The 41,602-nt window shown below is 62.4% G+C and carries 37 protein-coding genes; 22 read left to right on the forward strand and 15 right to left on the reverse strand.

Annotated elements, in window-relative coordinates:
- The first annotated feature begins 72 nt into the window (after positions 1 to 72).
- The gene (locus VJ604_RS02270; protein WP_324079765.1) at positions 73 to 1,068 is read left to right on the forward strand and encodes a tRNA dihydrouridine synthase; all 996 of its coding nucleotides are present in this window, start codon (positions 73 to 75) and stop codon (positions 1,066 to 1,068) included.
- Between the two features lie 100 nt (positions 1,069 to 1,168).
- Here VJ604_RS02270 and VJ604_RS02275 read toward each other — a convergent pair whose 3' ends face one another.
- Complete coding sequence (locus VJ604_RS02275) at positions 1,169 to 2,416, reverse strand: MFS transporter (RefSeq protein WP_324079766.1); 1,248 nt, start codon at positions 2,414 to 2,416, stop codon at positions 1,169 to 1,171.
- A 179-nt stretch (positions 2,417 to 2,595) separates the two neighbouring features.
- Between VJ604_RS02275 and VJ604_RS02280 the strand changes: the two genes are divergently transcribed.
- Positions 2,596 to 3,633, forward strand: a complete 1,038-nt coding sequence (locus tag VJ604_RS02280; protein WP_324079767.1) for a GMP reductase — start codon at positions 2,596 to 2,598, stop codon at positions 3,631 to 3,633.
- Positions 3,634 to 3,845: 212 nt separating this feature from the next.
- Here the strand turns inward: VJ604_RS02280 and VJ604_RS02285 are convergent, their stop codons facing one another.
- Positions 3,846 to 5,030, reverse strand: coding sequence for a MalY/PatB family protein (locus VJ604_RS02285; RefSeq protein WP_324079768.1), 1,185 nt, complete (start codon positions 5,028 to 5,030; stop codon positions 3,846 to 3,848).
- 35 nt (positions 5,031 to 5,065) lie between these two features.
- The gene (ovoA, locus tag VJ604_RS02290; protein WP_324079769.1) at positions 5,066 to 7,171 is read right to left on the reverse strand and encodes a 5-histidylcysteine sulfoxide synthase; all 2,106 of its coding nucleotides are present in this window, start codon (positions 7,169 to 7,171) and stop codon (positions 5,066 to 5,068) included.
- A 221-nt stretch (positions 7,172 to 7,392) separates the two neighbouring features.
- Here ovoA and VJ604_RS02295 point away from each other — a divergent pair, with 221 nt between their 5' ends.
- Positions 7,393 to 7,686 (forward strand): DUF3303 family protein, encoded by a 294-nt coding sequence (locus VJ604_RS02295; protein WP_324079770.1) that lies wholly within the window; start codon positions 7,393 to 7,395, stop codon positions 7,684 to 7,686.
- Between the two features lie 93 nt (positions 7,687 to 7,779).
- Here the strand turns inward: VJ604_RS02295 and VJ604_RS02300 are convergent, their stop codons facing one another.
- On the reverse strand, positions 7,780 to 7,959 hold the full coding sequence (locus tag VJ604_RS02300; RefSeq protein ID WP_324079771.1) for a hypothetical protein: 180 nt from the start codon (positions 7,957 to 7,959) through the stop codon (positions 7,780 to 7,782).
- 196 nt (positions 7,960 to 8,155) lie between these two features.
- Between VJ604_RS02300 and tdh the strand changes: the two genes are divergently transcribed.
- A complete protein-coding gene (gene tdh, locus VJ604_RS02305) occupies positions 8,156 to 9,199 on the forward strand; it encodes an L-threonine 3-dehydrogenase (protein ID WP_324079772.1) in 1,044 nt (347 codons plus the stop codon).
- A 246-nt stretch (positions 9,200 to 9,445) separates the two neighbouring features.
- A complete protein-coding gene (locus VJ604_RS02310; protein ID WP_324079773.1) occupies positions 9,446 to 10,633 on the forward strand; it encodes a glycine C-acetyltransferase in 1,188 nt (395 codons plus the stop codon).
- 295 nt (positions 10,634 to 10,928) lie between these two features.
- Here VJ604_RS02310 and VJ604_RS02315 read toward each other — a convergent pair whose 3' ends face one another.
- Genes VJ604_RS02315 through VJ604_RS02340 form a run of 6 tightly spaced genes read right to left on the reverse strand, consistent with a single transcriptional unit; the run spans position 10,929 to position 16,084 of the window.
- A complete protein-coding gene (locus VJ604_RS02315; protein WP_324079774.1) occupies positions 10,929 to 11,735 on the reverse strand; it encodes a protoheme IX farnesyltransferase in 807 nt (268 codons plus the stop codon).
- Positions 11,736 to 11,742: 7 nt separating this feature from the next.
- Positions 11,743 to 12,645 carry a cytochrome c oxidase subunit II gene (gene coxB, locus VJ604_RS02320; protein WP_324079775.1) on the reverse strand — a complete coding sequence of 301 codons (903 nt, stop codon included), beginning with the start codon at positions 12,643 to 12,645 and terminating at the stop codon, positions 11,743 to 11,745.
- 8 nt (positions 12,646 to 12,653) lie between these two features.
- Positions 12,654 to 12,983 carry a cytochrome C oxidase subunit IV family protein gene (locus VJ604_RS02325; protein ID WP_324079776.1) on the reverse strand — a complete coding sequence of 110 codons (330 nt, stop codon included), beginning with the start codon at positions 12,981 to 12,983 and terminating at the stop codon, positions 12,654 to 12,656.
- A 10-nt stretch (positions 12,984 to 12,993) separates the two neighbouring features.
- A complete protein-coding gene (locus VJ604_RS02330; protein ID WP_324079777.1) occupies positions 12,994 to 13,596 on the reverse strand; it encodes a cytochrome c oxidase subunit 3 family protein in 603 nt (200 codons plus the stop codon).
- The gene (gene ctaD, locus VJ604_RS02335) at positions 13,593 to 15,221 is read right to left on the reverse strand and encodes a cytochrome c oxidase subunit I (protein WP_324079778.1); all 1,629 of its coding nucleotides are present in this window, start codon (positions 15,219 to 15,221) and stop codon (positions 13,593 to 13,595) included. The genes VJ604_RS02330 and ctaD overlap by 4 nt, the downstream gene beginning before the upstream one ends.
- A complete protein-coding gene (locus VJ604_RS02340; protein ID WP_324079779.1) occupies positions 15,218 to 16,084 on the reverse strand; it encodes an SCO family protein in 867 nt (288 codons plus the stop codon). The genes ctaD and VJ604_RS02340 overlap by 4 nt, the downstream gene beginning before the upstream one ends.
- Positions 16,085 to 16,341: 257 nt before the next feature.
- On the opposite strand from VJ604_RS02340, the gene VJ604_RS02345 reads away from it, so the two are divergent.
- Positions 16,342 to 16,548 (forward strand): hypothetical protein, encoded by a 207-nt coding sequence (locus VJ604_RS02345; RefSeq protein ID WP_324079780.1) that lies wholly within the window; start codon positions 16,342 to 16,344, stop codon positions 16,546 to 16,548.
- A gap of 158 nt (positions 16,549 to 16,706) precedes the next feature.
- Positions 16,707 to 18,263 carry a bacteriohemerythrin gene (locus VJ604_RS02350; protein WP_324079781.1) on the forward strand — a complete coding sequence of 519 codons (1,557 nt, stop codon included), beginning with the start codon at positions 16,707 to 16,709 and terminating at the stop codon, positions 18,261 to 18,263.
- A gap of 102 nt (positions 18,264 to 18,365) precedes the next feature.
- On the opposite strand, the gene VJ604_RS02355 is transcribed toward VJ604_RS02350, so the two are convergent.
- Complete coding sequence (locus VJ604_RS02355; RefSeq protein WP_324079782.1) at positions 18,366 to 19,154, reverse strand: C1 family peptidase; 789 nt, start codon at positions 19,152 to 19,154, stop codon at positions 18,366 to 18,368.
- A 199-nt stretch (positions 19,155 to 19,353) separates the two neighbouring features.
- Between VJ604_RS02355 and hemH the strand changes: the two genes are divergently transcribed.
- From hemH to VJ604_RS02375, 4 genes are read left to right on the forward strand one after another with little or no spacing between them, the layout of a single operon-like run.
- Positions 19,354 to 20,307 (forward strand): ferrochelatase, encoded by a 954-nt coding sequence (gene hemH / locus VJ604_RS02360; RefSeq protein WP_324079783.1) that lies wholly within the window; start codon positions 19,354 to 19,356, stop codon positions 20,305 to 20,307.
- Positions 20,308 to 20,311: 4 nt separating this feature from the next.
- Positions 20,312 to 20,491, forward strand: a complete 180-nt coding sequence (locus VJ604_RS02365) for a hypothetical protein (RefSeq protein WP_324079784.1) — start codon at positions 20,312 to 20,314, stop codon at positions 20,489 to 20,491.
- Positions 20,492 to 21,310, forward strand: a complete 819-nt coding sequence (locus tag VJ604_RS02370) for an AAA family ATPase (protein WP_324079785.1) — start codon at positions 20,492 to 20,494, stop codon at positions 21,308 to 21,310.
- Positions 21,311 to 21,333: 23 nt separating this feature from the next.
- Positions 21,334 to 23,283 carry a TraB/GumN family protein gene (locus VJ604_RS02375; protein ID WP_324079786.1) on the forward strand — a complete coding sequence of 650 codons (1,950 nt, stop codon included), beginning with the start codon at positions 21,334 to 21,336 and terminating at the stop codon, positions 23,281 to 23,283.
- Positions 23,284 to 23,361: 78 nt separating this feature from the next.
- Here the strand turns inward: VJ604_RS02375 and selB are convergent, their stop codons facing one another.
- The 3 genes from selB to VJ604_RS02390 all read right to left on the reverse strand — a co-directional run bounded on the left by selB (position 23,362) and on the right by VJ604_RS02390 (position 29,167).
- Positions 23,362 to 25,275 carry a selenocysteine-specific translation elongation factor gene (selB, locus tag VJ604_RS02380; protein WP_324079787.1) on the reverse strand — a complete coding sequence of 638 codons (1,914 nt, stop codon included), beginning with the start codon at positions 25,273 to 25,275 and terminating at the stop codon, positions 23,362 to 23,364.
- Between the two features lie 143 nt (positions 25,276 to 25,418).
- On the reverse strand, positions 25,419 to 27,284 hold the full coding sequence (locus VJ604_RS02385; protein ID WP_324079788.1) for an ABC transporter ATP-binding protein: 1,866 nt from the start codon (positions 27,282 to 27,284) through the stop codon (positions 25,419 to 25,421).
- Between the two features lie 170 nt (positions 27,285 to 27,454).
- On the reverse strand, positions 27,455 to 29,167 hold the full coding sequence (locus VJ604_RS02390) for an ABC transporter ATP-binding protein (protein ID WP_324079789.1): 1,713 nt from the start codon (positions 29,165 to 29,167) through the stop codon (positions 27,455 to 27,457).
- A 599-nt stretch (positions 29,168 to 29,766) separates the two neighbouring features.
- Here VJ604_RS02390 and VJ604_RS02395 point away from each other — a divergent pair.
- From VJ604_RS02395 to VJ604_RS02440, 10 genes are all read left to right on the forward strand, one after another.
- Positions 29,767 to 30,351 (forward strand): 4Fe-4S dicluster domain-containing protein, encoded by a 585-nt coding sequence (locus tag VJ604_RS02395; RefSeq protein WP_324079790.1) that lies wholly within the window; start codon positions 29,767 to 29,769, stop codon positions 30,349 to 30,351.
- Entirely contained in the window at positions 30,348 to 31,238 is an 891-nt protein-coding gene (locus VJ604_RS02400) for a CoB--CoM heterodisulfide reductase iron-sulfur subunit B family protein (protein ID WP_324079791.1), read from the forward strand. The genes VJ604_RS02395 and VJ604_RS02400 overlap by 4 nt, the downstream gene beginning before the upstream one ends.
- A 21-nt stretch (positions 31,239 to 31,259) precedes the next feature.
- The gene (locus tag VJ604_RS02405; RefSeq protein ID WP_324079792.1) at positions 31,260 to 33,257 is read left to right on the forward strand and encodes a 4Fe-4S dicluster domain-containing protein; all 1,998 of its coding nucleotides are present in this window, start codon (positions 31,260 to 31,262) and stop codon (positions 33,255 to 33,257) included.
- A gap of 103 nt (positions 33,258 to 33,360) precedes the next feature.
- Positions 33,361 to 33,864: a hydrogenase iron-sulfur subunit gene (locus VJ604_RS02410; protein ID WP_324079793.1), complete on the forward strand. Its 504-nt coding sequence runs from the start codon at positions 33,361 to 33,363 to the stop codon at positions 33,862 to 33,864.
- A 12-nt stretch (positions 33,865 to 33,876) separates the two neighbouring features.
- Positions 33,877 to 34,842, forward strand: coding sequence for a Fe-S oxidoreductase (locus VJ604_RS02415; protein ID WP_324079794.1), 966 nt, complete (start codon positions 33,877 to 33,879; stop codon positions 34,840 to 34,842).
- Positions 34,843 to 34,850: 8 nt separating this feature from the next.
- Positions 34,851 to 35,855, forward strand: coding sequence for a 4Fe-4S dicluster domain-containing protein (locus tag VJ604_RS02420; RefSeq protein ID WP_324079795.1), 1,005 nt, complete (start codon positions 34,851 to 34,853; stop codon positions 35,853 to 35,855).
- A 280-nt stretch (positions 35,856 to 36,135) separates the two neighbouring features.
- Positions 36,136 to 36,993 (forward strand): FAD/NAD(P)-binding protein, encoded by an 858-nt coding sequence (locus VJ604_RS02425; RefSeq protein ID WP_324079796.1) that lies wholly within the window; start codon positions 36,136 to 36,138, stop codon positions 36,991 to 36,993.
- A gap of 199 nt (positions 36,994 to 37,192) precedes the next feature.
- The gene (locus VJ604_RS02430; protein WP_324079797.1) at positions 37,193 to 38,041 is read left to right on the forward strand and encodes a sulfide/dihydroorotate dehydrogenase-like FAD/NAD-binding protein; all 849 of its coding nucleotides are present in this window, start codon (positions 37,193 to 37,195) and stop codon (positions 38,039 to 38,041) included.
- Positions 38,038 to 39,450: an NADPH-dependent glutamate synthase gene (gene gltA / locus VJ604_RS02435; protein ID WP_324079798.1), complete on the forward strand. Its 1,413-nt coding sequence runs from the start codon at positions 38,038 to 38,040 to the stop codon at positions 39,448 to 39,450. Before VJ604_RS02430 ends, gltA begins: the two co-directional genes overlap by 4 nt.
- Positions 39,451 to 39,781: 331 nt before the next feature.
- Positions 39,782 to 40,825: a cytochrome-c peroxidase gene (locus tag VJ604_RS02440; protein ID WP_324079799.1), complete on the forward strand. Its 1,044-nt coding sequence runs from the start codon at positions 39,782 to 39,784 to the stop codon at positions 40,823 to 40,825.
- A gap of 169 nt (positions 40,826 to 40,994) precedes the next feature.
- On the opposite strand, the gene VJ604_RS02445 is transcribed toward VJ604_RS02440, so the two are convergent.
- Entirely contained in the window at positions 40,995 to 41,267 is a 273-nt protein-coding gene (locus tag VJ604_RS02445; RefSeq protein WP_324079800.1) for a GIY-YIG nuclease family protein, read from the reverse strand.
- Between the two features lie 186 nt (positions 41,268 to 41,453).
- On the opposite strand from VJ604_RS02445, the gene VJ604_RS02450 reads away from it, so the two are divergent.
- On the forward strand, positions 41,454 to 41,594 hold the full coding sequence (locus VJ604_RS02450) for a hypothetical protein (protein ID WP_324079801.1): 141 nt from the start codon (positions 41,454 to 41,456) through the stop codon (positions 41,592 to 41,594).
- Positions 41,595 to 41,602 lie beyond the last annotated feature (8 nt).

Here is a 41,602-nt window from a genome sequence, read left to right on the forward strand (position 1 = left end):
GGAGGGCGGGATAAAGGGGCGAGGGAAGTATTGATGTAAGACTTTCCTGTTAGCAAAGTGACTATGACGACCATGGATACAAATTTGCCCACCGCCGGTTTTTCCGCCGGCTCTAAGCTCCCCTGGCTTCCCGGGGTGACGCCGCTCATGCTGGCGCCCATGCAGGGGCTCACCAACCGCGCGCTGCGCTCGCTGTTCATCGACTGGGTCAGGCCCGACTCGGTCTGCACGGAGTTCATGCGGGTGAATGCCTCCTCCGAGAGGAAGCGCCTGATGCCCTCCGACCTGCGGGAGATTAGCCCGGAGGAGAACGGCGTGCCGCTCATCGTGCAGCTGATCGGTCACGGGCGCGACGCCCTGGTGGCCGCGGCCCAGACCGCCCAGAAGGCGGGGGCTGTGCACATCAACCTGAACATGGGCTGCCCCTACGGCCGCATGACCAGCGGGCTCACTGGCGGCGGGATGCTGAAGAAGCCGGAACTCCTCGAGGAGATCATCCCGGCGCTGCGTGAGACCATCTCCGGCAGCTTTTCGGTCAAGCTGCGTGCGGGGTACGACGACCACCAGCAGATTTTCTCGCTGCTGCCGCTCTTCGAATCCGCCAAGGTCGACTTCCTGGTGCTGCACCCGCGCACGGTGCGCCAGGCCTACAACGGGCTGGCGGACCACGCCATCACCGCTGAGGTGGTGCAACGTACCGCTATCCCGGTGATCGCCAACGGCGACATCAGGGGCAGCGCTTTCGGACTGCGTATCCTGAAGGAGACGGGGGCGGCGGGGCTGATGCTGGGAAGGGGAGGGATCGGGGAGCCGATGCTGTTCGAGAGGTTGCGGGGGAGGGCCGACGCGGAGCCAGAACTGGCCGAGAGGAAAGCCATGCTCTACCGCTATCTCTCCGATCTGTTGCCCCGCTACTGCAAGCTATTCTGCGGCGACGCCCAGGTGCTGGGGAAGGTTAAGGGAGTGGTATCGAACGTGGTGGACCATGAGCTCGAGCGCGAGCTGAAGAAGCTGACCAGGGCGAAGACGCTGGACGCCTTCCGGGAGGCGGTGAAAGAACTGCTTTAATCCCTCCCTCACCCGCCCTTCAGGCACCCTCTCCCCCCTTCGCCATATCGGCTACGGCGGACACGCCCCTGAAGGGGCGAGGGTAAAAATGGCCTACGGATCACTTTTCCCAGTAGTCGTTGGCGAAGGCGAAGAGACCGATGGCGACCGCAAGGGTGGCGATGGGAAACAGGAACGCGGCGTGGAACGCCTCTGCCGGTAAGGCCGGCGTCATCTTCTTGAAGGATCCTATCACCACCCCCATGATCTGCTGCATGGAAGCGGCTCCCATCAACACGAAGAAGTTCAGCGAGGTAAGCCCGGTCCCCACGATGCGCACCGGGAACATGGAGCGGATGATCGGGTAGATCATCACCCCGCTGGAAACCGCCAGCCCCAGCATGAAGAAGAGCGCCGCCAGCACCGGGAGGGGGAGCATCTCCGCCAGGCCAAGGAAGGCGGCCATCAGGACCAACAGACCCACCAGCCCGAAGAGCAGGGTTTTCTTGTAGGAGTGCAGGACCTTCCGGGCGATGCTGTCGGTGAAGAGGCTCCCCACAATGAAGCCGAGCGAGGTGCACATCAGCATCCTCCCGGTCTGCACCCGGCTCAACTTCAGCACCTCCATCAGGTAGGGACCGCCCCACAGCCCCTGCACCGCCAGGTAGTTGCCGTACCAGGCAAAGGCGGCGGCACTCAAAAGCCAGAAGTCGCGGTTGCCGAAGATCTGCTTCCACGCCTCCACCATCCCCATCGGCGCCGGGTGCCCACCGTGCACCGCCGGGTCATGAGGCGGCCGGTCCCTCACCAGCCAGAACACCAGCACGGTAACCACCGCCTGCCATATCCCGATCCCCAGGAAAGAATTCCGCCATCCCACCAGCGCTACCGCCAGGGCAAGGGGCGCCGTCCCCGCCAGGTTTCCCAGGTTCCCCACCGCCACCATGAAGCCGGACAGCCTGCCGAACTCCTGCTTGGTGAACCAGTGGCTGAAGATGGCAAGCGACGCCATCAACACGGAGGCGGTACCGATGCCGATCAGGACACGGCCGGCCATGGCGGTGCCCAAGCTTCCCGCCTGGGAGAAGACAATGCCTCCGATGGCGGTGAGCACGCCGCATCCGCTGATCACCACCCGGCTCCCCAGCCGGTCGATCATCGGCCCGAGCGGGATCTGCGCGGCGGCATAGACGTAGAAGAGGATGCTGGAAAGAGAGCCGAGTTGGGCCGGCGAAAGGCGCAGGTCCCTGGAGACGTCCGCCGCCACCACTGCCAACGAGACGCGGTAGAAATAAACCAGGATGTAGGCAAGGGCGAGGATGACGAAGATCATCCAGCGCTTGCGACGCAGCCGGTCCTGCTCGTGCATGTGTCACCCCCGGCCGGCACTCTAGCACAGCGGCCCCTCACGCGCAAAGGATACCATTCTACCGGGGGCCGGCTCCATAGGTACCAGTCCCCCTCGTCTGCCTGGGACCTCACATCTCACTTGTACAGGCCGAGCTTTGGGGATACCCTTTTAATTGGCCCCGCTGAGAGGAGGTCCTCATGTTCGTGGAAACAGATCTCAAGCTAGGGTTCTCCGATGTGCTGATCAGGCCGAAGAGGTCGAATTTGAAAAGCCGCTCGCAGGTGGACCTGCAGAGGACCTTCAAGTTCCTGCACAGCAAGCTGGAGTGGAGCGGCGTTCCCATCATCGCCGCCAACATGGACACCACCGGTACTTTTGAAGTTGCCGAGGTGCTCGCCAGCCACCAGATGCTGACAGCTCTCCACAAGCACTACTCTCCGGACGATTGGGACGCCTATCTGAATGGCAAGTCCGACGCCATCTATCCCCGCATCATGGTCAGCACCGGCACCTCCCCCGCCGACTTCGAAAAGCTGTGCAAGATCATTAGCAAGCATCCCCAGCTTCACTTCATATGCATCGATGTCGCCAACGGCTACTCCGAGAGCTTCGTGGATTACGTGAGGAAGGTTCGTGAAGCCTTCCCAACCAAGAGCATCGTGGCCGGCAACGTGGTAACGGGGGAAATGGTGGAGGAGTTGATCCTGTCCGGTGCCGACGTGGTCAAGGTCGGGATCGGGCCGGGCTCGGTCTGCACCACCCGGGTGAAGTCGGGGGTGGGCTACCCGCAGCTTTCGGCGGTGATCGAGTGCGCTGACGCGGCACACGGGCTGGGCGGGAGGATCATCTCCGATGGCGGCTGCACCTGTCCGGGCGACGTGGCCAAGGCATTCGGGGGAGGCGCCGATTTCGTGATGCTCGGTGGGATGTTCGCCGGGCATGACGAGTGCGGTGGGCAGCTTCTGGAGCGGGCGGGGAGGCAGTTCAAGCTCTTCTACGGGATGAGCTCGGTTACCGCGATGGAAAAGCATGCCGGGGGGGTGGCGCCCTACCGGGCTTCCGAGGGTAAAACGGTGGAGGTCCCCTACCGTGGGCCCATCGAGGATACGGTGAGGGAAATCCTGGGGGGCGTGCGCTCAGCCTGCACCTACGTGGGCGCCTCGGCGCTCAAGGAATTGACTAAGCGAACGACCTTCATCCGGGTTTGCGAACAGGAGAACAGGATCTTCGGGTAGAGGCAAAGGCTTTTTCAACAGGGATGAAGGGGATGGAGGGGAAACGGCTAAGGCTAAAACGAAGCAAAGGCTTTAGTAACAGGGATGAACAGGATGAAAGGGATAACAGCTAACTGAAAAACCTGATCCTGATCTGAACATAAGGGGACTGGCACCTTCGGAGCCAGTCCCCTCATTTTTTCGGTGAGTGTCCCCCTCTACGTCCCTCCCCTTCAAGGGGAGGGACAGGGTGAGGATGGGGTTAGAGCCTTTCGCATCCGCCGTAACGCTTCCTCAAGCAGCGGCCGGGGACAGCCGAAGTTCAGCCTGACGAAGCCGGGGAGGCCGAAATCGGCTCCGCCCGAAAGCCCTACTCCCGCCTCTTCAAAGAAGGCCACCGGATCCTCTATGCCGGTGGCACGCACGTCGATCCAGGACAGATAGGTGGCCTCGACATGCGCCACGCTCAGGCCCGGCATGGCGCGCACCTCCCGGGCGACAAGGTCACGGTTTCCCCGCAGATATTCGATCAACTCCCCTCTCCACCCCTCGCAGTGGCGGTACGCCGCCTCGGCCGCCGTGTACCCCAGCAGGTTCACGTGCGGCACGATCCTCCCCATCGCCTTCCGGAAAGCGCGCCTCAGGCTATCGTCGGAGATGATCGCGAAGGAGCAGCCAAGACCGGGGATGTTGAAGGTCTTGCTGGGTGCGAGCAGAGTTATGGTCCGGCGGGCGACCTCCTCGGAGAGGGTCGCGATCGGAATGTGACGGACGTTTTCATCCAGCACCAGACCTGCGTGGATGTCGTCGCTGCAGATCACCAGGTCGTGCCTTTCGGCAAAGTCGGCAAGGTCGGCGAGTTCCCCCCTTGTCCAGACCCGGCCGACAGGGTTGTGGGGACTGCACAGCAGCAGAAGCTTTGTTGCCGGAGTGGCAGATGCTTCCAGCGCATCCAAGTCCAACTCCCAGCGGTCTTCCTGCTGCCGGAGCGGGACCTTGACGGCTTTTCGGCCGGACAGCGGGGGCGCGGACATGAACGGGGGGTACACCGGGGTGAAGGTGATCACCTCGTCGTCCGGTCCTCCCACCGCCCGGCAACTCACGTTGAGGCCGGTGACCAGGCCGGGGAGCCACGTTATCCATTCTTTTTCCACCCGCCAGCCATACTCCGCCAGCAGGGAGTCCTGCACCGCCTCGCTCAGTCCCTCCGGGGGATGTGTATAGCCGAAAACACCGTGGCTCACCCGCTCCTGAAGGGCCTGGATGATGGCGGGCGGCGAGCGGAAGTCCATATCGGCAACCCAGAGCGGGATGATGTCCCTCCCCTGGTACTTGTCCCACTTCTCGCTCGCGGTGCCCCGCCGGTCTATGATTTCGTCGAAGTTAAAGTACTGTCCGGTGGCGTCGGTTTCCGTCATTTACTCTCCAATTGAGATAAGATCGGTGTTTCCCTTCATTTAAGCTCCCATACGGTAAGCTCCGCGATGGTGTGCTGGAACTTCCTGCGGGTCTCCCGGATCACGAAAGGTAGATCGCGCGGCTCGCCCAGCATCCGGAAGTGCGGCGACAGCTCGGCCTTCAGGCCGTCCAGTCCGAGGACGTTCTCACCCGCCTCGCGGTAGCCGCCCAGCCACTGCTCCTTCTTGGCGTACTCCTCGGACCAGCTGTAGGGGGTGGCGATGACCAGCAGGCCGCCGGGGTTCAGCCTGCGCCGGATGTCGGCCAGAAAGTCCCTCGGGCAGTAGATGCGGTCCAGCAGGTTGGCGGCCAGCACCAGGTCATAACCGGTGAACTTGTCCGGCAGGTTGCAGGCGTCCGCCTGGTAGAACTGGACCTTGTCCCGCAGGCCGTCGAGTCCCAGGTCGGCGAGGTCGAGCTCATGGTAGGAGAGCACCTCGCCCTCCTCGACGAGCGCGTAGCGCAGGTATCCCTCCTCCTGCATGCCGGCGGCCAGCCTGAAGAAGCGGCTGGAGAAATCGAGGCCGGTGACCCGGTCGAAACCACGAGCCAATTCGAAGCTCGCCCGACCCACCGCGCAGCCGACGTCGAGAGCACTTCCCCTGGCGCGCCCGCGGGTGACTTCAAGGCAGAGGTCGGCGCAGGCCTTGGCGAAGTTGGGGACGCCGAAGTGCTCGGGGCCATAGTGGGCATCTATATACTGCGCGGCCAGCGCGTCGGTCTCGTACGGGTTCTCATGCACGTCCACCGACGTGGCGCTCTCCACGTAGCGGAAGCCTGCGTGCTGGAAGAAGTGGCGCCGGAAGGCGTAGCGCGCTTCCCGGGTCGCCTCGTTGCCGGTCGAGATCCAGGAGCCACCCTTGATCAGGTTATGCCTGCCGTCGAAGGTGGGGGTCGAGAAGTCGTCGTACCACGGGTGGATCTTGAATCCCTGGAAGGGATAGATCGGGGTCTCCGTCCACTGCCAGGCGTTGCCGAGGATATCGAAAAAACTGCCAAATTGAAAGCGGTCAACCGGGCAGGAGGAGGCCCAGTATTCAAGGTTGATGTTGCCCGGGGCCTTGTCCCACCCCTGGGGGTCCGGGATGGCGGCCAGGTCGCGCAGGCGGTTCCATTCGTCCTCGCTCGGCAGGCGGATCGGCTTGCCGCTTTTGGCCGCTTTCCAGTTGCAAAACGCCTTCGCCTCCAGGTAATTGACCTCCACCGGCCAGTTCCACGGGAGATCGATCACCTCCAGCATGGTCCGAAGCCCCCACCCCTCCTCTCGGCGCACCCAGAAGAGCGGGAAGTCGGCCTGCTTGAAGTTGCGCCAGTTCCACCCCTCCTCGGTCCACCACTTTTGCTCACGGTAGCCGCCGTCTTGCACGAACTCCAGGAACTCGCGGTTGGAGACCAGGTACTTGGAGGCGGCGAAGGTCTCCACCGTCGCCTCGTGGTGCCCGTACTCGTTATCCCAGCCGTAGAGGGGGTGGCTGTCGTCTTTGCCCAGCACCACCTTCCCGCCCGGGACCTGGATCAGCTCGTTCACCGGCGCCTCGCCGGCTTCGCGGCAGATCTCCCACAGCTCGTGGCGGCGGACCTTGTCGAGCGGCAGCTGGCGGATCAGCACCGAGGAGGTCTCCAGGTGGATCCGCTCGTGCTCGATCCCCATCATGACCGCCCAGAAGGGGTTGTCCCAGGTGATGGGGAGGTTGAGCGGCAGGGTGCGGATCACCTCGTCAACCACCGTGCGGACCCGGCGGCGGAACTGCAGGACCTCGTCGGAGGTCGGCCAGTCGTAGTGGGCGGAATCGAGGTCGTCCCAGGACATCTCGTCGACGCCGACCGCGAAGAGGGATTCGAAGCGGGGATTGACGCGCTCGGTTATCACCCGGCCGATGATCAGCTTGTTTATGAAGAAGGACGCCGTGTGGCCGAGGTAGAAGATGAGCGGATGCCGCAGCCGGTCGGCCCTCAGGTAAAACGATGCTTCCTCACTGAGGGTCTCATAGAGCTTCTCATCTATGTCATAGGTGGCGTGAAAATACTCTAATATCTCAGCTCGTTTCTTTTCGGGATCTCCCTCGTTGAGGATGGTACTGTGTGTCTTGCGCAGATCCATGAATCTCCTCCCACTTTTCTCTCGCAGTACTCTGTATTCTATTACTGCTGGCTTGCCCTCGAACTTCATAACAGAAAGCTTAACACAATTAATGTCTTCCACTTTTATTGCAGCTTCAGTTTGCTGGCCCGGGTGGGGACTAAATCGTTGACTCAGGTATCCAAAAGCCTAGAATGAAAGGCAACGCAACACCAAAGGGAGGTATCGTTATGCGCATGCTTATGACAGTCAAAATATCGACGGCAGAGTTCAATAACAGCCTCAAGAGCGGGAACGCCAGCAAGATCGTCAACCGGATCATCGAAGATGCCAGGGCCGAAGCGGTCTACTTCACCGCGGAGGACGGCTGCCGGACCGCCATGATGGTGGTGAATTTCGACGACCCGTCCGCCATCCCGCGCTTCGCCGAACCCTGGTTCCTCAACTTCAACGCTTCCATCGATTTCAAGCCGGTGATGACACCGGACGACCTGAGGAAAGCCGCGCTCGATGACCTGGGAAGGAAGTGGGGCTAAGAGATCTCCCCAGGGATCACAACCGAATAGAAAACAGAACTGAAAAAGGCGGCCAGGGAGGCCGCCTTTTTTGGCGTCTCGATGGCCGTTAGCTCACAGCTGTCGGGGCTGGCAGAGGTAGCCTTCGTCGTCAGCCTTCGCGCCGCACCGGTTGCAGGCGAACTTGGGGTTGGCCGAATGCTTATCGATCTCTTCGATCCTCCCCTCCGCCTTCAACTGGCACATATGGGCCTTGTGGCCTTCAGGTTTTGGGCAGCTTCCAACTTCACTCATAGCGTCCTCCTTTCTGTCATGGAATACTACCCCATGATAGCAAAATCCTCCTCTCCGCGCACCACCTGGCAATCCTTGTTATAGTTCTTGTAGAAATTGGCTAGGAAAAGGGCGACTGGCACCTTCGGAGCCAGTCCCCGGGAACCCTATGCAGGTCGACCACCGATATCACTTTTTCTGAAAGGAGCCGATCTCAATGCCGAAAATGATGAAGGCTTTGGTCAAGAAATATGCGAAACCGGGTCTCTGGCTGGACGAGGTGCCGGTGCCTGAGGTTGGCATCAACGACGTGCTGATCAAGGTGCACAAGACCGCCATCTGCGGCACGGACATCCACATCTGGGACTGGAACGAGTGGGCACAGAGGACCATCCCGGTGCCGATGGTAATCGGACACGAGTTCGTCGGCCGCGTGGTCGCCATGGGAAGCAACGTCTTCGACCTGAACATCGGTGACGTGGTCTCCGGCGAGGGGCACATCGTCTGCGGCAGGTGCCGGAACTGCCTGGCGGGGCGGCGCCATCTCTGCAAGGACACCAACGGTGTCGGGGTCAACCGCGCGGGCGCCTTCGCCGAGTACATCTGCATACCGGTCACCAACGTCTGGCACGCAGATCCCAACATCCCCATGGACATCCTCTGCCTGTTCGACCCCTTCGGCAACGCGACCCACACCGCGTTGGCCTTCCCGACCCTGGGCGAGGACGTCTTGATCACCGGGGCCGGCCCGATCGGCATCATGGCCACCGCTATCGCACGGCACGCCGGGGCCCGCTACGTGGTGACCACGGACAGGAACCCGTACCGGCTGGAACTGGCGAAAACGATGGGTGCCACCCTCGCGGTCGACGTGCGGGAAAAGAGCCTGGCACAGGTGCGGCAGGAGCTCGGCATGAAGGAGGGGTTCGACGTCGGGCTGGAGATGTCGGGAAACGGGGACGCTTTCAGGGACATGCTCGACAACATGTGCCACGGCGGGAAGATCGCCATGCTGGGAATCCCTTCGGAGGAACTCGCCATCGACTGGAACAAGGTGATCTTCAACATGCTGACCATCAGGGGGATCTACGGCAGGGAGATGTACGAGACCTGGTACCACATGCAGTCGCTGATCAAGATCGGGCTGGACCTTACCCCAATCATCACCCACCGCATGCACTACACCCAGTTCGAGGACGGCTTCAGCGTGATGGGGTCGGGCAACGCCGGGAAAGTGATCCTCAATTGGGTGGAGGAATAGCCGCCGCTATCTCCCCTCGCCCTCCGGGCTCGTCCGCCGAAGGGGGGCGGGGGTGAGGGAAGCTTCAACAGCCGTATCAGTGGCACGCCCCCTTCGACAGGCTCAGGGTGAACGGCTTTTCGGTTTGGCAGTGCCATTAGGAAGGATGTTTTCGCTACGCCGGCTTCCCTCACCCCAACCCTCTCCCGGAGGGAGAGGGAGAGTGGAAAGGAGGCGATAATAACCAAAGGGTTTGGGAGTGAGGCCATGGCCGACAAGTTCGACTGGATCAGGGATGAAATGAACTCCCTGCAGGAGCAGGGGCTGAGAACGACTATCCGCACCATCGGGTCGGCCTGTGGGGCCTGGATGACGGTGGATGGCAAAAAGGTGCTCAACTTCTGCACCAACAATTACCTGGGGCTTGCCAACCACCCCCGGCTCAAGCTGGCGGCCCAAAACGCCATCGAGAAGTGGGGTGTGGGTCCGGCTGCGGTCCGCAGCATTGCCGGGACGCTGGAACTCCACCGGCAGCTGGAAGCGCGCCTGGCGGCGTTCAAGGGAGTGGAAGACGCCCTCTACGTCCAATCCGGTTTCTGCGCCAACCAGGCGGCCATCCCTTCCATGGTCGGCAAGGGGGATGTGGTGTTCACCGACCGGCTCAACCATGCCAGCATCATCGACGGCTGCAGGCTCTCATCGGCAAAGGTGGCGGTCTACGAGCACTGCGACACGACCGACTGCGAGCGGGTGATCAGGGAGAACCTGGGCCAGTTTCGCCGCGCCCTGCTGGTCTCCGACGGGGTCTTCTCTATGGACGGCGACATGGCTCCCCTCGATAGGCTCTATGAGCTATGCGAGCGCCACGGCATCATGACCATGGTGGACGACGCTCATGGCGAAGGGGTGGTCGGGCGTGGAGGACGCGGCATCGTCGATCACTTCGGCCTGAACGGGAAATTCGACCTGGAGATCGGCACCCTCTCCAAGGCGTTCGGGGTGATGGGGGGTGTCATCGCCGGCAAAAAACTGGTGATCGACTGGATCAGGCAGAAGGCGCGTCCCTTCCTGTTCTCGAGCGCGGTGACCGCGGCCGACACGGCGGCCTGCCTGGCGGCAGTGGACCTGCTGGAAGAGAGCACGGAACTGGTGGACAAACTCTGGGAGAATACCCGCTACTTCAAGGAGGGGATGAATAAGGCCGGCTTCGACACTGGCTCCAGCGTCACTCCCATTACGCCCATCATGCTGGGCGAAGCTTCGCTGGCGCAGCGGTTCTCGCGGATGCTGTTCGAGTCGGAACCGGGCATCTTCGCGATGCCGATCGGCTTCCCGACCGTGCCGCAAGGAAAGGCGCGCATAAGGGTGATGATCAGCGCCGCGCACACGCGGGAGGACCTCGACACGGGGTTAGCGGTATTTACCAGGATAGGGAAGGAATTAGGAGTCATCTGAGAGGATGTCTTTTCTCCCCTCGCCCCCCGGGAGAGGGGCGGGGGTGAGGGAAGCCACGCCCAGGATAAACTCTTACATTTCAGCAACAAACCGCGGGGTGGGCAACGTCCACCCCTATTTTTTTGCCTTATTGGGTGAAGGTTTCGCATCTGCCGGCTTCCCTCACCCCGGCCCTCTCCCGAAGGGCGAGGGAGAGCTTGCGGGAGGTGGCAAGAGTTGAGAGTAGCAAATGCTAGGGGGACAGGCACCTTGCGGAGCCTGTCCCCTCTACTGTCGCTCTTGATGTACTAGGGAATTACCTGCCGGCGCAGACGGCGACGGTGACGAAGAGGGGGAAGAGGTTGACGCAGGTGAAAAGGGCCGGCTCGGTCGCTTTTATGGCGGTGACAACAAGAGGGATGCAGAAGATCGCACACCAGATCGCCGGATTGCCTCCCACGATGCCGAAGGCGGGGAGCATCATGGCGCTCGCCAGCATGGCGGTGATCCAGACCATGCAGATCAGCATCTGGCCTGTTTCGTTGCCGGACGGTCTGAAAAGCGGGATGCCGGCGCGCCGGTAGTCATCGGCATGGCGGCGCTGCAGCAGCCAGAAATGAGGGACCTGCCACAGGTACAGGACAGCCGCCAGTAACAGGATCCTGAAGTCGAGTGGGTTTCCGGACGCCATGCTCCAGCCGATCACCGGTGGTGCCGCACCGGATACCGCGCCCAACAGGAGCGCGAACGGGCTGCGGCGCTTCATCGGGGTATAAACCGCCAGATACCACGCCAGTGCCAGCAGACCGATCAGCATCGGGAGAAACTTCCCGCCGGCCAGGAGGAGCAGCCCTCCGTCGAGGGCACATAGCAAGCCGATCACCACCGCCGCCAGCACGGAGAGCTCTCCCGCCGGAAGCGGCCTGTCCTGCGTCCGCCGCATCAGGGCATCAATGTCCCGCTCCATCACCTGGTTGAAGACCGACCCCGCCGCCGCCAGCAGGCTGACACCCGCGAACAAGGCACAGGCCGCCGCCACCGACTTCTCCCCGGGAAAGAGCATGTATCCCCCGAGGGCGGCGATGCCGTTCAAGATCGACAGACGTGGTCGGTACAGTTTCAAGGCTGCCTCACTTCAGGTTCTTGAGGTAATCAACGATCACCTTCACTTCCGCTTCCGGGATGGTCTGCGCCGGCATTACCGGAGGATACCCCACCACGATCTTGGCCGCCGGCGCCACGATGGATTCGTGCAGGTAGGCGTCGTCCGCCACCACCTCGGCCTCCTTGCCGCCCACGGTCACCTTCACCTTGCTGCCATACAGCCCCTTGAAGGTCGGCCCGACCTTCTTGGTGCCGTCCTCGGTGTGACAGCCGAGGCAGCCGTACTTCTCCAGCAGCTCATGGGCCGGGTTCTCGGCGCCGTTGGTGGTTTCGCTCAGCCACTTCGCGAACTGCTCAGGCGGCAGAGCCTGCGCCTTGGCGATCATGGCCGAATGGCCGGTGCCGCAGTACTGCGAGCAGAAGATGTCATAGGAGCCGGCCTTGTCCGCCACGAACCAGACGTGGTTCTTCATCCCCGGCACCACGTCCCGCTTGATCCGGAAGGCGGGCATGAAGAAGCCGTGGATGACGTCCTTCGACTGGAGGTCAACCTCCACCGGTTTCCCAACCGGGATGTACAGGACGTCACTGGTCTTGCCGTTTTCGTACTGGAACTCCCACGACCACATGCGCGCCACCGCGGTGGCCTTGAGAGCTCCCGTCGGTACCTCGCGCAGCACGAGGTAGCGCGACCAGCCGTAGTAGAACATGCCGATCACCAGCAGGGTCGGCAGGGCGGTCCAGACGACCTCCAGCCAGAGGCTGCCGTCCCGCTGCGAGGTCGGCTGGGGCGCTCGCGACCGGTGGTAACGGATCACGAAGTAGATCATGGCCGCGGTGATGCCGAGCAGCAGCAAGAAGCAGCAGCCGAGGATGAAAATGAAGACGGGATCGACCGCCTGGGTTGTTGTCAGCAACTGGTTTTCCACTCTCACCTCTAACGGTACAGCACGTCGAAGAAGGTTAACCCGATGAAGATCGCCAGGGTCACCAGGGCGACGAACAGGATGATGCGAAACAGGCGCGGCTCATACTTCATGTGCATGAAGATGGCGATCACCAGCCCCGACTTGAGGCAGGCGATGGCCAGGGCGGCCCAGACCTTCCAGACACCCAGCTCAACCCGGGTAACCAGCACGGTGGTGACGGTCAGGAACAGCAGGGCGATCCAGACGGCGACGAGCTTCTTGTAGCTTACGACGTGCTCGTGCGGGGGCTCGCTTTGCAGGTGCCCGGACTCCTTTATCTCAGCGGTCTCGGTAGTCATAGGTCGTCCATCACAGAATCAGGTAGTACAGCGGGAAGATGAATATCCAGATGAGGTCCACCAGGTGCCAGTAGAGGGTGCCGTTTTCCACGGTGACGTTGTCATGCGCGTTGATGGCGCCGCTCTTTATCTTGGTGGTGATCCACCCCAAAAGCACCCCCCCCACGATCACGTGGAGTCCGTGCAGCCCGGTGGTGAGGTAGTACATGCTGAAAAAGACCGATTCACCCGGCGGCCCCGCACCCAGCTTGGGGGAGCCGGGATAGATGCCGTGGCCGATCTTCGCGCTCCATTCCAGGTACTTGATGCCCAGGAAGATGAGGGCGCAGCCGATGGTGCCCAGCAACAGGAGTATGGCGTTTCGCTTTTCTCCCTGCTTGATGGCGGTAACCGACATGGCCGCCAGCAGTGAGCTGGTCAAAAGCACCACCGTGTTGGTGGCACCGAACACCACGTTCAGCTCGTGACCGCCGGCCGCGAACTCGTGGGGATAGCGGTTGAGGTAGACGGCGTAGAGGATGAACAGTCCGCCGAAGAGGAGCAGTTCGGTGAACAGGAACAGCCACATGCCGAGCTTGGCCCCGACGTTGTCTTTGGCTTCCGCATGACTCATGACCTCTCCACCCCCTTGAAGTCGTAGGGCCCGTGGGTCACCACCGGATCCTCTTCAAAGTTCTCGGTGGGGGGCGGGGTGGGGATGCTCCACTCGAGGGTGGCGCCCCCCCAGGGGTTCTCCCCGGTAATCGGCTCCCCCTTGAAAAGCCCCCGCCACAGGTTGACCACCACGATGATGATGCCGGCGACCATGATCCAGGAGCCCACGGTGGAGAGCAGGTTAAGTGGCGCGAACTCCGGGAGATAGTCGTAGTAGCGCCGCGGCATTCCCTTCATCCCCAGCACCTGCATGGTGAAGTAGGTGATGTTGAAGCCGATGAACATCAGCGTCCAGCCGATGATGGCCGGCTTCTCCTTGTACTTTCGCCCGTAGAACTTGGGGAGCCAGTAGTGTGCGGCGGCGAAGAAGGCAAAACCTGCCCCCCCGAACATCACATAGTGGAAATGGCCGACCACGAAGTGGGTGTCGTGCACGTGAATGTCGGTGGCGGCCGCCCCCAGGATCAGCCCCCCCAGCCCGCCGATGGAGAAGAGCAGGATGAAGGAGAGCGCGAACAGCATGGGCGCCTCCAGCGAGATCGAGCCCTTGTAGAGGGTGGAGACCCAGTTGAAGACCTTGATGGCCGAGGGAATGGCGACGATGAAGGTGAGGAAGGAGAAGACCAGGATGGCGGTGTCGCTCATGCCGGAGGTGTACATGTGGTGTCCCCAGACCAGCGAACCGGCCAGGGCAATGGCGATACTGGAGAAGGCGATCATCTTGTAGCCGAAGATGGGCTTCCTGGAGAAGACCGGTATCACCTCGGAGATCACCCCCATGGCCGGCAGCACCATGATGTAGACCGCCGGGTGGGAATAGATCCAGAACAGGTGCTGGTACATGACCGGGTCGCCACCTTTGCCCGGGTCGAAGAGCCCCAGGTGGAGCGTCCGCTCGCAGATCACCAGCACCAGGGTGATGGCGATGATGGGTGTGGCCAGGATCTGCACCCAGGCGGTGGCGTACAGGGACCAGGTGAAAAGCGGCAGCCTCCCCCAGTTCATCCCTTCGGCCCGCAAGCGGTGGATGGTGGTCACGAAGTTGATGCCGGTCAGGATGGAGGAGAAGCCGAGAACGAAGACGCCGAAGACGGCGAGCGAGACGTTGGTGCCGGTCCTGGCGCTGAAAGGGACGTAGAAGGTCCAGCCGGTGTCGGGTGCGCCGCCCCCCGTGAAGAGGGCGGTCAGGACGATCAGGGCCCCGATGGCGTACAGCCAGTAGGAGAAGAGGTTCAGGCGCGGGAAGGCGACGTCGCGGGCCCCGATCTGGATCGGCATCACCAGGTTGCCGAAGGAGGCCGGGATGCCCGGGATGATGAACAGGAAGATCATCACCACGCCGTGCACGGTGAAGGTCGCGTTGTAGGTGCTGGGCCCCATGATGGTCCTGCCGGGGGCGATCAGCTCGAGGCGCAGCAGGAGTCCCAGGAGCACGCCGACCAGGAAGAAGCCCAGCACCGAGTAGAGGTACATCAGCCCGATCCGCTTGTGATCCGTGGAAAAAATCCAGGAGGTGATCCCGGTTTTACCGGTGTCCCGCCAGAAGCCTCCCGCCACCGCTGCATTTGATTCCGCCAGACTCATTTACCCCCCGAAAAACGTCTTTTACCTTTTCTGCCGGTGAACAGCAGGTAACTCAGAAATGTGCCGCAGCAGAGGATCACCACGGTGGCGCTGACCCTCAGCAGGTTGAACTGGTAGCTCCTACGCTGCGGGTCAAAGCTGAAGCAGTAGTTGACCAGCTTCTTGACGCTGGTACCGACCTTCCCCTGCCCCGCCTCGATGAAGGCGAGGGTGAGGTCCTTGGCCAGGAAGTTGGTGCCGTACAGGTAGCGGACGATGGTGCCGTCGGCCGAGACCACGAAGCAGGCGACCGGGTGCATGAACTCGGCCCCCCGGCGCTGGAAACTGTAGCCGGCGGATCCCATCAGCCGCTGGATGGCGGCCTTGTCCCCGGTCAGGAAGCGCCAACCGGCTGGCGGGAAGGATTTCCCCAGCCTGTCCAGATACATCTTGCTGCTGGAGGCCGCCATCTGTTGGGTCTCGGCCTCGTCGATGCTCACCGAGAGGACCCGGTAGTCGGTCCCCGGCGTCCGCCCCACCGAGGGGAGCACCCGGGCCAGCTCCCACTGCAGGTCGTTGCAGACGTTGCTGCAGCGGTAGTAAACCGGGAGGATGATGGTGGGGCCGGTGATCAGCTCGGAGAGCCTCCTCGCCTGACCTGCCTCGTCCCGGAAGGTGAGCTCCAGCGGGATCTTCCCTCCCAGCCGCTCGTCGACACCCACCTGCCCCGCGGCCTGCTGCTGGGCGGGCGCCTCCTTCTGTGCGGGCGCCCCCTCCTGGTGGTGGGAGTGCCCCTCGTGGGCGGCCGCCGGCGCCGCTGATACCAGCGCCACCAGGACCCATCCCGCCAGTTGCCTCCCCGCTACCTTGAGGATTCTACGCATGCTTCTCCCATGAATTCCAAAAATTTGGAAACTCATTATAAGTGATATAACTCCAATGTCCACCTTTCTGCCAAAAATTTTGCTCATTTACGTCATTCTCCCCGCATTGCCGAAGCGCTCGGGCCAGCGATCACGGAATTTTCCGTTGCCACACGAAGAGTTCTTGACTTTCACCGCCACAAGATTAAAATACACCAATCAAATATCTCATCTCCATCAGTTCCTTGTCCCCCCAATTACCGTCGAGGAGGTAGCCCGTGAAACGATACGTTACGCAACGTTTACCCGAACGGATGTTGTTGGCGCTTACCATTCTCTCCTGCGGTCTGGCCCTGTCCGCCGAGCCTCCTGCCCACTCCGGCAGCAAGATGCTCTCCGCTCCGACCCTTCAGCGAGCGCAAGTGACACGCTACCACCTTCCCGAGAGGGTCGCTGCCAGCCGGAGCCACCGCCCCGGGCGGTAGTCCTCGCCCAGGCTCCCTGGCCCCTACAGCCCGAAGTCCCGTGCCTCGCCACCCTGCTGCGCTCTTCTTCAGCGAAAACATCACTCAAGTTTCTTCTCCCAGCGACGATTATCCCTGATATGACTCGACAATATTCGTGTGCTATCCGGGAGAACGCAATGACTCTTACCACCCGCATCATCACCGTCAATACCACAGTTGTAGCGGTCAGCGTCTTTGCTACCGCCATCTGCTGCGGCGGCGGACACTACCTGACCACCGGCATAACGGGGCTGGCGGTGCTGCTTCTATCCTCGCTCATCTGCCGGGTGATGTTCCGGCCGACCACGCTGGCCATCGACGAAGTGACCGTGGCCATGGAGAAGGCAGTGCATGGCGATCTCTCCTGCCGTGTAGGCCAGGATGGCTCTCATGAAGGTGCCCGCCTCGGCCGTGCCTTCAACGCCATGATGACTGACTGGAACAAGACCATGCACCAGTTCTTCACGGTCACCGAACTGGTGAGGGACTCGGTTGCCCTGGTGAGCGCGACCAACGACGCCATGACCTCCGCGGCCGAAGATGTCGCCCTGCAGGCCGCCACCATCGCCACCGCCAGCGAGGAGATGTCCGCCACCTCCGGCGACATCGCCCGCAACTGCCTGTACGCCGCCGAGAACGCCCAGAAGGTCTCCAACCAGACCACCTCCGGCGCGGAGATTGTCAGCAACAGCGCGAGGCTGATGGAGAACATCGCCGAGCGGGTGATGTCCACCTCCACCACGGTGGCCGGCCTCGGGGAGCGCTCCGACCAGATCGGCGCCATCGCCGGCACCATCGAAGACATCGCCGACCAGACCAACCTGCTCGCCCTGAACGCCGCCATTGAAGCCGCCCGCGCCGGTCAGACCGGCCGCGGCTTCGCCGTGGTGGCCGACGAGGTGCGTGCCCTGGCCGAGAGGACGACACGGGCCACCAAGGAGATCGACTCCATGATCAAGTCGATCCAGGCCGAGACCAGGAGCGCGGTCGGCTCCATGGGCGAAGGGGTCCAGCAGGTCAACGAGGGGACCGCCGAGACCTGCCGCTCCGGCCAGGCATTGGCAGCCATCCTGTCCATGATCAACGACCTCTCCATGCAGATCAGCCAGATCGCCACCGCCGCCGAGGAGCAGACGGCGACCACCAGCGAGATCACCCAGAACATCCAGCTGATCACCTCCGTGGTGAACGGCAACGTCGACAATGCCCGCAACACCAGGACCGCGACCAGCAAGCTGGCCCAGCAGGTGGACGAGCTGCACGAGCTGGTCGGCCATTTCCGACTCAGCGACGCCATCGCCTGGGATCCCAGCTACAGCACCTCCATCGCCACCTTCGACGATCAGCACAAGAACCTGTTCGCCATGATCAACGAGCTGAGCGAGGCCATGCAGCAGAAGCGGAGCAAGGAGGCCATCGGCTCCGTATTGGAGCGGCTGATCTCCTACACCGGGACCCATTTCGCCGCCGAAGAGGAAGTCTTCGTCAGGACCGGCTATCCGGAGGTGGAGGCCCACCGGCAGCTGCACCGCGACCTGGTGAACAAGGCGCTCGGCCTGCAGGAGAAGTTCAACGCCGGCGAGATGCTCCTGACCCAGGAGGTTGTCGAGTTCCTGCAGGACTGGCTGGTCAAGCACATCAAAGGCACCGACAAACGCTACGGCGCCCACCTCAAGGGCCACGGCGTGCATTGATAGTTGTGGTGTCCTCGCGAACGCCCCTATACGTGAACAAAAAAGGGACGGCTGTTGGCAGCCGTCCCTTCTCTCTTTCCAACTTTGCTCACCTTTAGCCGACTACATCTTCTCGCCCCGCCGGATGGTCCAGAAGTCGTCGGAGAGGTTTCTGTCCTGCATGTAGGCATAGGGCATGGTGAAGTAGCCTTTCATCCCCCAGCCGGTGCCCCAGGAATTTCTGATCAGGAAACGCTTGCTCGCGTCGTCGTAGCCCACCGCCAGCACCGCATGCCCACCCAGCTGCTTCTCGCCTGCCTCGGGCATGTTCACCACCCCGCTCTTGGCTACCTGGGCGGACTCGAAGCTCTCGTACACGGAGAAGCCGAACACGAAGGGGAACCCTTCCGCCAGCGTGGAGCGCATCTCGTCAAGGGTGTTCAGACGGGCGTAGCTCACGATCTGGTGCTTGTCCCCCTCCTGGTAGCACCCTTTGGGGGGCTTCTTGGTGAAGTTCGCTATGTTGTACGGCCAGTTGGTCTCCGAGCAGACCCCGTTCTTGGCGAGGGTCTTGATCCCGTCCCGGAGCATGGCGCCGGAGTCGGTGTTGACGGTCCCCTCGATCACCCTCTCGTTGTAGTACACGAACAGCCTGCTCAGGTTCATGAACTTCACCTTGTCTTTGACCTCCAGGTACTCGAGTGCGCCCACCAGCGCGTTGGCCGTGCAGCTCCCCAGCTGCCCCTGGTCCTCGACCGGCGGGCAGTTGGGGCGCAGGTCGACCTGGCTGGGAAGGGTGGTCGGTATGGGACGCACCGCACCGTACATCTTGTCGCGGAAGTCGGGAAGGTCAGGGACCCAGCCATAACGGGCCATGCTTCTGGGTTGAGTTGCCTGTTGCTGTGTGATCATGACGTTCTCCTTGTGGTTGATTGAGTCTGCGCAGACGTGAAATAAATTAATAGTTGTTAATACTACCTGCCACCCAGGCCTTTGCAAGAGCGCCCGCCATTAAATACCGTCTCGGTTTCCACGCCGCCTGAATTAAGCTGTTCTCCTCACAGGCGTTTTCTGCTACAGTCTTGCCTGGACCTTATCTCCGGAGGTAGTCATGCCAGAAAAAACGGCCCTTCTTCTGCTCCAGATGGGTGGGCCCGATTCCATCGCCGCAGTCGAGCCGTTCCTGATGAACCTGTTCACCGACCGGGACATCATCAAGATCGGCCCGTCCTTCCTGCAGCCGTTCATCGCCAGAAGGATCGTCAAGAAACGCGCCCCCAAGGTGGAAGGGTACTACCGGCAGATCGGCGGCAAGTCCCCGATACGGGAACTGACCGACGCGCAGGGACAGGGGCTGCAAGAGCTTCTCGGCGACGACTACCGTTCCTTCGTGGCCATGCGCTACTCCCGCCCCTCCACGCTGGAGGCGCTGGCCGCCATCAAGCGGGAAGGGATCAAGCGCATCGTCGCCGTTTCCCTCTACCCGCACTACTCCAAAGCCACTACCGGCTCCAGCTTCAATGAACTGAACCGCGTGCTGAATCAGGCGGGAGCGAAGTTCGAGCTCCTCTCCATCGACCGCTTCTACGACCATCCCCTCTACATCCAGGCGCTGACCGAGAAGGTGGCCAAGGGGCTTTCCTCTTTCCCCAACCCTGCCGAGGTGGACATCCTCTTCTCGGCCCACTCGCTGCCGCAGTCGTTCATCGACGAGGGCGACCCGTACCTCTCCCACATCCAGGAGACCGTGCGCCTGGTGATGGAGCGGCTCGGCGACTACACCCACCACCTCTGCTTCCAGTCCAAGGCGAGCCGCGTGCAGTGGCTGGAGCCCTCCACGGTGGACACCATCAAGAAGCTGGCCGGCGCCGGGAGGAAGAACCTCTTGATGGTGCCGCTCTCCTTCGTCTCCGACCACATCGAGACCTTGTACGAGATCGACATCGAATACGCCGAGGAGGCCAAGGCCCTGGGGATCGAGCGTTTCGTGCGCTCCGAGTCGCTGAACTCCTCCCCCCTGTTCCTGGAGTGCCTTGCCGACCTGGTGCGCAACGTGGGAAAATAAAGATATGAAGACCTGCAGCATCTGCAAGAACGAGTTTGACGAGAACGAGCCGCGCACGCTGTACGGGGAGGCGGGGGAATGGCTGGCCCAGGAGATGTGGGATGACGCCGGCGAGCTTTGCATGACCTGCCTTGAGAACCGGGCCAGGCTCTCCATGATGTACTGCCACGAGGTGAACACATAAATGGAACGGATCACGCTGGACAACATCAACCTGACGCTGGCGAGCCCCATCGAGCTCCCGCTTAGCTGGGTCGGCAACGACGAACTGCTTAGGCAGCTTCTGGCGGCCTGGATGGTCATCGACGACCGCGACCTCCCCTTCAACCCGCGCCTGATCGGCAAGCCGGGGGTGGGTAAGACCACGCTGGGCTACGCCGCGGCCAAGAAGCTGGGGAGAGAGGTCTATCTCTTCCAGGCCACCATGGATACCCGGCCGGAAGACCTGATCATCACTCCGGTGATCGGTCCGGAAGGGACCATCCAGTACGCGGCATCCTCGCTGGTGTCCGCCATGATCAAGGGTGGCGTGCTGATCCTGGACGAGGGGAACCGGATGAGCGAGAAGGCGTGGGCGTCGCTGGCGCCGCTTCTGGACGACCGCCGCTACGTCGAGTCCATCATCACTGGCCTCAGGGTCAAGGCCCATCCCGATTTCCGCATCGTGGTCACCATGAACGAGGACTCCTCCACCTTCGAGGTGCCCGAGTACATCCATTCCCGGCTGCAGCCGCAGCTTTACATCGACTTCCCCGACGCCGACGAGGAGCTGACCATCCTCAAGGAGAACCTCCCCTTCGCCGGCGGCACCATATTGAACTACGTAGTGAACTTCCTCCAGCGCGGCCACGCGGCAGACGAGCCCTACTCGGTGCGCGACGGCATCAACATCGCCCGCTACGCGCTGAAGATGATGACCGCCACCCAGCGTGACCCCCGGGAGCTGCTTCCCCTGGCGGTGGAGAGGATCCTCGGCGAAGAGGCGCTCCGGTATCTGAAGTAACTCAGGGTATCCCTATCCCCACCATGCCCGACAGACTGCATCTCGAAAAATTCGGCAACATCCACGCCCTGCCGATCCTCCACTACCGCATGGAGTTCGCCCACCTGGTCCGCGAGGCATTCGCGGCCGTGAAGCCGGACTGCGTCGCGCTGGAACTCCCCCAGACCCTGGAGAGGCCTTTCCTGCGCGCGATCCGGCGCCTGCCCGAGATCTCCGTCCTCTCCTACCAGATCGGCGAGGAGTCCGCCTTCCTGATCATCGAGCCTGCCGATCCCCTCATCGAAGGGGCGCGCCTCGCCCTGGAACAGGAGATCCCGCTCCACCTGGTCGACATCGACCTGGACAGCTACCCGAGCTACAACGAGCAGTTGCCGGACTCCTACGCCATCCAGAGGATCGGGCTGGAACCGTTCTACCGCGAGGTGGCCGACCTGTACCGGCAGATCCCCCCGGCCAAGGAGGATCTCCGTCGCGAGAGCGGCATGACCTTCCGCCTGCAGCAGCTCGCCGCCGCCCACGAGAGGGTCCTCTTCATCTGCGGTATGAGCCATCTGGCCCGCATCCGCGAACTCTTCCCCCAAAAACAGGCACAGCAGCTCACCCGTACCAAGCGTGAGGGGGTCACCGTCTGGAACCTGCACCCTGAGTGCTGCCACGAGGTGCTGGCCGAGTACCCGTTCCTCTCCGCGCTCTACGAGAAGCGGCGTTCGGCGCTGCCCCCCGAGCCGGTCGCCGATGCCTCGCTCAGGAAGAGCTTCAACGCCTTCGAGCTGATCCTGGGGGGGAAGAAGTCGATACCCGAGGAGGAGGTGCTGGCCGCTTCGGTGCAAAGAAGCGCCCGGCGCATCGGCGAGGAAGGGGTGATGCCCGACCGCCAGAAGATCATGCTGCGGCTTTTCCTGGAATCGGCGCGGCACTACAGCCAGGAGACCGGGGAGACGGTGCACTTCTGGCAGAAGCGGGCCTTCTTCCGCTTCGCGCGCAACTACGCCCTGCTGGGAAGGCAGCTCCTCCCCGACCTGTTCCAGATGCTGGCCGCCGCGCGCGGCTGCCTGGACGACAACTTCGCCTACGCCTTCTTCCGGCTGGCCTCCTTCTACCCGTGGCAGCGGGAGGCGAGCGACCTGCCGACCCTACGGCTGACCGCGGCCGACCTCTGGTCAGCCACCCGCAGGATCCGTTTCCGCCCAAGGGAGAAGGAACGGGTAAAGGGCGGGCTCGGCATGAAGATGGTGAGGAGGAAGAAGGAAAAGGCGCCCGGCGAGTGGCTGGACGGTTTCGACGATCCCTCCATCTGCTCGTATCCTCCGGAAGACCTGGTGATCGAGGAGTACGGCAGGAACCTGAAGCGGATCGGGGCGCGGCAGCTAAGCGAGGAGCAGAGCCGGGTCGAGCCCTTCTCCTCCTCGCTCTTGGACGGCATCGACATGCGGGAAACCATCAGGAACCTGCATGAGGGGAAGATCTACGTCAGGGAGAACCGGCGGCTGAAGAGCGGGGTGGGGTCGGTGGTGGTGGTCTTCGAAGAGGACCGGGGAGGCAAGAGCTTCCCGTACTGCATGACCTGGCTCGGCGAGCACGAGCAGGAATCCGACATGGCCTTCTACGCGACCCAGCCGGCCGACAACATCGTCGGTCCCGGTATCTCGCGCTGCGAGTACGGCGGGTTCCTGTTGAGCTATCCCCCGCGCAGGATGGCGGATGTCTGGCACGACCCCGATTACCAGGGGGCCTTCAGCAAGGGAGAGGTGCTGTTGATGGCGGCGCTCGACTACTCCATCGAGAAGGACGTGGTGTACGTGGCGCCGCGCCCCCCCCGCAGCTTCCTGAAGCAGCTCGCTTCCCGGCTGGCGAAGAGGATCATCTACCTGCCGCTGGGGAGCCTCTCGCCGGTATCGCTCAAGAAGCTCAGGGTGTTTCACATACTGTATGGGCGGGACAAGAGGGAGATTGCCAAGGACTACATTTGGTGATAGCTGAGCTTCTTCGTGGAGGCAGCATTGGCGAAACGGGCTGAGCTCCCCCTCCCCGCCCCTGACAGACCGATCGAGCTACGCGCCCTTCCGTAATACCCGCTTGTCCCCCAGCCTGATAGTAACCTTTTCCTGGTCGAAGTACTCCAGCAGCGGAATCATGAACTTCCTGGAAAGGCCGGTGATCTCCCTGAACTGCGGCGGCGCGATCTCGCCGTGCTCCTTCAGGAATGCCACCAGCTTCTCCCGTAGCTCGGCCAGCGCTCCCGGCGCATAGAAGACGTCGGATTTCACCTTGGCCGCCTTCCCCTCCCGGCAGAGCAGGTTCGCATGCTCCAGCACCTGTTTCTCGCTCATGCCCAGGCCGTCGCACAACTCCTTGATGGTGGGCGGCTCGATCCACCCTTTCTTCAGAGCTTCCTCCAGCATCGACTGCAAGCCGGCCTGATCTGCGCTCACCCCTGCCTTGCGCCCCGGCAGCTTGACGATGTCGCGTTCGGAAAGCGCCAGCCCGTCTTTTTCCAGGCTGGCCAGCACCGGACCGAAGAAGCGGGCATCGCTTCGCTTCGGGATGCGGGACTTGAGCTCCTCCTTGCCGATACCCTCCTGCATGGGGTTCTCGGCCAGGTACTCGCGCAACTCCTCCGCCAGCATCTGCTTCAGCGCCGCGAAGGCTGCTTTGCCCAGGAAGATGCGGGGCTCCTTCACCACCTGTAGGAGCGTGCCGCTGGCAAGGAGCGGCCCCAGCGCCGCCTCGATACTCTTGCCGGACATGCCGCTACGGTTCACCATCTCCTGCATGGAAAGGCCGGAGAGAAGCGCCGACTCCACCAAGAGGCGTATCCGCTCCTGGTCCACCCCTTCCTCGACCGCCGCCAAAAGCTCCAGGGCCTCCGCCGACCGACGGCGTCTTCTGGGCGGTGCCGGATCGAGCACGGTGCCGCCCCCCAGGGTCGCCTGAGGGGAATAGGTGCGCAAGACGAAGGGGTCCCCCGGCAAAAGGAGCACCGGCCGGGCCAGACGGAGCTGCACGAAAGCGCTGTCGCCGGGCGCTAGAGCGTCGCGGTCGAAGAGGATCACCTTGGCGGGCACCTCGTAGGTCGCCGAATGCAGCCGCACCCCGGCACGATGCCTCAGCTCCTTCTGGGCGGACGGGAGGTAGTTCAGCCTGACATCCACCGTACTGGTCGGGCGGTAAAGGCCCCTGGGCACCACCACGTCCCCGCGCTGCACCTCGCTGTGATCCACCCCCTGCAGGTTGACCGCCAGCCGCTCCCCCGCCCCTCCACGTTCCACCTTGCTCCCGAAGGACTGGACGCCGCGCACCCGGCCCGCGAGGCCGGAGGGGAGGATCTCAACCTCGTCCCCCACCGAGATGCCGCCGGACAGGAGGGTGCCGGTGACCACGGTGCCGAAGCCGGTCACGGTAAAGACGCGGTCGACCGGAAGCCTGAAGGGGGTATCGAGCCGCTTCTGCTCGATTTCGCCGGCCATCGCGGAGAGCTCCTCCTTGAGCCGGTCCAGCCCCTCGCCGGTCCGAGAGGAAACCGGCACGATGGGGGCGCCCTCCAGGAAGGTGCCTACCAGGTATTCGCGGATCTCTTCGGCGACCAGGTCGAGCCAGTCCGCATCGACCAGGTCCTTCTTGGTGAGCACCACCATCCCCCGCTTCACGCCCAGCAGCTGGCAGATCTCCAGGTGCTCACGGGTCTGGGGCATGATCCCCTCGTCGGCGGCGATTACCAGCAGCACCAGGTCCATGCCGCCCACTCCGGCGACCATGGTCCGCACGAAGCGCTCGTGGCCTGGGACGTCCACGATGCCGAAACAAAGCTCGCCCGGCAGCTCGAGATGGGCGAAGCCGAGCTCAATGGTGATGCCGCGGGCCTTTTCCTCTTTGAGGCGGTCGGTGTCGATGCCGGTCAGCGCTTTGACAAGGGAGGTTTTGCCGTGGTCGATATGCCCGGCGGTGCCGAGGATGAGGTGCTTCATGTGTATGAACTCCCGGAAGAATCCGCGGCGCCACCGGGGGGCCACGGACAGGGGAAAAGCCTGTTTACGTAAGGATACATTAGGTGCAACGCACTATATAGGAAGAGCTTGATAAAAGAAAGCCGGGAACCTCAGCGAAAGGGTCAGTCCTTGAACTGCAGCTGGTACAGGCGGTAGTAGACTCCCTTGGCCGCCATCAGCTCGGCATGCCGGCCTTCCTCCACCTTTTCGCCCCGGTGGATGACGATGATGCGGTCGGCATCGCGGATGGTGGAAAGGCGGTGGGCGACCACCAGGGTGGTCCTCCCCGACATAAGCCCTTCCAGGCCCTGCTGGATCAGGCGCTCGCTGGCGGGATCGACGCTGGCGGTGGCCTCGTCCAGCACCAGGATCTCCGGATCGAAGGCGACGGCCCTGGCGAAAGAGATCAGCTGCCGCTCGCCCGCCGAAAAGTTGGAGCCGCGCTCGTGGACTTCTTCATCGAAGCCCTTGGGGAGGTTCCTGATGAAACGATCGGCTCCGACCACCGCCGCCGCCTGCTCCACCCTTGCCAGCGCCTGCGGGTCTCCCAACGAGATGTTGTAGGCCACCGTCCCGGAGAAAAGATAGGGATCCTGCAGGACTACGCCGATCCGGCTTCGCAGCGACTGCAGCGCCATCTGCCGGATGTCCTGGCCGTCGATCTCGATGGCGCCGCGCGTCACCTCGTAGAAGCGGGAGAGAAGCCGCGTTACCGTCGTTTTGCCGCCTCCCGTCTCACCCACCAAAGCCACCTTCTCGCCTCGCTTCATCTCCAGCGAGAATCCCTTCAGGACGTAATCCTCGCCGCTGTAGGCGAACCAGACGTCCCGGTAGGAAATTCCCTTCAGTGCCGGTCGTGGCGCCGCAGGATCCTGGGGCTGGTTGGCAGGGGAAGTCTTTTGCATGGCGGCAGTTGCAGTCGACTGCCGCAGTTCCCCGGCAGCCGGGGCTGGGGACGGAGAAGGGAGAAGCAGGGACTCCGCCTCCTCCTTTCTGTCCAGAAGATGAAAAATCCGCTCCAGAGATGCCATCGCCCCCTGCATCACCGAATATTTGGCGGATAGGTCGCGGATCGGCGAGAAGAATTTCTCGATGTATTGGATGAAGGCGACCAGCGCGCCGAAGGAGAGCGTGCCGCTCACGATCTCCCCGCCGCCATACCAGATGATGAGGGCGACCGCGATGGAGGAGAGCGCCTCCACCACCGCGTAGAGGGCGGCGTCCCAGGTGATCACCGGCAGGTTCGCTTCCATGTAGGAGGAGTTCAAGCGCTGGAACTCCCTCGCCTCGTCCCGCTCCCGGTTGAAAAGCTGCACCACCGAGATGCCGCCGATGCTCTCGGCAAGGAAGGAGCTGAGGTTGGCTTGCCGGGACCGCACCTGCCGGAAGGCGACCCGCATCCACGTCCTGAAGGCGAAGGCGACCCAGATCAGCACCGGCAGCACGGAGAAGGTAACCAGCGAGAGCCGGACGTTCATCCAGAGCATGATGACCACGATGCCCAAAAGGACCAGGATGTCTCCGACCACGGTGACCACGCCGGCGGCGAACATCTCGCCCAAGACCTCCACATCGCTGGTGAGCCTGGAGACCAGGCTTCCCACCGGGGTCTGGTCGAAGAAGCGGGAGGATAGCCGTTGGATATGGGTGAAGAGCTCGACCCTGATGTCGTACATCACCCGTTGACCGACGTAGGTGAGCAGGTAGACCTCGGCGAAGGTGAAGAGCGAGTCAGCGAGGATGACGCCTAGGAACATGGCCGCCAGCGCCGGAAGGCCCTCCAGCTGGTGTTTCACGATGTGGTTGTCGATGGCGATCTTGAGGATATACGGCTGCGAGAGCTTGGCCGCCGCGATGAGCGGCAGAAGCAGCAGCGTGGCGATGATCATGCCGCGGTACGGCGCAACGAAGCGCACGAAGCGCCCCATCAGCCGCCGGTCGTAGATCTTGCCAACCGTTTCATCCTCGTAAATCCCGCCAAAGTGCATAGATAACCTTTTTTACAAGCTTGGCATTCTCATTCCAACTCCCCCTCGCCCTCCGGGAGAGGGAGTGTTGGTGGATGTTGGCGAAGCCTTCGTCCTTTTCCCCTCGCCCCCCGGGAGAGGGGCAGGGGTGAGGGAAGCCACCTGTTGCCAGCGATGTCGACCGGAGCGAATTACATCCTCTCGATCTCGGCCTTCAGCTGTTCTTCTTTATGGATGGCGGCGTAGCGGCCGCCGAGGGCCAGCAGCTCTTCGTGGCTTCCCTGCTCGGCGATCTGGCCCTCTTCCATCACGATGATCCGGTCGCAGCCGCGCAGCGGGGAGAGCCGATGGGAGACGATCAACACGGTCCGTTCCCCGTAGTAGGCGGAAAGCTCGCTCAGGATGGCCTCTTCGGTGTCAGCATCGACTGCGGAAAGCGGATCGTCCAGGATCAGGATCTGCGGCTCCTTGATCAGCGCGCGCGCGATGGCCACCCGCTGCTTCTGCCCCCCGGAGAGCGTCACCCCCCGCTCGCCCACGATGGTGTCGAACCCGTCCGGGAACCGGGCGATGTCCTTGGCCAGTCCTGCGATCCTCGCCGCCCGCTCGATCTCGGCGGCGCTCGCTCCCGGTTTCCCGTAGCCGATGTTCTCGCCTATGCTGCGGGAAAAGAGGAAGCTTTCCTGGGGGATGAAGCCGACGGAGTTCCGAAGGGTCTTGAGCGGCAGCCTGTTCACGTCAATGCCGTCAATCAGCAGCATGCCGTCCCCCACCTCCCACATGCGCGGTATCAGGCGCACCAGGGTCGATTTGCCGCTCCCGATCACCCCGACGATGCCGATCCTCGCCCCCTGCTCGATCTTCAGGTTGATGCCGCGCAGCATGCCGCTCTCCCGGTACGAGAAGGAGAGGTTGCGAAATTCTATCTCTCCCCTGATCCCGTCAGCGGGGTCAACGGGATGCTCCGGCTCCATCACCTCCGCGCTGGCATGCAGGATCTCTCCCAGCCTGCTCATGGAAGCGGCGCCCCTTTGCATCAGGTTCAGTATCCAGCCGAACATGATGGTGGGCCAGACCAGCATGGCGAGGTACCCGTTGAAGGCAACGAAGCCACCCAGCGTCATCTCCCCCCGGATCACCATTCCGCCGCCCATGAACAGGACGATGAGGGTGCCGGCCGCGCCGGTGGCGCCCATGATGGGAAGCATGGCCCCCCTCACCTTGGCGACCCCCATGCTGGCATCCGAATAGCTCTCGCAGACCTGGCGAAAGGTCTCTACCTCCCCCTCCTCCCGACAGTACGCCTTGACGACCGAGGCGGCGGAGACGTTTTCCTCCACGCGGGTGGAGAGCATCGACAGCGCTTCCTGCATCCGCTTGGAACGGTGGAACATCGATGCGCTCAGCCGCTTCACGACCAGTATCATGAGCGGGAAAGGGATGATGGCGAAGAAGGTGAGATAGGGGGAGATGCGGGTCATCAGGAAGACGGCCGCACTGTAGATGACCACGGTGTTGAAGAGGCTCAAGATGCCGAAGCCGAGCAGCATCCGGACGTTGGTCAGGTCGTTGGCCAGCCGCGAGAGGATATCCCCGGTCCGCCAACTGGAGAAGTAGGCCATGTCCAGGGTCAATAGCTTCCCGTACAGGTCCTCCCTCAGTAGATACTCGATGCGTCGCCCTGCATTGAGCAAGGTGGTCCGGGAAAAGACCCGGATGATACCCTGGGCCACGGCGGCGGCCGCGATCATGCCGCCGTACTGCGCCGGGGAGAAGCGCACCGAGGCGGGATGCTGCAGCCCCTCGATGGCGAGCTTCATCAGCCACGGGATAGCCAAGCCGCAGATGTTGGTGCCGATCAGCAGCAGCGCGCCGAGGAGATAGCTCCATCTGCAGTTGAGCATGTAGCCGTATAGTCTTTTCCAGTCGCTGATCGCGCACCTCGCCCGAATTCTGATGGATCATTAAATTAATCTATTTGTTTGCGACTGTCAAAGAGTTTGCCAAAACCACTGTGGCAATAGCGGACTGTTTTAAAATGACGAAAACAACTGTTGAATTTCTCCACAATAAAACAAGCAGAATTTCTCCACATGTGTATAAATTACACAGTAATTCAACTAGTTCTATTAGAACCAGCACGGTAAACGCCTTTTTGACTGCTACAAGGAGCTCTCTATGACAGTGCGGCTCCACCTACAACGTAACTACTCCATTTATAGTGCATTTTTCTCTTTTTTTGCTCCTTCGCCAGGCTCCGAAAATAAAGTTGTGCTTGATTTTGTTTTAAAAAAGCGTATATTCCGGAAAAAATTTTGCAGAGGTATTCACGTATACCTTGGAAACACGCGAATAAAGGCGTGTTAGAACAGTGTTGTATACGAACGAAGACCGCGAAATTACCGCTGTTTGTCACCTCCCGGGGCCGTTCGGCCTGCCACTAACGAAACGACATCGGCGTCCCGTTCCATACTCTCAACATCACACCATCGTGAGGTTAGCAGTGAAAAACAAGTTGATGCACCTCTCCAACGAAACCATGAACGTCGGCTTCGTGAAAAAGGTGGAGTCTCTCTCCGGCAGCTCGGTCAGGCGCTGTTTCCAGTGCGGCAAGTGCTCGGCCGGCTGCCCGATGTCCACCTTCATGGAGCACCCTCCCAACAGGATCGTCCGCCTGCTGCAGCTAGGCCAGTGGGAGCGGGTGCTGGCCGGCCGTTCCATCTGGTACTGCGCCTCCTGCGAGACCTGCAGCACGCGCTGCCCCAACAAGGTGGACCTGGCCTCCATCATGGACGCCCTGAGGAAACTCTCCTGGGATGCGGACGGCCCCTCCAAGGAAAGCTACGTGCAGCTCGCCAACCGCCTCTTCATAGAAAACATCCGCAACTACGGCAGGCAGTATGAACTGCGGCTGGGCGCGGCCTTCAACGTGAAGAGCGGGCAGTTCCTGAAGGACCTGCTGCTCGGGCCGAAACTGATCTCGCGCGGCAAGCTGAAGGTGTTCCATTCCAGGAACAAGAACCTCAAGGAGATCGAGGCGATCTTCAACCGCATCGAGGAAATGCGCAAGAAGGGGGAAGCGCTGTGACACCTGGCAAGAAAGAGCTCACCTATTCATATTATCCCGGCTGTTCGCTGCATGCCTCCGGGCGGGAATACGACATCTCCACCCAGGCGCTGTTCAGCTCGCTCAACATCGGCCTGAAGGAAGTGCCCGACTGGTTTTGCTGCGGGGCCACCCCCGCGCACAACGTCGACGAACTCCTCTCGCTCTCCCTGTGCGCGAAGAACCTGGCACTGGCCGAAGAGGTGAAGGGCGACCTGGCGGTGGCCTGCGCGGCGTGCTTCTCGCGGCTTAAGACGACCCAGCACCACCTCAAAGAGGACGACACCAAGCGTCGGCAGGTGGAGAAGGCGATCGACGGCCCGGCGCCGATGGACAAACCGGTGAAGCACATCCTGGAGATCCTGGCCAGGGACTTCGGCCTCGGCAAGCTGGAGCAGAGTGTGAAAAAACCGCTGGTGGGGCTGAAGGTCGCCTGCTACTACGGCTGCCTGCTGACCCGCCCGCCCGAGGTGCCGGATCTCGATGACTGCGAGGACCCGAGCATCATGGAGGACATCCTGAGGGCGCTGGGGGCCGAGCCGGTCCAGTGGTCGCACCGGATGGAATGCTGCGGCGCCAACTTCACGCTGTCGCGCCCGGGCGTGGTCGTGAAGCTTTCCAACGCCATCCTCGATTCGGCCAAGTTCGCCGAAGCGGACTGCATCATGGTCGCCTGCCCGCTCTGCCACGGCAACCTGGACATCCGCCAGCAGGACATCGAAGACAACCACAGCGCAAGCTATGGCCTCCCCATCTTCTACGTCACCCAGTTGGCGGCTCTCGCCATGGGCGTGGCCACGGACAAGCTCGGCTTCGAGAGCGTCATCGTCGATCCGCGGCCGCTCTTGAAGGAAAAGAACCTTATTTAAGCGTCATAGCTGAGGAATCATATGTCGAGAATCGGTGTTTTTGTTTGCCACTGCGGTGAGAACATCTCCCGCACGGTGGATGTCGAGCAGGTCGCCCAGGCCGCGGGGAAGATCCCGGGGGTAGCGTACTCCTGCGATTACAAGTACATGTGCTCGGATCCGGGCCAGACCCTGCTCAAGAAGGCGGTCGCCGAGCATAACCTGGACGGCGTCCTGGTGGCCGCGTGCAGCCCGCGCATGCACGAGAAGACCTTCCGCAAGGCGGCCCAGTCGGCGGGACTCAACCCCTACCTCTGCGAGATGGCCAACATCCGCGAGCACTGCTCCTGGGTGCACGAGAACCGCGAGATGGCGACCGCCAAGGCCTCGGACATCGTCAGGCTGATGGTGGAGCGGGTCAAGAGGGGGAAATCGCTCGCCCCCATCACGGTGCCGGTCAAGAAGCGGGCGCTGGTGATCGGCGGCGGCATCGCCGGCATCCAGGCGGCGCTGGACATCGCGGACGCCGGCCACGAGGTGCTGGTGGTGGAGCGCGAGCCCTCCATCGGCGGCCACATGGCGCAGCTCTCAGAGACCTTCCCGACCCTGGACTGCTCCCAGTGCATCATGACCCCGAAGATGGTCGACCTCGCCAACCATCCCAACATCACCCTCTACACCTACGCCGAGGTCGAGAAGGTAGACGGCTACATCGGCAACTTCTCGGTCACCGTGCGCAGGAAGGCGCGCTCTGTCGACGAGAGCAAGTGCACGGGCTGCGGCGTCTGCATCGCCAAGTGCCCCAAGAAGAAGATCCCCAACGACTTCGACCAGGGCCACGGGATGCGCAGCGCCATCTACGTGCCGTTCCCGCAGGCGGTCCCCAACACGCCGGTGATCGACCGCGAGAACTGCACCATGTTCCAAACCGGCAAGTGCGGCGTCTGCGCCAAGGTCTGCGGACCGGGAGCCGTCGATTACCAGCAGGAGGACCGGGTCACCGTGGAGGAGATCGGCGCCATCGTGGTGGCAACCGGCTTCAAGCTGTACTCCATCGACAGGAAGCCCGAGGGAAGCCCAATCCAGGGGTACGGCGAATTCGGCTACGGCACCATCCCCGACGTGATCGACGGCATGACCTTCGAGCGGCTGGCCTCCGCCTCCGGCCCCACCGGCGGCAAGATCCTGCGCCCCTCGGACGGCAAGGAGCCCAAGCAGGTGGTCTTCATCCAGTGCGTCGGCTCGCGCGCCCGTGAGAAAGGGATCTCCTACTGCTCCAAGATCTGCTGCATGTACACCGCGAAGCACACCATGCTCTACCACCACAAGGTGCACGACGGCCAGGCCTACGTTTTCTTCATGGACGCCAGGACGCCGGGCAAGGGCTATGACGAGTTCTGGCGCCGCGCGGTGGAGGAAGAGGAAGCGGTCTACGTCAGGGGGATGGTGTCGCGTCTCTACCAGAAAGGCGACAAGATCGTGGTCAAGGGGAGCGACATCCAGGTGGGTGTGCAGGTGGAGATCGAGGCAGACCTGGTGGTGCTGGCGACCGCCGTCCAGCCGCAGGATGGTGCGGATCTGCTGGCGCAGAAGCTCGGCATCTCCTACGACAAGTACAACTTCTACTCCGAGGCGCACGCCAAGCTGAAGCCGGTGGAATGCGCCACCGCCGGTATCTACCTGGCCGGCGCCTGCCAGGGCCCCAAGGATATCCCGGATACCGTCTCCCAGGCCTCCGCGGCCGCGGCCAAGGTGATGACCTTGTTCGCCAAGGATCAGTTGGAGCGCGATCCGGTGGTCGCCAAGGTGAACGAGAAATACTGCGCCGGCTGCTTCGCCTGCAAGAAGGTCTGCCCGTACGGAGCCATCGAGGAGAAGGAGATCCGCGACCGCCAGGGGAACCTGGTGAGGGTGGCGGCCTACGTGAACCCCGGCGTCTGCGGCGGCTGCGGCACCTGCCAGGCCACCTGCCCGTCCAAGACCGTGGAACTCGACGGCTACACCGACGAGCAGGTCATGGCGATGATCGAGTCGCTGTAGAGAGGCTGAGAAGCGAGATTAAGATTGAGATTAAGATTAAGAGAAAAGCCACCGGCCTTCCTTAATCTTAATCTTGATCTCAACCTGATTTTAAGGATCTTCCATGCACGCTGAACAGAAACAACACGACTTTGAACCGAAAATAGTCGCCTTCGTCTGCACCTGGTGCACCTACGCTGGCGCGGACCTGGCCGGCACCAGCAGGATGCAGTACCCGCCCAACGTCCGGGTGCTGAAATTCCCCTGCACCGGCCGCATCGATCCGGTCTTCATCCTGCGCGCCTTCCAGAAAGGTGCCGACGGGGTGCTGGTTTCCGGCTGCCATCCGGGTGACTGCCACTACATGGCCGGCAACTTCCACGCCCGGCGCCGCTTCGCCGCCTTCCGCGCGCTGCTCGACTTCGTGGGGGTGGACCTGAACCGGCTCCAGTTCTCCTGGGTTTCCGCCGCCGAGGGTGGCAAGTGGGTGGAGGTGGTCACCGAACTGACTGAGCGGGTACGCGCCATGGGCCCCATGCGGGAGTTCAAGGAACTCGAGCAGCAAGAGCAGTGGTCGGCCGTGCTCACCTCACCGGAACTCAAAGAAGCCTTCGAAAGCATCACGTAACAGGATACCTACATGAACGCAAAAGCAAAAAACAGCGCTTCCGGCATCGGTCCCGCTTACTACGATGCGGTCACCCAGGCCATCCGCCAGGAGGCGGCGAAACTTCTGAAAGAGGAGACCGTGGTGGCCGTGGTGGGCTACCTGCCGGGGCGCCGCAAGGGAACCGCCTCCCCCGCCCTGGTCACCACCTGTGAAGAGGCCGCCCAACTCATCTTCTCGCCCGCCTGCGTCAACAACCTTTCTCTCTACCTCACCAAGGCGAAGAAAGGGGTCCTCCAGAAGGGGCGCGTGGCGATCGTCGCCAAAGGCTGCGACATGCGCGCGCTGGCCGGACTGATGGGCGAGTCGCAGATCAATCGTGATGACATCGTGGTCATCGGCGTTGCCTGCGCGGGTGTCCAGGCAACGCCCAGGGCACTCACCACTGCCCCTCTGCCCGAGAATGAGGGGACGCTGTCGGAGGAGAACATCGCCCGGAAGTGCCGCGAGTGCACGGTGCACGTTCCAGAGGGAGCCGATGTGGTGGCTGGCACCCTTCCTGAACTGCCGGGGCTGACCGCGGTGGAAGCGGAGGAACTGGCGAGGATCGAGGCTATGAGCCAGGCGGAGCGCTGGGCCTACTGGAAGGAGCACTTCTCGCGCTGCATCCGCTGCATGGCCTGCCGCCAGGTCTGCCCCTTCTGCTACTGCGAGCAGTGCCTGTGCGACAAGAACCGGCCGCAGGCGGTGGAGACTTCGCCCAGGCCGGCCGGGAACACCGCGTGGCACATCGTGCGCGCCATGCATCTGGCCGGGCGCTGCGGTGGCTGCGCCGAGTGCGAGCGGGTCTGCCCGATGGACATCCCCCTCAATCTCCTGAACCGGCGCATGGCCAAGGAGCTCAAAGAGCTCTACGACTACGAGGCGGGCCTCGCCCCGCAGGAGAAGGGTCCGCTCAACCAGTACAAGGAAGACGACGACCAGTCGTTCATCAAGTAGGGAGCTATATGCCGCAGATACTTACTGAAGCAAATCTTCGCAGCCTGATCGATCTCCTGGTCAAGGAGTCGAAGCTGGTCGTCGGGCCGAAACAGGCCGGATCGCTGGTGCTCTACGAGCCGCTTGCCACCGGCTCCGACCTCAAACTGGGCGCCCTCCCCCGCCGCTCTTCGAAGGAGCTGTTCTTCCCGATCTGCGAGAACATCCTCACCTTCAAGAAGGAAGAAGGGGTCACCAAGGTCCAGGACGTGGACAGGTCGGCCTTCCCGGAAACGGTGCTGATCGGCGCGCTCCCCTGCGACGCCAGCTCGCCGGCCATCCTGGATGCAGTTTTCTCCTGGGATTACCACGACGACTTCTACCTTGAGCGCCGCCGCAAGAGCACCATCGTCGGCATCGCCTGCACCAAGGGAGACGACGCCTGCTTCTGCACCGCCGTGGGCTATTCGCCGTACGGGCAGGAAGGGAGCGACCTCTTCCTGACCCCGCTCACCGACGGCAACTTCGCGGTGGACGTGGTTACCGAAAAAGGGCAGAAGCTGGTCGACGCCCATCCCTCGCTCTTCACCGAAGGGAAGGGAGCGGCACCGGTTTCTTTCCAGGGGCCGCAAGGGGAGAAGCTCGACCTCGCCAAGATCAAGGAGTGGCTGGACACCCACTTCGAGGACCCGCTCTGGCAGAAGATCGCCGACATCTGCGTCGGCTGCGGCGCCTGCGCTTTCATCTGCCCGGCCTGCCACTGCTTCGACATCAACGACGAGGGAAGCGCGGACAACGGCGCCCGTCGCAAGCACTGGGACGCCTGCGGCTTCGCCAAATTCACCAACCATGCGTCCGGCCACAACCCGCGCGACATCCAGAACAAGCGCTACCGCAACCGGATCATGCACAAGTTCAAGTACTACAGCGACAAGTTCGACAAGACGCTCTGCACCGGCTGCGGAAGATGCGTCAGGACCTGCCCGGTGGGGATCGATATCGCGGAGATCCTCGATACCATCAACAAGGGTTAAACCTTTAACCCCATCCTCACCCCGGCCCTCCCCTTGAAGGGGAGGGAGTGTCTGCAAAGGTGGATGACGTCCTTCGACAAGCTCAGGACGAGCGGGTTGTTGGTTCAAAAGTCATGAATAAAATCGAGAAGCTTGGTCAAGCCGTTCGTGCTGAGCCTGTCGAAGCACCAGGATTTGACAATCCCGTCTTCCTTAGGCTCCTGAGCAGAAGCAATCCCCCCTGTCCCCCCTTTATCAAGGGGGGGACGCGATGCGAAAATAACTGAGAAGGTTCGAAAATATGTGCAACGGTAATTGCGAATCCAAGAAGAATATCTATCTGCCGTATCTCGCCACCATCGAAAACATCGTCGACGAGACTCCGGACGTCAGGACGCTCAGGCTGGTTTTCCAGGACGAGCAGGTCAGGGAAACGTTCGCCTTCCGTGCGGGCCAGTTCGCGGAGTACTCGGCCTTCGGTGCGGGTGAATCCACCTTCTGCATCGCCTCGGCGCCGACCCGCAAAGGTTACATCGAGTGCTGCTTCAGGAGTGTCGGCCGCGTTACGGAGGCGCTCAGGAGGCTGGAGGTCGGTGAGACCATCGGCGTGCGCGGCCCCTACGGGAACTCCTTCCCGATCGAGCAGTTCTACGGCAAGAACCTGGTCTTCATCGCGGGGGGCATCGCGCTGCCGCCGCTGCGCACCGTGATCTGGAACTGCCTGGACCTCAGGGACAAGTTCGGGGACATCACCATCGTCTACGGCGCCCGCTCGGAGGCGGACCTCGTCTACAAGCGGGAGCTGGCCGAGTGGCAGGCGCGCGACGACGTGCGGCTGGTGAAGTGCGTCGATCCCGGCGGCAACGGCCCGGACTTTGACGGCAAGGTCGGCTTCGTCCCCAACGTGCTGGAAGAGGCCGCTCCCAGCGCCGAGAACACCATCGCGCTGGTCTGCGGCCCCCCCATCATGATCAAGTTCACCCTCCCCGTGCTGGAGCGTCTGGGCTTCGCCGACGACGCCATCTACACCACGCTGGAGAACAGGATGAAATGCGGCGTCGGCAAGTGCGGCCGCTGCAACGTCGGCAACGTCTACGTCTGCAAGGACGGCCCCGTCTTCACCGCAGGCGAGGTGAAGCGCATGTCGCAGGAGTTCTAGGCTCCTTCATTCCAGATTCCATACAGCAGTCACCGAGAGCCGGGTCCTATCATGTGGGACCCGGCTCTCGCTATTCAACGCCTCCTCCCGTCCCACCCCTGCCAACTTTCCTTCGATATACCGTATACTTGCTTGCTACGCGCCTTGGCCTGCTGGTAGAATCGTGATGCTGTATTCACTATAAACAGAAGGTGACCACATGTTCGAAGTGTTGAGTAACGAGATTCTCGCCGAGAACCTTCACAAGATGGTTATTTCGGCACCACGCATCGCTCGCGCCCGCAAGGCCGGCCAGTTCGTGATCGTCCGGCTCGCCCAGGGCGAAGAGCGCATCCCTCTCACCATCGGTGATGCAGACCCCGCAGCGGGCACCATCACCCTTTTCATACAGGCCATCGGCGGCTCCACCCGCAAGATCGTCGATACCGAGGCCGGCGGCTTCATCAGGGACGTGGCCGGCCCTCTCGGCAAGGAAACCCACATCACCAACTGGGGCCGGGTCGCCTGCGTGGGCGGCGGCGTCGGCACTGCCGTCCTCTTCCCGCTGGTCAAGGCGCTGGCGGAAGCGGGCAACGAGATCACCACCATCATCGGCGGCCGCTCCAGCCGCTACATCATCCTCGCCGATGAGCTGACCCCTCTCTCCAAGGACTTCCTGGTGACCACCGAGGACGGCAGCATGGGGAGCAAGGGTTTCGTGACCGGTCCCTTGGCTGCGCTCCTGGCCGATCCCGAACGCGGCCCCCAGGCCGTTTTCGCCGTCGGTCCGGTGCCGATGATGAAAGCGGTGGCCAACCTGACCCGCCCCCAGGGGATCGAGACCGTGGTCAGCCTCAACCCGATCATGATCGACGGCACCGGCATGTGCGGCGGCTGCCGGGTCCAGGTAGGGAAGGAAACCAAGTTCGCCTGCGTGGACGGTCCGGAATTCGACGCCCACCTGGTCGATTTCGACGGGCTCACCGACCGCCTGACCAGCTACCGTGATGAAGAGGCGCTCCGACATGCGCCGCACGACTGCAAGCTCGCCAAGGAGGTGGCAAAGTGAGCAACAAACTTACGCCTAAAGAAAGGCTGTCCATAGAGCGGGTCCACATGCCGGAGCTTGCCGCCGACGTCAGGAGCGGCAACTTCGAGGAAGTAAACCAGGGGCTGAGCCCCGAGCAGGCGCTGAGCGAGGCCCGCCGCTGCCTGCAGTGCAAGAACAGGGCGTGCGTCGCCGGCTGTCCGGTGGGTGTCTCCATTCCCGAATTCATCGACGCACTCGCTTCCCAGGACCTTCCGCGCGCCGCCCAGATCCTGCGCGGCGACAACGCCCTCCCCGCCGTCTGCGGCAGGGTCTGCCCGCAGGAAACCCAATGCGAGGCGCTCTGCGTGCGGGGCGTGAAGGGTGACGCGGTCGCCATCGGCTACCTGGAGCGTTACGTGGCGGACTGGGCGATGCGCAACCCCGACCAGCTGCTGACTGCCGCGCTCCCCGCCTCCACCGGCAAATCGGTCGCCGTGGTCGGCTGCGGCCCGGCGGGACTCACCGCAGCCGGAGAACTGGCCCGCCAGGGCCATCGCGTCACCATCTTCGAGGCGCTCCACGATACCGGCGGCGTCCTGCGCTACGGCATCCCGGAGTTCCGGCTCCCCAAGGAGATCATCGACCGCGAGGTCGCGGTGCTTGCCGAGCTCGGCGTCACCATCGAATGCAACGTCATCATCGGCAAGACCCTCACCATCCCGCAACTGCGTGAGGAGTTCGACGCCGTCTTCGTCGCCAACGGCGCCGGGCTTCCCACCATGCTCGGCATCGCCGGGGAGAACCTGAAAGGGGTCTACGCCGCCAACGAATACCTCACCCGCGTGAACCTCATGGAGGCCGGCCGGCGTGACGATGCAGCGACCCCGATCATCAAGCGGAGCCAGGTGGCCATCATCGGCGGCGGCAACACCGCCATGGACTGCGTGAGGACCGCACGCAGGCTGGGAGCCAGCCGGGCCATGATCGTCTACCGTCGCAGTGAGACCGAGATGCCGGCCAGGGTGGAGGAGATCAAGCACGCGAAGGAAGAGGGGGTCGAATTCGTCATGCTGACCGCCCCCATCGCCATCCTCGGCACCCCCGATGGCTGGGTCTCCGGCCTGGAGTGCCAGCGCATGGAACTCGGCCCGCCGGACCAGTCCGGACGTCGCAAGCCGCAGCCGATACCGGGCTCCGAATTCGTGCTGCCGGCCGAGGTGGTGATCAACGCCGTGGGAACCAACGCCAACCCCTTGCTGACCGCGTCCGCTCCGGATCTCGAACTGAACAAGTGGGGGAACGTGGTGGCCGATGAAAACGGCCAGACCTCGATCCCGGGAGTCTTCGCCGGCGGCGACATCGTGAGGGGTGGCGCCACCGTCATCCTGGCCATGGGTGACGGCAAACGCGCCGCGGCTGCCATCAACGACTACCTCAAGGCGCAGTAGCTTTTCCTCTCCCCTCCCCCCACGGGAGAGGGGCGGGGGTGAGGGAGGCCCCGAAACTCGTCAAGTAGTTCCACGAGGGAGAGTCTGGGGAAGAGGAAGATAGAATATTTGACACCGTACCTGTGAGGAGAGCCGAAAGCTCTCCTCTCTTTTTCTCCGCGCTCTCTCTCACATCCCCACCTCATCGCTCAACACCCCTCCCCTCATCAGTGCTTTCGTTGACATCACTCGATTACTGAGTAAGTTTTAAGTGGCGCCGATTATTCAGCATCCGGTTGATTCAGCGCCGCAACGACATCTGTGTCAGTTCAAAGCAATGAAGGAGGCGTACATGAAGAAGATGGCGACCGTTTCACTGTTGCTGGTAGTGAGCTCTGCTGTCGCGTGGGGAGCCGGCAATCCGATGAATGCTGCGCAGGAGATGTTCAAGCCCATTCCCTTCAAGACTCCGAACATCAAAGACAACCCCTCCAACCCCGCAAAGGTCGATTTGGGGATGAAACTCTTCTTCGATCCGCGCCTTTCCAATTCCCAGCTCATCAGCTGCAACACCTGCCATAACCTGGGGCTGGGCGGAGCCGATCTGCAGGAAACCTCCATCGGCCACGGCTGGCAGAAGGGACCGCGCAACGCCCCCACCGTCTTCAACGCGGTCTACAACGTGGCCCAGTTCTGGGACGGCCGTGCCGCCGACCTGAAGGCACAGGCCGTGGGACCGGTCCAGGCCTCGGTTGAAATGAACAATAATCCCGAGCTCGTCGTGCAGACGTTGAAGAGCATTCCAGGCTACACCCCGCTTTTCTGGAAGGCGTTCCCCGGCGAGAAGAACCCGATCACCTTCGCCAACATGGCCAAGGCCATCGAGGCCTTCGAGGCGACCCTGGTGACGCCTGACGCCCCGTTCGACCGCTATCTTAAAGGGGATCGCAAGGCGCTCACAGCCAAGCAGGAGGCCGGGCTGCGCGCCTTCATAGACAATGGCTGCGTTGCCTGCCATGGCGGGATCAACGTCGGGGGCAGCGGATATTTCCCGTTCGGCCTGAAGGAGGAACCTTCGGCCGAGGTGAGGCCGGCCAATGACATGGGACGCTTCAAGTTGACCAACACGGAGAAGGACAAGTTCGTCTTCAGGGCGCCTTCCCTGCGCAACGTCGCCATCACCCAGCCCTACTTCCACTCCGGCCGCGTCTGGACCCTGAAGGATGCGGTAGGTGTCATGAGCACTGCGCAACTCGGTATCAACCTCACTGCGCAGTCATCCGACAATATCGTGGCCTTCCTGGAAAGCCTCACCGGAAAGCAGCCGAAGCTCCAGTACCCGATACTGCCGCCAAGCACCACCAACACGCCGCATCCGACCGTTACGGTCAAGTAACGTAGGGAGGTGGCTTCCTACGTCCCCTCCCCTTCAAGCCTGCCCGCCGTAGCCTTGGCGAAGGAGGGGGGAGGGACAGGGTGAGGATGGGGTCCGCAGGAAGCTGTAGACGGGATAAAAGGAATAGACATGAACGGGGAAGAGCAACGGCGCTCTTCCCCTTTTTCTTTTAGATGGCAGGTGAGGAAATGGTGTTCAGCGGGGAGTCGAACAGCAGGGTCTTGTCACAGCGCCTCATCTCCTTGATGGTCCGTTCTCTCTGGCTGGCCGTGCTTCTGTCATGCCCGGATTCCAGGTAGAGCAGTCTCTTTGGCTGCCGCCCCCGGAAGTACTTGGCTCCGCGCCCCGATGAGTGTTCCCGCATGCGCCTCTCTATATCGGTCGTTATCCCGGTGTAGAGAGTGTCATCGGTGCAGAGAATGATGTAGACGTGCCAGTTCAAGGTAGATAATCGTCCCGTGCTGTGAGTGTCAGGCGGGATGATATTACTTCCAGCATTTCGGGTCAACCTCGGATAGGCATCCGGCACCCGAATTGCCGGTGTATGTCAACCACCCATCCCCTCTCCCTGCTTCCGCCCACCTCCCCTCTCCCTCCGGGAGAGGGTCAGGGTGAGGGAAGTCTCGAAATGAGAAGAACCATCAAGCCGGCATGGTGCCGGTGGCGGCTTCCCTCACCCGCCCTTCGGGCACCCTCTCCCGCCTTCGCCGTTATCGGCTACGGCGGACACGCCCCTGAAGCGCGAGGGTTTTCGGCCTTCCAGCGCTGACCATCAAC

This window comes from Geomonas sp., assembly GCF_035254065.1.
Lineage (GTDB): Bacteria > Desulfobacterota > Desulfuromonadia > Geobacterales > Geobacteraceae > Geomonas.

Bases quoted from the DNA above. Each gene is read 5' to 3' on its own strand.
- VJ604_RS02270 (WP_324079765.1), top strand. From the start codon at position 73: ATGGATACAAATTTGCCCACCGCCGGTTTTTCCGCCGGCTCTAAGCTC.
- VJ604_RS02275 (WP_324079766.1), bottom strand. From the start codon at position 2,416: ATGCACGAGCAGGACCGGCTGCGTCGCAAGCGCTGGATGATCTTCGTC.
- VJ604_RS02280 (WP_324079767.1), top strand. From the start codon at position 2,596: ATGTTCGTGGAAACAGATCTCAAGCTAGGGTTCTCCGATGTGCTGATC.
- VJ604_RS02285 (WP_324079768.1), bottom strand. From the start codon at position 5,030: ATGACGGAAACCGACGCCACCGGACAGTACTTTAACTTCGACGAAATC.
- ovoA (WP_324079769.1), bottom strand. From the start codon at position 7,171: ATGGATCTGCGCAAGACACACAGTACCATCCTCAACGAGGGAGATCCC.
- VJ604_RS02295 (WP_324079770.1), top strand. From the start codon at position 7,393: ATGACAGTCAAAATATCGACGGCAGAGTTCAATAACAGCCTCAAGAGC.
- VJ604_RS02300 (WP_324079771.1), bottom strand. From the start codon at position 7,959: ATGAGTGAAGTTGGAAGCTGCCCAAAACCTGAAGGCCACAAGGCCCAT.
- tdh (WP_324079772.1), top strand. From the start codon at position 8,156: ATGCCGAAAATGATGAAGGCTTTGGTCAAGAAATATGCGAAACCGGGT.
- VJ604_RS02310 (WP_324079773.1), top strand. From the start codon at position 9,446: ATGGCCGACAAGTTCGACTGGATCAGGGATGAAATGAACTCCCTGCAG.
- VJ604_RS02325 (WP_324079776.1), bottom strand. From the start codon at position 12,983: ATGACTACCGAGACCGCTGAGATAAAGGAGTCCGGGCACCTGCAAAGC.
- VJ604_RS02330 (WP_324079777.1), bottom strand. From the start codon at position 13,596: ATGAGTCATGCGGAAGCCAAAGACAACGTCGGGGCCAAGCTCGGCATG.
- ctaD (WP_324079778.1), bottom strand. From the start codon at position 15,221: ATGAGTCTGGCGGAATCAAATGCAGCGGTGGCGGGAGGCTTCTGGCGG.
- VJ604_RS02340 (WP_324079779.1), bottom strand. From the start codon at position 16,084: ATGCGTAGAATCCTCAAGGTAGCGGGGAGGCAACTGGCGGGATGGGTC.
- VJ604_RS02350 (WP_324079781.1), top strand. From the start codon at position 16,707: ATGACTCTTACCACCCGCATCATCACCGTCAATACCACAGTTGTAGCG.
- VJ604_RS02355 (WP_324079782.1), bottom strand. From the start codon at position 19,154: ATGATCACACAGCAACAGGCAACTCAACCCAGAAGCATGGCCCGTTAT.
- hemH (WP_324079783.1), top strand. From the start codon at position 19,354: ATGCCAGAAAAAACGGCCCTTCTTCTGCTCCAGATGGGTGGGCCCGAT.
- VJ604_RS02365 (WP_324079784.1), top strand. From the start codon at position 20,312: ATGAAGACCTGCAGCATCTGCAAGAACGAGTTTGACGAGAACGAGCCG.
- VJ604_RS02370 (WP_324079785.1), top strand. From the start codon at position 20,492: ATGGAACGGATCACGCTGGACAACATCAACCTGACGCTGGCGAGCCCC.
- VJ604_RS02375 (WP_324079786.1), top strand. From the start codon at position 21,334: ATGCCCGACAGACTGCATCTCGAAAAATTCGGCAACATCCACGCCCTG.
- selB (WP_324079787.1), bottom strand. From the start codon at position 25,275: ATGAAGCACCTCATCCTCGGCACCGCCGGGCATATCGACCACGGCAAA.
- VJ604_RS02385 (WP_324079788.1), bottom strand. From the start codon at position 27,284: ATGCACTTTGGCGGGATTTACGAGGATGAAACGGTTGGCAAGATCTAC.
- VJ604_RS02390 (WP_324079789.1), bottom strand. From the start codon at position 29,167: ATGCTCAACTGCAGATGGAGCTATCTCCTCGGCGCGCTGCTGCTGATC.
- VJ604_RS02405 (WP_324079792.1), top strand. From the start codon at position 31,260: ATGTCGAGAATCGGTGTTTTTGTTTGCCACTGCGGTGAGAACATCTCC.
- VJ604_RS02410 (WP_324079793.1), top strand. From the start codon at position 33,361: ATGCACGCTGAACAGAAACAACACGACTTTGAACCGAAAATAGTCGCC.
- VJ604_RS02415 (WP_324079794.1), top strand. From the start codon at position 33,877: ATGAACGCAAAAGCAAAAAACAGCGCTTCCGGCATCGGTCCCGCTTAC.
- VJ604_RS02420 (WP_324079795.1), top strand. From the start codon at position 34,851: ATGCCGCAGATACTTACTGAAGCAAATCTTCGCAGCCTGATCGATCTC.
- VJ604_RS02425 (WP_324079796.1), top strand. From the start codon at position 36,136: ATGTGCAACGGTAATTGCGAATCCAAGAAGAATATCTATCTGCCGTAT.
- VJ604_RS02430 (WP_324079797.1), top strand. From the start codon at position 37,193: ATGTTCGAAGTGTTGAGTAACGAGATTCTCGCCGAGAACCTTCACAAG.
- VJ604_RS02440 (WP_324079799.1), top strand. From the start codon at position 39,782: ATGAAGAAGATGGCGACCGTTTCACTGTTGCTGGTAGTGAGCTCTGCT.
- VJ604_RS02450 (WP_324079801.1), top strand. From the start codon at position 41,454: ATGAGAAGAACCATCAAGCCGGCATGGTGCCGGTGGCGGCTTCCCTCA.